We start from the raw sequence: 57,671 nt of genomic DNA on the forward strand, positions 1-57,671 counted from the left end.
AGCGATTTCTGTAACAATTCCTTTAAATTGTTTCTTTAGATAAGCATCTACTTCAACAATAGTAGAGTCTGCGATTGAAACTTTAACGATATCATTTTCATTCACATCTACTTCTACTTCCATATTACTAAGGTCAGCAACACGCACAATCTCTGTACCCGCCATTTGTTGAGTACCTACTACTCTTTCTCCAAGTTCTACAGACAACTTAGAAATTGTACCAGTCATCGGGGCATATATCGTAGTTCTGCTTAAGTTATCTTTGGCTTCATTAACAGTTGCCTGAGCACTTCTTACATTATAATATGCCGATTGTTTAGCAGCTTCTGCTCCTTCATATGCCGAGATTGATCTATCCCAATCTGCTTTAGAAATCACTCCTTTGTCAAACAATGCTTTATTACGATCATAGCTTAGTTTTGATTCTTTTAAACTAGCTTCAGCTTGTCTTAATCCTGCTCTTACATTTTCTAATGCCGCCTGAGATCTATTTAATCCAGATTGAATAATATCTGGATTTATACGAACCAAAAGATCTCCTTTTTGAACTTGTTGACCTTCTTTGATTGGCAAGTCAATAATCTCTCCTGATACTTCTGAAGAAAGTTTAACCTCTACTTCGGGTTGTATTTTACCCGTAGCCGAAACAGTTTCTACAATATCAATTTTCTCAATTTTGGTAACTGATACTTCTTTAAAGTTTCCGCTTTCACCAAACCATCCAGCTTTTTTACCATAAACGAGTAGTACAATTACAACAGCAACTATACCTATAATGAAGAGTAATTTTTTTTTATTCATGACGTACTTTAACGTTAATTCTATTCTATGAAAATACAATCTTTTTCTATATAGCAGCCAAAAAATCGAATGCCACTATTCTATAATTTTATATCAGCGATCTTTATTCCGAAATAAAGTTCCAGCACTTTTAATTTAAAAATATAATCAAATTTATTTTGTACTTCCTGGCTTTGTGCATTTTCTAATCTAAATTTTGATTGACTAAAATCAAATGCATTAGTTAGTCCTACATCATAACGATCTTTTGCGTATTCATATGCTCTTTCCTGAGCCTTTACAGAAACCTGAGCAGCTTCATATGCCTCTGCAGCTCCTTTTGCATCAAGATATGCCTGGTATACGTTACTATCCAAATCCAATTCTGCTTGTTCTAATTGAAATTCTGTACGCTTTACATTAACCTTATTTCTTTTTACAGCATTTCTTGCAGAAAATCCATTAAAAATTGGTACCTGAAGAGATAATCCATAAGAAATCCCATCGTTGGTATACAACTGATCAACATATGATGCAGCATTCTGTTCTACAAGAAGCAGATTAGGACTCTGAGTAATAACATTCTGCCCTGTTGCTTCTACAACACCAATACTTTGAGTTGTTACAGGGTTATTCTCATCCAAAACACGCGCAAAAGATTTAGCTCCTGATTCTCTTGTATTATAATTAAAAGAACCATTTAATGTAGGATAGTATGCTCCTCTTGCAATTTCAAGATCTTTTTCTGCTATAAGTTTATTCTGCTCGGCAATCTGTACTTCGTATCTTGATTCTCTGGCTTGAGCAATCACTTGATCTATAGGTTTATCTAACATTTCTGATCCGGGAACCAGATACTCTTGTTCTATAATATCAAAATCTTCGTAATTTTTAATCAGCAACCGTTGTGCTAATCCAATTAATGCAATCTGTACAGCATTTTCTGCCTGTACAATTCTAGTTAATTCATCTGCCGAAGTTGCTTCAATTTCGAGAAGATCACCTTGAGGCAACACTCCTGCTTCTACAAGATCTTTAGTACGTTGTAATTGTTCTAATGTAATCTCGTGCTGTTTCTCTACTACTTTTAAAGATTCCTTGTTTAAAAGCACTTGCAAATAACTATTTGCAACAAATAACGCGATATCATCTTTAGACTTACCGAGGTTATATTGACTTAGTAGTTTATTAAGTTTAGCTCTTTGAAATCTTTTTATATTTCTTAAACCACCAAATATGGTTATCCCAGCACTTATATTATAATTAGAACTTCTAAATGTCTGTGTTTTATTTTCGTTTGTAATAGGATCTGTTGATAAACCAGAACTCCAAAAGTTAGAAGCAGATGCATTTAACGAAGGTAGAAAATTTCCTATAGCATCAATTCTATCAATTTCTGTTGCCTCTACATCTAATGCTGATTGCTTTATCGCAATATTATTTTCTAAAGCATATTCTACACATTCGCGTAATGTCCATTTCTTTTCTTGTGCCTGAGTTTCTAGCACTCCAAAAAACGTAATACATAAAATTAAAATTCTAACTCTCATAAGTTTAAAATCTATAGTGTCCTTTTGTAACGAGAACTTGCCTAAATCTTTTACTATTATTTTCATACTATGGTATAGGTATATATTTGATTGATGTTGTTACAGATTATTTAAAAAAATATTTTTAATTACCTAACTACTATCAAAAATATTGTTTTAAACATGCTGGTTTTAACCTTTTTCATCTTCTTTTTTAATTGGCTCTGTTTTATTCCAAACTTTAATATCATCTTCTTCGGTTATTCCTGATAGGATCTCAACATTAATACCATCAGAAATACCAATCTCAACATCTTTTCTTTCAAACTTTTGGTCTCCTGTTTGTACTTCTACATAAGGATCTTCTGTTTCTTTATCAAATTGTAAAAGTGCTTCTTTTACAGCGAGAATATCATTCTTTGTTTCCAAAACAATTGAAGCATTTGCACTATATCCTGCTCTTATAAAGTATGATTTATCCAGAAAAACTTCACCTTCAATTTTAAACTGAACTGCTCCTTGTTCTTCATCTCCTTTTGGTGCAATGAATTTTAATTTTGCATCAAATTCTTTATCTCGAATTGCTCCCAGACTAACTTTTAGAGGCATATCAATTTTTAACTTATTCACCTCTGCTTCATCTACTTTTCCTTCAAAAATCATTTTGTTCAAATCTGCAATTGTAGCAATTGTGGTTCCATCGTTAAAGTTATTACTTTCGATCACCTGATCTCCTTCTTTAACAGGAATCTCAAGGATTGTTCCCGATACGGTTGCACGTATATTAGTATTAGCTGTAGAAGAACCTCCTGCAGAACCCAATCGTATGATCTGAAGATCGCTCCGAGCATTTGAAAGGTCTTGTTTTGCCTGATTATATCTTAGATCTACAGTATTAAAATCCTGACTAGAGATTACTCCTTTATCAAAAAGCGCTTTATTTCTATCGTACTCTACTTTAGAATTATTCAGAACAATTTGCGCATTTTTAACACGTCCTCTGGCACTGTTTAAGGATTGTTCATTAGGCACTACTTTTACTTTGGCTATTAAGTCCCCGGTTTTTATTGCTGCTCCTTCTTCAACATAAATCTTTTCTATAATTCCTGAGATCTGGGGTTTGATTGCCACTTCATCCTCTGGAACCACTTTTCCTGTTGCTACTGTTTTTTCTTCAATAGAAGTTTTAAACGCTTTTTCTGTAGTAAATACAATCGGTGATTTGCTATTAGAATCTAGAAGGTACTTACCTGAAAAACCAAGTAAGGCCACGAAAACTACAACTAGTAAAATTTTAAAAAACTTTTTCATTTTGATTGATGATTATTCTGGTTATTTATTTTATTCTTCTCTTAATGCTTCTATTGGTTTTATACTTACTGCTTTTTGTGCTGGAATAAGTCCTATTAACGTTCCTAACAACACTATTGACAATAATGCTCCTGCTACCGCAAAGAAATCGACTGTAGGATTTAAAATGGGCACATCATCATTATTACCAATTGCAGTATTGATACCCCAAAGTAACAGTGTACCAAAAATAAAACCTAATAATCCTGCTATAAAAGTAAGCAATACAGACTCTAACATGATTTGCCCTCTTACTTCTGCTGGTGTCGCCCCCAATGCTCTACGCACTCCAATCTCTCTTGTACGCTCTTTAACTGTAATTAAAAGAACATTCCCTATTGCAATTACTCCTGCAATAAGTGTAGCTATTCCTACGATATAGGTAATCAAACGCATACCACCCAGAAATCCATTAATTTTTGCTACTTCTTCGCCTAGATTAAAACTCCCAAAAGCCTGAGTGTCATCTGGGTGCACATTATGCATTCTCTTAAGCGTAGTTTTTATTGTAGTTTCTGTATTTACTATATTCTTATCTGGTTTGGCGGTGATTACCATCCAGGATATATTTTGACCTTGGTTAAAAATTGTTTGAAATGTTGTGAATGGTAGAAAAATAGAATCGTCTCCTTCAAATCCAGATTGAGTAGGTTTATATACTCCTATTACTTTGAAATAAATTCCATTTATTCTCACAAAGTCTCCTACTGCCTCTTCATCTTTATCATAGAATTGCTTATAGATATCTTCACCAATCACACAGACCTTACGTTCATATTTTATATCTTCTTCATTAATAAATCTTCCTCCATCAAATATTTTTTTCTTTGATACTTTGTCGATCGTTGGATAATCACCAAACACCTTAAATGCTCCTGACTTAGAACCTTTTACAAATTGCCCTGGTGGGGTTCCCCATTGACCAGTAACATTACGAGGAGCGATATACTCAATATCATCGACCTGAGATTTTAATGTTTCTACATCATTTAATGTGAGTTGCATTCGTCTCCCTCTTTTAAAACCTTCGTTAGGTATACTGGTTTGTTGCCCCCAAACAAACATCGTGTTGGTTGCAAAATCATTAAACTGACTTCTAAAACTATTATCCAAGCCCTTAGCCATCCCCAAAAGAAACACAAATAAAAACACTCCCCAGGTTACCCCGATAACTGTAATTATGGTTCTTATTTTATTCTTACGAATAGCTCCATAAATTTCTTGCCAGGTATCTCTTTCAAATATAAATTTCATACCATTTCGATTTTTAGTTATTCATCTCTCAATGCAATTATAGGCTTTATTCTTGCTGCTCTTCTTGCTGGGATATATCCCGCTAAAAGACCAAAAAATATCAATATTATTGTTGCAGTCATAATAATACCTGTATCTACTTTAGGGTTAAGAATAAAAAACTCTTCCAGGTTGTTACCTATAAGTTTTAATGCCAAAATTCCTAAAATTAATCCAAGATATCCTGCAACAGATGTTATCAGAACTGATTCTTGGAGTACCATAGCTATAATTGATTTTGGTGATGCTCCCAGTGCTTTTCTGATTCCTAATTCTTTGGTGCGTTCTTTAACACTAAATGTCATGATATTACCAATACCAATAACTCCAGAGATTAGAGTCCCTATACCTACAACAAATATGATCATATAAATACCTCCAAGAATAACCATAGTTTCTTTAATATCTTCTGCAAAACTTCGTACCCTGATTGCACTTTGATCATCCGGGGCTACTTTAAATTTTTCTTTAAAATCTTCTTCAATTTTTTTAGAAAATGCAATAGCCTGCTCGGTACTCATAGCCATATTATAAGATAGGTTTATCTGATTAATATGATCATTATTTCCATAGAGTAATTGAACAGTTTTATATGGCATATAGATTATTCGCTCTTCATTATCACCGCCACTATCTTGAAAAACTCCAATTATTTTATAGGCTATCCCATCTACATTTAACATTTTACCTAAGGCCTTTTCATTTTTAAAAAGATCTTTCTCTACTAATCTACCAATAACAATGTTCTTGGTACGTTCGTTAACATCTGACTCATTAAGATATCGTCCGTTCATCATTATGGTTTTCTCAAGATATTGATGATCTGGATGCACAGCTCTTATGCTATAGCTACCAGATTCTTTCTTATATTTTGCAGAACCATTTCTATATATTCTTGGGGTAGCAAACTCAACCTTGCCTATATAATTACTTTTTATAAATTCGAAATCTTCATTTTTAAACTGAATTCTTCTATTTTCCTGAAAGCCTTTATACGCTTTTGATGTATTTCCTCCACGAATGAATATGATATTTTGAGCGTCATCGACAAAACTGCTTAAAAAACTATTGAGAAGACCATTACCCAGTCCTAACAGAATTGTAAAGATCAGGATTCCTAAAGCCACTGTAAATCCAGAAAGGAATGTACGTAGCTTATTTTTTCCTATAGCTTCAAATATTTCACCCCATCTATCTCTATCAAACATATTGAGATGCTCTAACTTGTTCTACTTCTTTATCTTCAACAATAACACCATCTTTAAGGTGCACTATACGTTTACACATATCAGCAATATCCGGCTCATGAGTTACTACCAATATTGTTTTACCTTCATCATTAATATTCTGAATGATATCCATTACTTCATACGAAGTTTTACTATCCAAAGCTCCTGTTGGTTCATCTGCCAATAACACTTTAGGATCTGCAGCTAATGCTCTGGCAATTGCTACACGTTGTTTTTGTCCTCCGGAAAGCTCACTTGGTAGATGGGTCGCCCATTCTGCCAATCCTACTTTGCTAAGATAATCCATCGCTGTATCAATTCTTTCTTTTCGCTTTTTGCGTTGGTAGTACAATGGAAGGGCAACATTTTCTAAAGCTGTCTTGTAATTAATCAAGTTAAAGGATTGAAAAACAAATCCTAAAAATTTGTTACGATACTGTGCTGCTTTAGTTTCGTTTAATCCTTTGATAGGAACTTCATCTAAAAAATAGCTTCCGCTATCGGCTTCATCCAGCATTCCTAAGATGTTTAACAATGTAGATTTTCCAGAACCCGAAGATCCCATTATAGCGACCAACTCGCCCTCTTTTACATTAAAATCTATTCCTTTGAGTACATGAAGCGAATTGCTTCCCATTTGGTAAGATTTATGTAAGTCTTTTATTTCAATCATAATACTTGATTAAGATTTGTAAGGCAAAATACCTTAGTAAAACTGAGACCACTAGCCTAAAAATACTGTATAGTATTAGATCAATCTTACAGTTTTCCCCTGAAGACTTATTGATTGGTTAGTGTCGTCTTGTTACATAAGACTAGTTACATGGTATTTTTGTTACATCTTTTCTTGTTATGAAAATGTTAAAAAATTAAGAACTCTTTAATTAAAGCTTTTTTGCAGTTGCCGATTTTCTTTTATTTCTATAAATAATGTACCCTACAACCCCTATTAGGACATATGGTATAATCATTAGGTATACAATCCCATTATTGATTCCTTTTGCAGTTTCCCGTCCTTCTTCATTCTCCAGAACTGCTCTGCACATTGCACATTGTGCCTCTACCGGGGTGGTAAATATCAAAAAAAGAATTAGTATGTAAAAAAATTTTATTCGCATATGTATGTACTCAAACTAAACATAATATGGAGATATCATAAAATATACAATCACTCCTGTAACAGCCACATACAACCAAATCGGAAATGTAATTCTTGCAATTTTTTTATGTCTATCAAATCGTTTCGCCAATGCTCTTACATAAGTAATCAATACAAAGGGAATAACGACAACCGACAGGATTATATGAGTGACCAAAATAAAATAATATACATACCGTATCGTTCCTTCTCCTCCAAATCGAGTAGAATCACTAGTCATATGATACGCGATATACATCAATAAAAACAATACCGAACATAAAATAGCTGTTTTCATGAGCTTCTCATGTAATGCAATATTCTTATTTTTTATTGCCCATAACGCAGCTAGTAAAATCACAGCGGTTAAACCATTAATAGTTGCATATATTGGGGGTAAAAAAGTAAGGGGTTGCACATCAAACCCAAGTTTTCTCAGATTAACTCCAAATAATGCTGCTACTGCAAGAGGAATAAAAACCGATAAAATTACAATCCATTTATTGTATTTTTTTTCTACATCTGATTGGTTGTTGTTACTCATTCTTATCTAATAGTTTCTTTATATCTTCTAATAAAATAGTTATTTGTTCTTCTTCTCCATTTTCATCTACTTTTTCCTTTACCCCAATTGTTCCTCTATAATAAATAATAGGATTGCCTGAGGCATCATATCTAGATCTTATATATCCTTCCTGATCAATTAAAGCAAAGTAGCCGTTATGCTCAAATCCACCTGGCACATCGGGATTCTCTGCAGCATAAATATTAAATCCAGCGTTGGCCAATTCATAGATATCTTCTCTATCTCCTGTTAAAAAATGCCAATCAGGATCTATTACTTTATACTTCTCTGCGTACTTCTTAAGTCTTTTTGGTGTATCAAACTTAGGATTGATCGTAAAAGAAGCTACTCCAAAATTTTCATCGTCTTTTAATTTATTTTGCAGATATACCAAATTTTTATTCATCTTAGGGCAAATAGTAGGGCAACTGGTAAAGAAAAACTCTGCTATATACACTTTACCTTTATAATCATGATTAGTAATTAGAATACTATCCTGATCTAAGAATGCAAATTCAGGAACTTTTTTTGGTGTTCCGTTAAGTTTTATATAACTAAGTTTCTCATTGGCAACAGGGTTACTGGCACTCATCCTATCATTTTTAACAATCGAAGTGCTTTTAATTCTATTTATAATCTTTGGGATAAAAATGATTCCAAAAACCAATATGATAAACGATATCCCGATGTATGAATTTTTTTTCATGCGCTTACTCTTTATTTCTTTTTACGATCTGCTTTATATTTTTTTAAAGCCAAACGATATTCTGCAAGAATCACTTTTACATCATCACTCATGACATTTGATAAATCAGCAACAGAACTTGCATCATAACCATATACTTTTGATTCATTCTCTTTTAAATTACCATCTCTACCTCTTAGTCCTCCATTTTTGTCAACTATATACACATACTGAGTAGCCAAATTATCATCTAATTGATGCGGAGTCTTTAAACTCTTAAATAAGGCTTTTATACTTTCTGGGGTGCCAAAAACAAAGTTCCACTCAGAAACATCGGTAATGTTGTCTAATTCGTCCAATAGTTTCTTTGCAGCATTCTCACTACCATAAGGTAGAACCATTACAAACTGAAAATCACGAAACCCATAATTTTTTTTATAAATTTTTTGATTTAAGTTAAAAGCATTTCCCTGTTTGTTATGAATATCTTTCCCTAAGAAACCAAGTACAGTAATCTTATCAGAAAAACTAACTTCTTTTTTGGCTAGTGGTTCAAAATTTTTAAGATTCTCTATAGATTCATTAAGCACAGGAAGTTTGGCGAAATTATGTACTCCAGAAGCAAAAAATAAATAAGCCACTAATGGTAATACAAATAAGACTCCTAAGACAAGAAATTTTTTCATTTGACAAGTATCAAATAGTTATAAAGTCGATATTTAATACCGTTCATCCTTTCAATTTACTAGAAAAGAAAATTCAAACAACAAATGGTATAAATTCTGAAATAAGCTCAGAACAATTGTGTAAAAATAAAAAAAGACGGCTTAATAGACCGTCTTTTTACAATGCTTTTAACTTATATATTTAACGGATTAAAAATCCCAAGCTACATGCCCATTTTTATAGATTTCAAATATGTAATCTCCTTCTGTAAGCAGGATAAACATTAAATAACAAATTAAGAAAATTCCTGTCCAAACGACAGATCTTCTTAAGCCTTTAGTCTCACCTTCCATATGCATAAATGACCAGGTGATATAATATGCTTTGTAAATTGTAAGAATAATAAAAATCCAATTTAATAGTTTCATACTAATTAAAGTGGTTTCTACTAAAAATGCAGGTTTTATAATCCCTAATATTACTTCTACTATTGTAACAACAGATAATAGAATAAATACTTTCCAGATTCTTCCTATATTCGATTCGTGATGCGCTGTATCGTGTGCCATGCTGTATAACTACTAAATTTTTATTAAACCAGGTAAAAGAATGTAAATACAAATACCCATACCAAATCTACAAAGTGCCAGTATAAACCAACCTTTTCTACCATCTCATAATTCTTTCTTCTTTCATAAGTACCGAGAATTACATTGATAAAGATGATGATATTAATAACTACTCCAGAAAACACGTGAAAACCGTGAAAACCAGTAATAAAGAAGAAGAAGTTAGCAAATAATGGAGTACCATATTCATTATGTGTAAGATTTGCTCCTTCTACAATACCAATAGCGTCTGCTTGCATTCTTTTCAAGGACTCTGTTCTTGACAAGATTGTTTTCTCTCCTTTTTCTGTTAGCGTTTGAGTTCTTACCAAAAGATCTTTTCTTTTTGCAAAACCTGTTCTTATTTCTTCAATAGTATAGGTAGGAAGAGTTCCTTCTTTTTTATACCAAATTCCATTTTTTCGCTCATGTTGAGTCCTATCCTTATGGGTATCGATAATTGCAATATCTTTTAGACCTACTCTATGCCCTTCACCATCTACAAATTGCAAAATTTGTCCTCCTTTGGTTTCTACCGCGCCATATTCTCCTTTGATAAAGTTTTTCCACTCCCAGGCTTGTGATCCTACAAATATTGCTCCACCAATTATAGTTAAGAACATATAAAAAATTACCTTTTTCTTTTTCATATGATGTCCCGCATCTACGGCTAATACCATAGTTACTGAAGAAAAAATCAAGATAAAAGTCATCAAAGCCACATAATACATTGGAGCATCTACCCCATGTAAGAATGGAAAGTGATTAAATACTTGATCGGCTATAGGCCAGGAATCTATAAATTTAAATCTTGAAAAACCATAAGAGGCTAAAAAACCAGAGAATGTAAGTGCATCCGAAAGGATAAAAAACCACATCATCATCTTACCATAACTTACCTTGAGTGGTTGATTGCCACCTCCCCAGGTTTTATCTTCAGTACCTGTTTTAGTAACAGTTGTTTCCATATAAAGAATTTGGTATTGTTAAATTTCCCACAAAAATAATCAATTTTATCATTTCACCTGCTCAAATTTATTTTTTAATTGTCACAGATGCTTTTCTTTAAAACAATCTCTTTTATAGTATTAAATCAATGATCTAAGATCATTTAACGAAATACAAAAACAAAAAGAGATAAACCCACAGGAAATCAACAAAATGCCAGTACATAGCACCTAATTCTAAACCAAGAGTTTGACCTGTTTTATATTTTTGTTTAAAATGATTATAAATTACAACTAAAAGCACTAATATCCCTCCAATGATATGTGCAAGGTGTGTTACTACAATTATAAACATAAATGTAGTAACGATATTAGATGTCGGACCTGTAAAATGATATCCTTGTCTAATAATATCGCTAAACCCTTCAAACTGCAAGAATATAAATACAATTCCTAATGCAAGTGTAGAGAGCAGTAATACTGTAGCCAGACTTCTATTATTTTTCTCAATCGCGTTTTTCACAAAGTAAAATGTAACACTACTTGCTACTATGATCAATATACTATATATAAATGCATTTGGAAAAACAAGATCTATCCCCCAGTCTTTCCTACTTTTACTCACAACATAAGCACTAGTAAGTCCTGCAAACACCATTGCCATACTAATCATAGCAAACCACATCATGGTTTTTTTGGACCTATTAACTTTTTCTTGTGTTGTTCCTTGTGTTAAATCCATATTCTAACAAATTTATCTACTACATAAATGACTTGTAATAATGTAATATACAAGACACTCATTAGCATTAATTGCTTTGCTGTTTTAGCATCTCTAACCTTATATAATCGAACTGCAGATCTAATTAAAATTATTCCTAAAAACAGAATAATTACTCCTGATACCGGAGTAAGATAAAGTTTACCAGTAACTCCAAAAACAGGTATTAAAGAGGTTACTACAGTCCATAATGTATAAATAATAACCTGCACAGCAGTACCTTGATCCCTTTTACCTGTCGGAAGCATAAAAAATCCTCCTTTTTTATAGTCATCAAACAAAAACCATCCTATAGCCCAAAAATGTGGAAACTGCCAAAAGAATTGAATCATAAACAATGTTCCTGGTTCTATCCCAAAATTATTTGTTGCCGCCACCCATCCTAACATAAAAGGAATTGCTCCAGGAATAGCACCAACAAAAACAGACAATGGTGTTTTTGTTTTTAAAGGAGTATATAAACTTACATATATAAATATAGAAATCGCTCCAAACATAGCCGTTTGAGGATTAATCGTATACAACACAGATATTCCTGCAATTGTAAAAAATGTAGCAATTGCAAAAGCCGTATTAACAGACATTCTTCCAGACGGAATCGGTCTATTTTTAGTACGATCCATCAGCTTATCTAAATTTCTTTCTATAATCTGATTATACGCGTTTGAGGCCCCTACCATAAAATAACCTCCTACAGCGAGAAGAATCAGGGTATTCCAGGAAACTGTTTCTACACCTAATAAATATCCAGCAACAGAAGAAAAAACCACACTTAATGCCAGACGCATTTTTGTAATTTCTTTAAAATCCTGAACAATCGAGATTTTTATAGTATTCGTTTGGGTCACGCTCAAATTTTGCACGTTTTCTAAATAGCTTTTTTTAAAAGTGGTGCAAAGATATATCTTAAAAGCATTTTAGACAACTTATAACTACTTATAATTCACCTTTTAACAACTTACCTCTACAATAAACAAACAATTCTAAGAGTTGATCAAAATTTCTTTTTACAGAACATTTTGATAATCACCCCAATAGCCAAGAGTAATTTTTGCGCTTTATTAACGACAAATCATCATAAAAAAACCACATAAAATCATCTCTAATGAAAAAATTACTGATTCTCGCAGTCTTTACACTTTTCTTTGCTGCTAATGCACAAGATAAAGAAGTCAAAATCACCGTTGACCCATTGTCAGATAATATTTATATGCTAACTGGTCAAGGAGGTAATATTGGTGTTTTTAAAAACGAAAAAGGATTGTTTATCATTGATGATCAATTTGCACGATTATCTGATAAAATTCTCACCAATCTAAAAACAATAAGCGACCAACCGGTTACTATGGTAATCAACACACATTATCATGGGGATCATACCGGCGGGAATGAAAATATGGCGAATAGAGGCGCTACGATCTTTGCTCAAAAAAATGTAAGATCCAGAATGGAAAAAGGACAAAAGGAAAAAGGAAGCATTGTTCCGCTATCGTTACCCGTAATTACATTTAACGAAGGGTTGCAATTATATTTCAAAGATGAAAACGTAAAAGCGTTTCATGTACACAATGCTCATACCGATGGAGATGCTCTTATCTATTTTGCAAATGGAAATGTACTACATATGGGAGATACCTTTTTTAATGGACGTTATCCCTATATAGATTTAAAATCTGGCGGAAGCATTAAGGGATACATAAAAGCATCAGAAAAGGCATTACTTATCGCAAACGATGCCACTAAAATCATTCCCGGACATGGGAAATTGGCAACAAAAAAAGATTTGGAAATGTTTTTGAAAATGCTAAAAGAAATTACCAGTACTATTCAAAAAGAAATCGATGCTGAGAAATCTGAAAAAGATATTATAAAGAACACCTCGCTTACAGCGACCTATGATACAAAAGGATACGGTGATGGATTTATTAACTCAGAACGTATGCGAAAAACGATTTACACTAGTCTCACCAAATAAAAAGAATCTATTAAAAAAGCCTGCTAATATAATCAGCAGGCTTTTATATCTTTAGTTCTGTATTTTAAAAACAATTGGCAACTGATACTTTACAGTTACAGCTCTACCTCTTTGTTTACCAGGTGTCATCTGTGGGAACAAGTTAATCACTCTTTGCGCTTCTTTTTTTAATTTTGGATGCGCTGCTCTAACCCGGATGTTCTTAATCATCCCATCGTCATCAACATCAAACTGAGTATAGATTCGTTGCACTCCTGTTAAACCATATTTTTCTCCTAATTCTGTATTAAATTTTCTGGAAACGATTTTTCTAATTTTTTCAGAAAAACAAGCCGCCTTTTCTTTATTGGTCCCTAACATTTCACATCCAGGAAATACAGGAACAGATTCTACTTTTATAAAATCAAAAAACGGAGGATCTTCAACTACAGGCTCTACATCCTTAATTGTACTAGGATCAAATGGCTTAGATTCAATTGGCTCATTTTTGAACACCTTATCTGCATCTGTTATTTCAGTATCATTATCAATGACTTTAAATTCTTCTGGAACAACAGCTGGCTTTGTATACTTTCTGGCAACTTCTTTTGGCCTGGGCTCTTCATAAATTTTGTAAACCCCATCCCAATCTACATCAGGCTCTTCAATTGTAAGGTCAATGTCGCTATCATTAACTATTGGTGTAGCGGTATACACCTCAAACATTACATAGGTAAATAAAAGACTCGCTATAAGTCCAATCTGAAAATTCACCAATGTACTTTTTCGTACATTAGCATCGTGCTTGTTACTCATAATATTTAGTTTTAACGTTACAATTAATCTAAATCAACAAGCATACCAAAAAAAAGAATCCCGTCTACATACTGTGACGGGATTCTGATATTTTATAAAGTATTTTCTTTTTAGTCCTGTACCTGAAAAACTATTGGTAGAGAATACAGTACACCTACTGCTTTTCCTCTTTGTTTTCCTGGAGTCATTTTAGGTAATAACTTAACAACTCTTTGTGCTTCTTTTTGTAATCTTGGGTGTGGAGCTCTTGCCTGAACACCAACAATATTACCACTTCTATCAATTTTAAATCTCACATAGATTCTATTAACGCCTGAAAGACCTAATTCACTACCAATCTCTGTATTAAATTTACGGTTAATAAACTTCTTAACCTTATCACTCATACATTTCTTTTTAGCTGCATTATTTCCTGCTTTCTCACAACCAGGAAAAATCGGCACATTCTCGATAACTGCAAATGGTACATCAGCAATTACTTCTTCTTCATCTGCATCTTCAATTTCTTCTACCTCAACGATCTCTTCTTCCTGATTCGTTTCTGTAGACTCAATAATAGTCTCCTCTACTTCTTCTTCATCCTCTACTACATCAATAATTTCTGGTGCTGGTGGAGGTGGTGGTGGTGGTGGAGGTGTGTTCAGGTTTTGAGTAATTGGCACATCTTCTTCTTCCAATTCATCAAGATTAACCTGACCTATATCTATATTGGTTCTATCGTAGGTTTTCCACTCTATTCCCTGCCATGTTATAAAAAGAACTAAAATAAGTCCTAATTGAAGGAATAAGATACTTTTCTTAGTTAAATCTGATTTTGGATTTTTCTTTGGTTCCATATTATATAATCGTTATAGGATTGCTAAAATAGCTAATTTCTTTTGTAATTTCCAACTAAAGATCAAAATGTAAAACAAAAAATAAGTTTTTTAACTTTTATGCTATCTACTTTTCAGTGATAACACAGCTGTTATCTATCTGATTTCCTGTTTATTTTGTTTAAATCTTAGTAATTTACTTTTAAACACTACAAAAACAAATACTGCAAAAATTGTACCACTTGTGTTTGCAACTACATCATACCAATCAGAACTACGATATGTTGTTAAAAGTGCTTGTAATACTTCCATCAGGACACCATATAGGATACATATAACCGAAGTAATAATCAAACTCTGTTTTAAATTTTTATTCAATTTTTCAGAAAAAAAGAAAAACAAAGCCCATGCTATAGTTAAGGTAAAATATGCAATAAAATGACCTATTTTATCACTCCCTTCTATCGTAAATGCAACTGGATTAATAAATTTTGCCAGTGACGCCCACGTCACCAGAGAGGTTAATACTACAACCAGGACAAAAAGGGTCTTATGCCCCAACAACCTCTTTATATTCATCTGCAGACAGCAATAGATCGTCAATTTGAGAAACATCAGATATTTTAACCTTTACCATCCAACCCGCTCCATATGGGTCACTATTTACCAATTCTGGTTCACTTTCTAAAGCTTCATTAAATTCGATAATTTCGCCTGCCATTGGTAAGAATAGATCTGATACCGTTTTTACTGCCTCTACAGTACCAAAAACTTCTTGCTCTTCTAATTCTTCGCCAACTGTTTCTACTTCTACATAAACAATATCACCTAATTCGCTTTGCGCAAAATCAGTAATACCAATAGTTGCAATATCGCCTTCAATTTTGATCCATTCGTGATCTTTGGTATATTTTAAATCTACAGGAGTATTCATTTCAAAAAAATTTATGAGTTGTTAATATTATGATGACGAAAATAAATCTATTTTATTAAATTTTGAGAAAACCTGATAAAAAATTATCAAAAAACAATAATACACCACTTTAAACAAAAAGTAATTGGAAAATCTTAATTACCAAAATTATATCTTAATGTAAATCCTCCTCGAATTGTTGTCTGAGGAAATGCGGTAGAAATAGAATACTTAGAAAAGGTGTGATCATAAAATAATAACGCTGTTAAGTTTTTACTTAACGCATAATCTGTAGTAAACTTTATTCCATAAATATCTTGTCCTGCCGTTACCTGGGTATTCTCTAAGTCAAGATATCTAATCAGTGTTTCATTTTGACGTAGTGATAAATCAGCCCTTAGATTAAGGTCACTTTTTATTACTTTTTTTCTTCCTGCTATTTTAGTAGCAAACGTAATGTCTTTTACCCTATACCCAAGCCCAATGATATATTCATTTCCTTGAATTTCGGTAAGTAGATTGTTGTCAAAGCTTAATGACAACGCTCTATCTTTTTTCCATTCTGCAAGGATTTTGATCGAGTTTCTCATTTCCATATCCAATCGAACAAGTGGACTAAACTGTTCGGTTAAATTAACATTAGAATACAATTCTGGGTTTCTATAGTTATCTGCCTCATCAAATTCATTGCCTCCTCTAAATTCTAGATTGGTTTGAAATTGATTAATAGTATAATTAGCTCGATACCCATGGGCTACAGAAAATCTTTTAAAGCGTTTCTTAAACCATTTTAAGTTCATTAAACCTGTATATTTTATATCCCAATTAGGTAATGGAATATCTCTAAAAGCTCCTTTTTTAACTTTTTCTGGATTCCCTCCTGTATAAGCGGCCAAGAACGCTGGTAGTAAAACTGCTTGATTTGTTCTTCCGTAGCCATCAGGAAAACCATCTCCATCACTATCAACATTTGGATTATTTCCTCTCTCTACTGCTAATCGTCTGGCAATAATCAATCTGTTTTCTCTAAACTTATCAAATGCCTCTGATGAAAACTCATCGCTCTTCTTAAATGCAGTCCTGATCAATACTGTCGAAATTGTAAAATTACCAAAGGTATTTCCGGTAAGAGATTGATACGGATTATCATCAAAAATACTACCATCAGAATTTGTGTTTACCCGATAATTTTCGGTAAAGGTTTCAGAAGAATTTCTATTGGCGCTAATATCGATCTTAAGCCCTTTTAACAATCCCAGAGAAGCTTGTATATTAAGTTGCTGTCCTTCTACCTCCTGATATTGTTGGTTAAATTCTTGATATAACGTAAGCCACCCATTACGTGCAGCAAGGTCCCGAATATCAGATTGGCTACCAAAAGTAAATCCAACCGTAGGTTTAAGAGTCCCTACAAAACCTGGAGATCTGGTATAACCGGGCAGGAAAATACCATTATCTTGTTGGTAATTCACATTTATTTTTTTCACTGCAGTAACTAATCCAATAAGTGTATTATATGCCTTATCACCTACGCTTAATTTACTTCTACCTCTTTTGGGTTTATTTTTTTGTGGACTCTCTGGTGCTCGAGCTCCTTCCTTTTTATCTTTCGAATCTTTATCGTTCTTTTTTACACTTTTTCTTCCGGGTTTCACTTTGGTTAATCCTGCATATTTATACAATGTATTCATATCCAATGAACCGTTTAACGTATGCACATTAGCATTCTGAACTGTATTTCCTAAATCCGGAATACCTTCTAAAGTTTTTAAAGCCTCACTTCCTTTTACCCATTGGAAATCTGCATTATAGGCATATGTTGCACGTATAAATTTTAATACCGGTATTTTCTTAAAAGGAACTTCATAATTAACCTGAAGTTGTTGACTATGAGTATTAGGATCTCCTATATCAAAAAAGCCACTCCATACATCTATAGTATTATCAACTTCATTATTTTCATCAATAAAGTTTTTAACAATACGATTATTAGCAGAAGTGAAATTAAAATTCAAAGACTTAGTCAAATTATAGTTGACTCCATATTGCCAATCAAACAGGAAATTACGTTGATATAATGTCGGCAACCTGATATCGTCTGGTCCTAAAGTAATATCTCTAAAAACCTGTTCATTATATTGCCTATTGATATTAGAGTTTACCGAGATACTCGTAGGAAGTAAGTTTACATTAAAATCCTTAATCAAGTCAAAATATTTACTCTTGCCTAAGAACTTAACTTTCTTAAAAGGCTCTACCTCTTTTGGCTGAAAACTAAAATCATAGGTTCCTCCTAGTCTTACATTTTGATCTAGTGATTTTTCTATCTCAAAATCACGATGATCTGTTTGATTATATGTCCCTGAGAATGCAAAGTTTTCTACATCATAAGGCATTGGTTTACCATCCCCTGTTCTCTCTTTACGTAATCCGATAACATTAAAACTTTGCCTTTTTGTATACTCTGTTGATTGTTTTTCTATACGTTCTTTCTCGGCAGGATCAGTTTCGCGATCTAATCGATCCTGAAGTTCTATATCCTGAAATTCGGGATCAAACTGCGGAGTAATTAACTCTTCTCCACGGCTATAATTAAATGGCACTTGCATTCCCCATTTTTTGGGTAATAATTGCCCTAAATTAACATTGGTAGTTACATCATATTGCTTAAGATCCTCTCTACTTCGCTCATTAGGTCCTTGTTCAATCCCTCCGAATCCAATAGTACTAATTCTTCCTGAGGCACTAACATTTGCAAAATCTGCAATATTAGCATCCAAGCTACCTACAGCAGCCCAACCACCTCTATTTTTAAGATCACTTAGGCGCATTTCATTATACCAAACTGTTCCCGATTGATCACTACCACTATCATTTTTGATACCCACCATCATCACTCGTACATCTCCAAAATTAGGATTACCCTTAATTCCTACTCTAAGATTATTAGGACCTGTAAAGAAATTAAGATCATTTGCACTAAGAGCATCATCTCCTAATACATTAGATTTTATTTGCTGAAGAAATTCTAAAGGAAGGCTTAATCGATTATTTTCTGGCCACGCTCCATTCTGACTACTATCGTTTCGATCAGAAACGGTTAAAGGTAATTCGATCTCGTAGAAATTATTGGTAAAATCATTACCCATTCTAATAAAAGCTTTTAGATCTCCATCCTGAATTGGGATTGCCGGTTCAGGAAGCGACTCTGCATGCAAAAACATTTCAAGATTCTCATATTGACGCATATCAACATTGAAGTTCTTATACACTCCACGGGCATCACCAGATTGCAGGTCATTTACTGTAAGCGCCAATGATCGCTCATCGTCTCTTATAATATTATTGTTATTATTTAACTGCTCTCTCACAACTCCGGGCGGTGTCACATAATTTGCGGTCTCCTCAGAACTTACCGAGGTCACAATTACATCACTGTTACCTGTTACATTAAGACCACTTGTTGGGTCATTTACAGTATTACCTTCTACAACATATCTTCTATAATCACCTCTTACCAAATCAAGACTACCAAATCGTAACAAAGTTGGTTCTGCAAAACCAGTAAGATACATCCTCATAAATCGAATAGATCTAAAATCACTAATATTTATAGCTCTATCTGGATTATAAATAGGCACCTTAAAGCGTACCCATCTAGTATTTATTTGACCTCCCAGTACATTAACCGGAATATCTCTAACATCAGATATGTAACCAGTCCCATTATCATTACCCACTCCCATACCTCTAAAAATTGGAATCTCATACTCAAAATAACTATTAATCGTATTCATCGTATTATCCCTATTTACATCTTCTGCTGTAGGGAAAGTGGTATTTCCTCGATCATCATTAGACACATTGGTAGGTGAATTACCTTCTGTACCATTATAACCGTCATATCGTTGTTGAATAGTTCCTCCTGCCTGAAGGAAATAGGTATAATTATCTCCTGAAGGATCATCTAAAGATTGGAATGCGGCATATTCTGGTTTTTGTTTTTCATCCTGATCTCCCAAACCATCAAATCCAGCATCCTGATCTATTCTGTCCGGACCATCAGAATCAAAAGCATAGATCAAGGATTGATTTACAGGAACTCTAGCATAGTCTGTATCTACTGCACTGCCAATACCTCCTTTAGGCAATCCATTTTCATATTGCTTTCTACCATCTTTAAGTACATCTTCACTAATATTACCTAAATTAAATACAATGGTACCTCCTGGGTTATCTACATCATCATATTCGAAAGGATCCATTAACCAAAACTCAATAAACTCTACATTAGACTGTTCAAAATTAGTAGATGTTAATTGCCTGGTAATTCCTCCAAAATTATTTCTGGAATCAGGTTGCGGTAACGAACTCCCGGGAGCATATGCAGGATTAAAATTATATTGTCCTCTTTGTCCTGGTCTATAATTAAGATCCAGTGTAAACAATGCCAAGGTTTGCCCTTGTGAGATATCTGTCTCTGGAAAAATTTCATTAATAAATACTCTTCTGGTAGCATTAGAAGCCAAATCTTGCTCAGATACTCCACTTGGTCTTCCATTACTGTAAAAGATCGGGTCAATAGAATACCAAGACAATTTTGCTCTTTGATATCCCGATTGTATACCATCAACAACAATATCACTAGCAGGATTACTAGGGTCACCAAAACCAACAGGTATACTAGAGAGTTCCCACGACAATGGTGAACTTACATCTATTCTGGTTTGTGCTCCTTCAAAATCATCTATATATGTGGTTACTTTACCGTCAAAATTAGCTCCTCTTGGCGCCCCTGCAATCAGGTAGGCCCCTTCTGCTCTAACAGAAACATTCGAGGGTACATCTGTATCGATATTAGGGAGTTTATTCACCATCCTGGTTAAGAAAGGAACTTCTGTAGAATATGCTACATTAAACCCTAATATTGTATTATTAATAGGCTCAAAATCATAATTAGATTTTTGAGTAATTGGTCTTTCATTCAGATTTAAATAGGTTCCTCCTATAATAAAGTCGTCACTAAATTTATGTTCTATATTTAGTCCTGTAAAACGTTTTGTTTGTTGACCAAAGACAGCATTATTCTCGGTAGAAACCTGAATAGGTGTATTCGAAGACAGTAATGCTTCATCCAGAATATTTACTCTTCCCAATTGATAATTCACTGTATAATCTACTCCTTCCTGCAAAGTTCTTCCTCCCGCAGTAACAGTTACAGAACCTTGAGGAACATTAAATGCTCCCAGAGGAATTCCATCCTGACCAGAAGATTTGTATCTTCCTTTTAATTGAAAGTAATTTTTATCGGCAGATTGCTGTCCCGCAACAATCTTAGTCTGTGTATATAAATCACGAAATACGTATTGCGCCTGATTTGGGTTATACGAATTAGGATTAGTATAATCTGCTCCAACGGGTCCATTATCCAGTTTATCGAAGAGATGCTCTCCAAATGGTTCTATAGTAGTAAAAATAATACGGCCATTTTGTGAATCAATAGTGACCCCTGGCACATAATCGAAAAACCCATCTCCTCCTTGCACCGGATCATTATTAGGATTAAGACGATCCAGGTTAAAAACTTTGAGTAGTGTTGTCTGCTCTACATCACTTGGTAGTGCAACAGATGACCCTTCTGCTGCAGTAATATAATTTACCGGAGAAGGATTTGAATATAAAATATTTAATCTAAAATCATTTTGTTCTAATCTAAATGCTCCTGTACTATAGATGTTCTTCATCATCAGGTCCCATATTGGTAATGTCACATTAACAATAGGACTTTTAAGCATCTTAACGACTAAACTTTGACTTGAACCTGCGTCTACAGTACCCCCGGTATTATCACCTACAGTTGCATCTACTCCATCATTTGCAAATTCACCAACCTGAAAAACTTCTCCATTTCTGGTATATTGATATGCAATTGCCAAAACCTCATCATTATTCAGCTTTTGATTTAAAGAGATATATCCTAATTGGGGATTAAGCGTATATTCACTTTGATTTAATTTCCTTGCATTTTCTAAAATTGCGTAATCAAATCCTTCATTAAAACTGGCTATCGCACCAACAAATCCTTGTTGCACAGTAGATACTTGTCGCACTGCTTCGGTAACCGGTCCTCCCGGACCAATAGCTGTTGGATCCAGATCGTTATTACCGTTATCCGGAAAAGCTCCTGCACCTGTATTAAATAAAGAGGCTGGTATTGTAAAATTACCCGTGTCTGGTGCTTCCCCTATATCCTGAAGCGCAACAATATTACGCGCATTGGTCAAGGTTTGTGCACTTGTTGCTCTATTCGTTACCCATACTTCGATCCTTGTTATCTGTATATTATTATTAATAAAAGGATAGCTAGCTAAAGAATTATTATATGTATCTCTAAAATAATGTGATAAAAAGAAATGTCGATTTTCATCATAATCCAACGCAAAAAGTTCAAAATCTTCTACCGTTCCTCCTCCTTCTACATTTACAGATCTTGTTTCAGAACGTTGTTCGGAATACACTCCTGTAACGGTGGTTCGTCCAAATTGTAGTCCCATTTTAACTCCAAAAAGACTTTGTGCTCCCTGTATCAATGTGCTGTTTAATGGCATGCTCACATTACCTACCTCGATACTTTGGATAATATCATCTTCTGTAGGCGTGTATTCTAATTTTAATTGATTCTGAAAATCGAAAGTAGATTCTGTATCATAATTGGCTGTTACCTGTAGCCTTGTCCCTATTTTACCCAGTAAACTTAAACTGATTCTTTGATCAAAGTCGAATGTAAAATTACTTCGGTTACGAGGAGAAAAAGCAGGATTATCTTGTTTTGTATAGAGTAATCCTAAATCTATTTCTACAGATCCCTGTGGAACAATTTCAATTTCATTTCCCCCGAAAACAGATTCGAAGAAATTAGAATTGACATAAAAAATAGGGAGTAAATTCTTTCGTTTCTCTTCACTACCGTCTTTTTTACCACTAAAAGCTTCAATCTTTTCTTTAAAATAAGCTCTTCGTTGTTCTTGCTCTACTAAAGCTTCGTATTCTGATGGGGTTAAGAAAAGAGGATATCGTACATTAAAGTCCCCGAGTTTCTCTCGATAGATATATCGATTCGTAATCGGATCGTATTCATATTTGGTTACAATACTGTTTGGATCTGGTAAAGATAATGCTCCCAAAGAAAATGTAGTACTTGTAGAGTCTCGAACAGTTTGATTGTCCTGACCCTGTAACACCCCACTATAAAGTGCTATCAAACATACTAATATCCTAAAAAAATCAACGCGTAAGTAATTCGAAAAACTCAATGTTTTATAAATTTTTTAGTGCCTGTTTAATAATATTTTCAACTGTTTCTTTGGGGCTTTGTTTTAGAACTTTATCAATAGCTTTTTCTGCAATTTTTCGATTAAATCCTAGGGTTTCTAATGCAGATAACGCTTCATCTTTATTAGTATTGCTTTGCGACACTGAAACTTCGTCTATATTATATACTTTAAGGATTTTATCCTTTAGATCTATAATAACGCGTTGGGCAGTTTTGGCTCCGATTCCTTTAATAGATTGAATTGTAGCTACGTCATTAGAAGCTATTGCTTCTTTAATTTGATCGGGGTGTAATGAGGATAACATGGTTCTGGCTGTACTTGCTCCTATTCCCGAAACCGAGATTAAAAGCCTGAAAATTTCTCTTTCTGATTTTTCGGCAAAACCAAATAAGGTATGAGAATCTTCTTTTACCTGCAGATGTGTATATAACTGTAGCACTTCTCCTTCGGGAATTAAAGAAAAAGTATGTAATGAAATATGTAATAAATACCCTACTCCACCACAATCTATTACTACATCAGTTGGATTTTTTTCAACAAGCCTCCCCTTGATATGTGTGATCATTTGTTAAGTTAATGTACTCTTTTTGAGTTTTTATACTGCAAAAATAAATCCTGATCTTCATCAGGGGTCAGTTTTTCTCTAATCTTATTTTTTTAGTAGCATTGTTAGTGCTATCAAAAAAAAACACTTTATCAGAGCATAAAATCATAATTATTATTGCTTGAATATTAAAATTCAAGAAGAGCTGAGTGTTAAGCAACCAAATGTAATAAAATTCTGCTACATACACGGGATAAAAAAGGCCCTTTAAGAATGGTGTATTAATGGTGTTATATTTAGGTCAAATTTACTTACATACTTTAGTACTATCGTAAACTCTCTCTATATGCCGTTGGTGTAACGCCTGTATGTTTTTTAAAAACACTATAAAATGTACTTATATGGTTAAATCCTACTTCATAGCCGATCGCAGAGATTTTATATTTATCAAAATCCGGGTTACTTAGTAATACTTTGGCTTCTTCTACCCTGTATAGATTGATAAAATCTGTAAATCTTTGCTGTGATACCTGGTTTATTATTCCCGAAAGTGTTGACCTATTGGTTTTTAGTTTTTTGGCCAACGAATCTAGGGTTAGCTTCTGCTTTCTATAGATGTGTTCTTTTTCAATTACATCAGTTAACTTTTTAAATATAGGATGGTCTTTTGTGTATTTATCTACTTTATAAGTATTCAGTTTTTTATATCTGCCATTAATTAAAATTTTACAGCGTACCATAACTCTTGCTATTTTAGAATGATATGCATCTCTATAACTCATCGAATACAACATATTAACCTAAATATCTTCATTTTTCATTTTTGTTTAAATTTCTTCAAATATAGGTAAATCTATCTTTTTGCGTCCTATAGTCCGCAAAATTTATTGTAACAACTTATTTCTTTGTTGTTATATGTCGGATATCAACAAAAGAATTTGTAATTATATTGCTAATGAATGGGTAGACAAAGCCAAGTCAAATAGGGCTTTTGCTACTGACCATAATCTTGATGAAAAAACGGTAAGAAAGATTCTACGACCAGAAGGTTATAGGATTCCCGTGAGAACACTAGAGAAGATATGCGAAGCCAGAGAGATTAAGATTTCTGAGTTTTTCTGTTTAATAGGGCTATAAGCTAATTTCTTTTTCAGACATACTCTCGATGCCCTGATAAAAAATGGAAAACTTAAATCTATAGTATAAAAAACCCTGACAATCTTGCGCTTTAATTGACCAACAACTAATCAATAATATAAATACATATTTCATTTTACTTTATCTTAAAAGTTCTCTTATTATTAATCCAATTCCAATTATAATAAAGCCTATACCACCGCTTATAAGATTCATCGTAAGACCTGTATACTTTTTTACATGATTTCGGTAATAAATCAAAATAAGTGTACCAAACACGATTAATAAAAGCCCTAAAATTATATTAATAAAATCCATATATCTGCAATTTAATTTTTTTCTTTTTCTTCTTCCGCTTTAGATTCCTCTCCGTTTTCGTAAAGGGTAGTATGTAACCCCCGATTTCCATATTAAATCATTGAGATCGGGATAGAAGTAATTTTTTATGGTTAAGAAAACTATCCCCAAAAATAGATTCGTAAATGTGCTGTGAGATATACTTTGTTTCTCGAAAAACAAATTGTTCTTCTTGATAACCTTTTAATATGAGTACGTAAGGTTAAATTCTTACGTTCTATCCTATTGGTACAATACCGAAACACTTTATGAATTTCTTTAGGGATCAATCCTGGATAAATATTTAATCGGTCGGTATAAATGCTCTTAGGCTTTAATAACACTAATTTATCTATCAAAGGTCTGATGGTATCTTTTGTTTTTCTACCAACAAAAAAATCAATAATGTTTTTGGTCTCTCTTTCTATAGCATATGTAATCCAGACTACATTGTTTTTACTACCAATAAAGCTCCACAGCTCATCGACCTCAAATTTGCAACCTAACTTATTAAAATATGGAACTTTAATTTGATGACTAATTTTTAGCATTCTAGATAGTACTGTATTTTTTGAAATACCTATAATTCTAGAAATGCTCAAAATACCACAACTTTCTTTGAGTAAACTTTTAATTAAAGTATCTGTTGTGGTTTGATACGCTTTATAAGAATATAAATCTTGGAATGAAGTACAACAATCTCTACATAAATAACGTTGTTTGCCATTTCTTTTACCTCGCTTTATACAATTTGGTTGGTTACAGTTTTTACAATTCATAATTACAAATATAACCAAGCACCAATTTGACCCACGTAGCAATATAAAACCCTTATTTTATAGGTTCTAAACAATCTTAAGTAGTGTAAACAACATAAACAAGCCTCAATAAAGAGGCTTGTTTATTATATAAAATACTGATAATCAATCCTAAAAATACACTTTTTCTCAAAAGCACCAGTTTGGGACATTACCGTAATATACTACTATCTAATCCGTAATTGTTCTGGATTACGGTTGTTTGGTTTTACCAATCAATTGTTTAGACAACATCCGGCATTAATGATAATTGCAAATCTCTTTTTTCCTTCTGCTGAGCATCAATAACAGCAACTGCTGCCATATTGATCATTTCTTCTACACTTGCTCCCAACTGAAGGATATGAGCTGGCTTATTCATCCCCATCATAATAGGCCCTATAGATTCTGCATTATTAATTTCGCTTAATAATTTGTAATTACTATTGGCCGAATCTAAATTAGGAAATACCAATGTATTCACCTTTTGTCCATTAAGCTTAGAGAATGGAAACTTATCCTTTCTCATTTTTCTGTTTAATGCAAAGTTCATTTGCAGTCCGCCATCTACAACAAGATTAGGATAATACCTATGCAAATATGCTACTGCATCCTGCACTTTTGAAGCGGTAGGGTGTTTTGATGATCCAAAATTAGAATATGAAACCATCGCAATCACAGGCTTAACTCCAAACATCTCTACTGTTCTTGCGGTCATTTGCGCTATTTTTGCCAATTCTTTTGAAGAAGGCTCGATATTAATAGAGGTATCACTTATAAACAATGGACCTTTATCGGTCATCATTACATTCATGGTTGCAATACGAGTTGCTCCTTTGGCAAGTCCTATCAAATCCATCATGGGTTTAACTACAGTTGGATAACTTCTGGAATATCCAGAAAGCAATGCATCAGCATCTCCTTCATTAACCATCATAGCAGCAAAATAGTTACGCTCCCGCATTAATTTTTCTGCATCATAGAGGGTAATTCCTTTACGTTTATTGGTTTCCCAATATTGTTTAGCATATCTGTTTTTACGATCACATTCTTCATCTGCTTTAGGATCAATGATATCAACACCTGTAGGATCAAAATCAATCTCTTTCATCAGTTCGAGTATGATATCTTTACGTCCTAATAAAATCGGAAAAGCAATACGTTCTTCTTTAACTGTCTGAGCGGCTTTTAATACATCCAAATGATCTGCCTCTGCAAAAACAACGCGTTTAGGGTTTGTTTTTGCTCTGTCTAGTAATAATCGAACTAACTTATTATCATTACCCATTCGCTCCAGCAGTTCATCTTCATACTTTTCCCAATCGGTAATGACTTCTGTTGCTACACCACTCTCGATAGCTGCTTTGGCTACCGCAGGAGGCACTTTTGCAATAAGTCTTGGATCAAAAGGTTTAGGAATGATATAGTCTTTACCAAAATTAAGACGTGTTTCTCCATATGCTATATTTACTTGCTCTGGAACAGGTTCTTTGGCTAACTCGGCTAATGCTTTTACAGCGGCCATTTTCATTTCTTCATTAATAGCTGTAGCTCTTACATCCAGCGCTCCTCTAAAAATAAAAGGAAATCCCAATACATTATTTACCTGATTAGGATGATCACTTCTTCCTGTAGCCATGATCACATCTTTACGAGCTTTAATTGCCAGATCATATTTTATTTCGGGATCAGGATTTGCCATTGCAAAAACAACAGGGTTATCTGCCATAGTTACCAACATATCCGGAGTTACCAAATTAGCCATCGACAAACCTATAAATACATCTGCATCTCTCATTGCATCTTCTAAGTCATTTAGATCACGATCTGTGGCAAATTCTGCTTTTTCGGGAGTAAGACTCTCCCGGTCTTTACGAATTACACCTTTACTATCGGTCATGACGATATTTTCGGCTTTGGCACCAAAAGCTTTATACAATCTTGTACAAGATACTGCTGCAGCACCGGCACCACTAACCACAATTCTTACTTCTTCAATGTTTTTATTTGCAATTTCTAATGCATTTAATAACGCAGCGGCAGAAATTATGGCTGTACCATGTTGATCATCATGCATTACCGGGATATCCAGTTCTTCTTTTAATCGTCTTTCGATCTCGAAGGCTTCTGGAGCTTTAATATCTTCAAGGTTTATTCCCCCAAATGTTGGAGCAATGTTTTTAACTGTTTCGATAAAAGCATCTACATCTTTGGTATCTACTTCGATATCAAACACATCAATATCGGCAAATATCTTAAACAATAACCCTTTTCCTTCCATTACAGGTTTTGAAGCTTCTGGACCAATATCTCCTAATCCTAATACCGCAGTACCATTTGATATTACAGCAACCAGATTTCCTTTTGCTGTATATTTATAAACATCTGCTTTATTTTTTTCGATTTCCAAACAAGGCTCTGCAACACCAGGAGAATATGCTAAAGACAAATCTCTTTGAGTTGCATATTTTTTAGTAGGAACGACTTTAATTTTACCCGGGGTAGGCTTGGCATGATATACTAATGCCTCTCTTCTTTTACTTTCGATACTCATACTAAATCAAGATATATGTGCTAATAAAAATAAAGATCAAAATACCATAACTACGTAATTTGCGGTTATGGTATTTTGATACTAATATATATACAAAGGTACAAGTCTGTATGAGATGCGGAAATTAATATAAAGGAATCTTTGCGAAAAATCAGAATTGAGAAAAAACACCCTGCATTTAACAATCTTATTAAAGATTTATCAATTAATTATTGATTTTACTGAATATTTCATCAGGATCCACAAGTTGATTTAATTTATACTTATATTCAATAGGCAAAAGGCTTAACCCTAGTTGATAGGAAGCATTCATCCATCCAAAACCACCATCGGGAACATATTTAAAATCAGACCCTACATTACCATACTCTACATTTACCTTATAAGTACCATTAACAACATCAAACTTTTCAGGAATAATACCATTATAATCTGCTGCATTTTTAGTGATCATCCATAGCCATCGATATATAAGCTCTTCTGCCAGATCCTGATACCCATAATTAAGTAATCCTTTCCAGATTATCATTTGATGTGGTGCCCACCCAAACGGGTAGTCCCATTGTCGTTGTGGTGCATCTTCTGGAACATCATGAAGTGAAGCTTTAGAGCTTCCGGTAATCCCGAATTTATATTTTAGCTTAGGCAATAAGTACGCTATGATACTTTTTGCCTGATCAGCTGTACATATTTTTGCCCATAATGGATAAAACCCGGTTGCTGATTCAAAATGGGTTTTCTTTTTTTCTAACAGATTATAATCAAAATAACTTCCTGTTTCTTCATCCCACAGGTATTGATTCATTAGTGCTATTCGTTTGGATGCAACATCATCCCAATACTCTGATCGCAATTTTCTGTCTTCATATACAAATACATTATTAAAAAAATTCTTGATGATATATGCCAGATCTTTTTCATACTTATATACTAATGTATTAAGATCTACAGTAGTTAGATCGGCACATATCCCCTCTAATCTATATGTGGTATCATGACCACTTTCTCTTACACTTCGATCATGCAAAAAATATTGATCAAGTTCTTCACTATCAATCTCTCTTTGCAGGTATTTTTTTCTAAATTCTTCGATGGATTGCGAATCGTTATTCTTATATTTATGTAATATGTAATCATAATGTCCCTCTTCTACTTCTGCTGTTATACCTATCCCCTCTGCATAAAATCTGTTCAATCCATTTGACGCTAATCTTTTTCCTGATTGCATCCAAACAGTTTCATATTCATAAATAGCTGTCCTTACACATTCCTCTAGCCAGGAGATGGGTGTTTGATCTCTATATTTTTCATAATATTCTACAACCATAGATGTATAAAAGGGAGGTTGAGTTCTTGTTAGATAATAACTTCTATTGGCATTTAGAATTTTACCATAATTCTTGATTTGATATGTGAAATTATCTATCATTCCTTTAGAAAGTTCTTTTCTGGCATCCAGCAAAAGACCTATATTTATAAAATAGCTATCCCATCCATACATTTCATTAAATCTTCCTCCCGGAACCAAAAACGGAACAGCTTCTTTTTTATGATTAGTAGTGGTTAATGCTAATCCTAAAATCCCAGGTTTATCATTTATGGATCGCACAAATTCTGGCGTTATTTTTTCGGGAAGAGTCTCCAGTATAATATGATCTATTTCTTTTGTAACTTCTTGATAATAAGAATAGGCTTCTTTATCATAAAAAGGAACATATAACCGTTTCTCTTTTATATCACGTTTATCATCAGACAGAATTTTTTCAATACCACTTCGATCCAGTTTTCTGGTCAACCGATCCCAATAGTGCTCTTTTATCATTTTAGAGATTCTAATGCTTGGTTGCTGTTTTATCTCTGTTAAAGAAATTTCTATAATCCCTTCCTGGTTTTCTTTTGCCAACTCTAATTCCTGAAGCAAATTAGACAGGTGATAGGTTCCCCGAATAGTATAAACTTCGTTACTAATGGTATGTATTTTAAATTCTTTTGGACCCTGATCATCAATGGTAATCTTCTTGTCTTTATCGGTATCTTCTTGTTGAAGTAAACTGTGTAAGACATCTTTTTTATATATTTTAATCAACATTATTTCTTGTTAATTTGTGTAATACCAGTAATGTCAATAACAGTAAAATCATTGGTATTATCGTATAATAAAATGCTTGTTGGGCACCAACATTTTTAAATAACCAGCCTACTATTGTAGATCCTGTAGTGCCTCCTAAAGCAGAAAAAACTACGATAAGACCAGTCATAGAACTATGTAATTTTTTGGGCAAAGCACTTAATACGGCAGAATTTATTAAAGGATATATCGGAGCAATACATAATCCAATAAGTGGAAACGCATATCCTATCCATGGTATATCTGTAATCTTTTGGATTTCCTGCACCTCAACATTAAGGGTTTTTGGTAAAATAAAAACTACCATAAGTATTGCTAATCCTATACATACGGTAAGAATATAAACCCAAGGTATTCGTTTTGATAAAATTCCTGCACCTATCCTTCCTATAGCCAGTGATATTGCAAAAACGCTAGACATCATAATACTTACATTAGGAGGAAGTTGTAATACCCTTTTATAAAATGTAGGTAACCATGTCATCACTCCTTGTTCTACCATCACAAATAGAAAGGCACTACCAACAAATACGATGACCAGCATTTTGGTACATAAAAGCATCATTTGCCTGATATCGTCTAATAGATTTACACCCGGAATTTCATTTCCTTCCTCAAATCTGGTAAAGAACAGCAATAGAAATGACACAAAAATCAATGCCGCCAAAAGCCAATACACCCGTAACCATGCATCTGGATCATTATCATTATTAAATCCGGGAAACAGAAAATAAGCCGTAGCTATTCCTATCATAAAAACCCCTTCTATAGTACTCATTAAACTATTGTGGGCTCTTTTGGTTTCTGTAATTATCCCTATTAATGTATATACCGAAACTTTAACTAAGGCAAAGGATACTCCTATTGCAGCAAAAAGAAGTTTTGCAGACCAGAAAGAATTACCATAATACATCCCCAAACACCCAATAAAAGAAATCAATAACCCGGACAATATTGCCTTTTTATACCCTATTCTTGGTAAAAAAGAAGCGATTAAAAATGAAACCAATGCTATCGGCAAATCTTTAAACCATTCTAAAGTACTTGCCTCGATCTCATCAACATGGTAATTCTCCAGAGATTTTAAGATCACTATCCCCACACTATTAAGGAGGATAGCAAAAATAAAATAGTTGATAAACAAGGATATTTTTATAGATATATTCTTCATTAAAAATAGTCGTGACTGGTTATTAATTTAAAACTGCCCGAGCAATACGAGCAGTTTTTTGGCTCCAAACAATTAAAAATCTATTGCTACAGATAATCTATACGCTCGACCCAAAATTGGTCTGGCCAAAAACACATCATCATTAGCATTAGTTGTTCCTCTTGGGTTACCTTCTGTTAACCCTATTTCATTAAACAGATTAGAAGCATCAAACCCAAATCGTAAGTTTTTTATCTTGTAATATGCTCCTGCATTAAAAACATTAAAAGCAGGGAGTTCTGTGGTATTAGCTTCATCCTGATATTTTTTTCCAAAATAAGACCATTGCGTATATAACCCCAGGTCTTTAATAATTTCTACCTGTGGTCTCAATGTAAAATATAGATTAGGAATTCTTCTGGCACTATTTCCTTCATAATTAAAAGTTGTACCATCTGCATTAGCTCCAGAAAAATTATCATACTCTGGTTTTTGAACCGTAATATTAGCTTCTACTGCAAAAGCTTTGTATTTAGCATTAGCTTCAAGCTCTACTCCTATATTATTTACATCGGCAAATTTATTTTCTGAAGTACCATCTGCCAAAATATCTGTAAAGGCAATATTATCCATATTCATATAGAAAAAGTTAGCATAAATACCTATGTTGGAAGAAGAATACTTAAATCCTAATTCTGACTGATCCACCTCGGTAACTTCGATAGCACTAAGATCAGATGCATTGTCATAGTAAGACTCTTCTATTGGTGATCTAAATCCATGACTATGTCTTGCGTAGATTGCCATGTTATCACTAAACTTGTAATTTAATGCAGTAGTATATGATAGTTCGTCTACATCATAATTCCAATATGTATATGGATTACCATCTACAACAGTAAGTGCATCATCGGCAGTATTATCAGGTAGCAATCCTAAATCTGTTGAAAAAAATCGGGCGTTATCGCGATATCCAGAATATTTATCATCGTCGTAACGAAGTCCAAAATTAGCGGTTAGATTATCCGTAAAATTAACTTCTGCATCTATATAAAGAGCATTTAACCTTCCTTTGGTTTGTGCATCTCTTTCTAACCAGGTAATTCTTTCTATTCCGTTATAGGTTCTGGAAATTCCTGTACTGGTATCTACCAGATTTACCAATCTTGGATTATCAGATACATCAACCAGGTAATTACTCCAGTTCCAATATTGGTTTGATTTCCAATTAGAATAATAATATCCCAGGGTGACATTTATTTTTTCGAAATTAAATGAAAATGCCAGGTTGTTTGCAAAATTAGACATGTCTTTATCAATTGCCCAATGATCTGCACGCATTACCAATGTATTTGGGTTTAAAGCTACACCAGTATCTACATATGTATACTCGGCATTTGCTGCATCGGTTAGTGGAAACTGTGTTGTTCCTGTAGCAAAATCGGCTTGTGTATTTGGTCCTCCGGTACTAAAAATTGCATTATAGTTTAGATCAATGCTTGTATTTCTAAATGTATTTTTTACCGAAACCACATCAGAAATATGATATTTAAGCTCTCCTCCTATCGCATCTACATTGGGGTGCACACCATCTTCTAAATCTCTTTCAAAAAACCCTCCTCCTATTTGGGGCACTCGAAGTCTGCTAAAATTTCTTGATGCTAATGTTCCGTAATTAGCATCGAAACCTTCGAATTCTTCTGGATTTCCATCGCTGTCCCCACGTAGTGGTATTGGTAGTAAGAACAGGTTTCTGTCATCCAGTTTTTTATAATGTATTCTGGCATAACCTCCATCAAATTTATAGGTAAGATTAAATTTCATCTGCCCTCCTTTGTTAGCTTCAAATCCCGGGTCCCTAATTCCCTGATCTACTCTATAAAATCCTCCTATATTAAAAAGCAATTTATCCTCGACAATTGCTCCTCCAATATTGAGATCAGTTCTAAAAAGCCCATAATCTCCTACAGTCATTTTGGCTCTTCCTATTAGTTCATTTTGACCTGTTTTAGAGATGAAATTAATAATCCCGCCAGGTGAATTTGTAGCAAAAACAGAAGCAGATCCTCCTCGTATGGCTTCCATTCTTTTAACAGTTTCATCTAACCTATACCAATTATCTGCATTTGCAAATTGTAAGGCACCATCTTCAAAAACAGGAAGTCCATCTTCCTGAATTTGAACAAATTCATATGCTCCAGCAGATGGAATTCCTCTGGCAAAAAGATTATTTCCTACCTCTCCTCCAGAAGTTTCAACAACAAACCCAGGAACTGATTGTAGCAGATCAGCAGTACTCTGTGGAGCTTTTTGCTCTATTTCTTTGACTCCCATTGTGGTTATTGCTACACTGGATTCTAATTTTGTTCGTGGATTAGAAGATCCGGTTACTACAATCTCATCTAATGAAAGTAGATCTTCTTCTAAAACAATATCTCGAACGATGTTATCTGCCATAACAATCTCCTCTCTTACGGTTTTAAACCCAACAGAGGAAATTATCAAAACATAAGTGGCATTGGTTTCTAGATTATTAATTATATATTCTCCATCAAAATCTGATGTTGCTCCTCTATTAGTTCCTTCCAGTACTATATTAACCCCAATTACCGGAATGCCCTTATTATCTTTAATCGTTCCTGATACACTTTTTCCTCCTTGAGCAATGGAATCCCCTATCCCGAAAACTAAGAAGAGAATAATACATAGTCTTGTTCTCATAATTTTTTAAGTATTTAGTTCTCTGCAATTTCATAAAACCTTAATGATAATTTACTTTTTCTTTAAGGTTCATAGGGTTCGAAATCGTTTTCGATACGATCGAAAACGATTTCGAAAGAACTATTCATTTGAGTCAAAAAGCCCATATAAAAGTACTTTTCTCATTCCTTTTGTCTCTTTTTATTAACAAGAGAGGTTTTTCAAATTTTTATATTTTATTAATCTAATTGTATTTTAGCTTAAATTGTATATTTAATAAATATAACACTTAGTCTATGAAAGTTACTACTCTAAAAGATATTGCTAATGAATTAGGAATATCTGTAGCAACTGTATCTAAGGCTTTAAAAGATTATCCCGATGTAAATAAGGGCACCAGAGAAAAGGTTCTTCAGATTGCAAGAAAATTAAATTACTCACCTAATCAATTAGCTGTAAATCTAAGAACTAAGCAAACAAAAACAATTGGTGTTATCATCCCGACCACAGTACATCATTTTTTTTCTAAAGTAATAGATGGCATCATTGAGGAAGCAGAAAAAAAAGGGTATCTGGTTATCATTCTCCAATCTAGTGAGAAGCTATTTCTTGAAAAACTACAAGTGAATTTATTGATTGATAAACGAGTAGATGGTATTTTAATGTCTTTATCTAATAAGACTAACGAATTCGTTCATTTAAAAAAAGTACTGAGTCGAAATATCCCTTTGGTTCTTTTTGATAAAATAGAACCTTCTATACCTTGTTCTAAAGTAAGGATCGATGATAAAAAAGCTGCATACGAGGCTGTTTCATATCTTATTTCCAAAGGATACAAAAAGATTTCACATTTCAGAGGGGATCTTAACCCCAAAATTTCTAACGATCGTTTTGAGGGATATAAAGAAGCATTAGAAGATCATGGGATCACATATGATGCTTCATTGGTATATCTGTGTAATAACAATACAGATTTTGAAGATGGATATAACAATGCGAAGAAGCTAATACAGGAAAATCCCGAGGTCGATTCTATTTTTACAATAACCGATCTTGTGGCAATTGGTGCAATAAAATATTTTAATGAGAATAACATCAAAATTCCCAATGATGTAGCTGTTTTTGGGTTTAGCAACTGGTTTATGTCTTCCGTTGTCTCTCCTACATTAACAACAGTACATCAACCTGCACATCAAATGGGAGTTGTAGCCACCGAGATTTTGTTAAATGAAATTGAACTAAACAAAGAGAATATGCCTAGTCTTCATAAAGAAGTAATTCTCCCTACCGAACTTATTTTTAGAGAGTCGTGTTAAACGTATTCTAATCCTCAAATAAAAAATCAATATTCCTTTTCAATCCAGAGAACTTGGTTCTTTTTACTGCAGATTTTTGAAACACTTTAGAAAATACTTCTTGTGTAATTTCTTGCCAATCTTTTTTTGACATCTCTAACAGTTCTGGTTTCGGATTAAAAAGAGGTTCATTATGTGGTTTAGAAAAACGGTTCCATGGACATACATCCTGGCACACGTCGCAACCAAACATCCAATCATCAAATTGATTTTTATAACTATTAGGAATCTCTTCTTTAAGTTCTATCGTAAAATAAGATATGCATTTACTGCCGTCTACTACATAAGGCTCTACAATTGCTTGTGTAGGACAGGCATCGATACATGCTGTACACGTACCACAATGGTCCGTAACGGGAGTATCGTATTCTAAGTCAAGATCTATAATTAGCTCTGCAATAAAATAAAAAGAACCTACCTGCTGTGTCAAAAGGTTACTATTTTTACCAATCCAACCCAATCCACTTTTTGCCGCCCAAGCTTTATCCAACACAGGTGCAGAATCTACAAAAGCTCGTCCTTGTACATCGCCAATTTCTTCCTCAATAAAATGTAATAACTGCTTCAGTTTATCTTTAATCACAAAATGATAATCAGTACCATAAGCATATTTAGATAGCTTAGGAGCTTCTGAATCTTTTTGTTTTTCTGAAGGAAAATAATTGAGCAGTAATGATATTACACTTTTTGAATCATCAACCAATTTAGTGGGGTCCAGACGTTTATCAAAATGATTTTCCATATACTGCATCTCACCATGCATATTCTGGTTGAGCCATTTTTCTAAACGCGGAGCTTCCTGTTCCAGAAATTCTGCTTTAGAAATTCCGCACGATAGAAAACCCAAGCGTTTTGCCTCGGATTTGATACATTGAGTGTATTTGGTTTTAGAATTCAATTACACTTCTTCTTTATGGTCAATTTGTTTTTCTGGGTACTTATTCATGATTTGGATTCCTTTCTGTATCACAAGAGATGTAGGCAAAGTTATGTTTTCGCCTCGATCTGTAACCATAAAAAGATAAAATCCTGTAATATCTTTCACTTCTCCGGTCCAATCAAAATCTTTATCCAAAACCCGTATCCTATCTCCTATCCTAACCGGGTGACTAAAAAATAAAATAATGCTTGCGGTAAGATTAGATAAGATTGACCATTGTGCAAAAAAAGCAATCCCCAATACTGCTAAAACCGAAGAAATAAAAACACTAAATTGTTTAAGTTCTACTCCCCAGATAATCACTAAAGCTGTCCCTGCAATAAGGTAATGAAGTAGGTTAGACAGGTTACGTATTAGTTTTCTTCTATCGGCATTTATAGATTTTAATTTTGCGAACTTTTTGATTACTCTTTTTGTAATTAATAACACAAAAAATAATAGTATCAATACTATTATGGACAATAAAATTTCATTTCTAAAAGCGATCATCATTTAGTTTATTAGCGTATTGCATATTTGTTCTAGCAAAAATACGCAAAGAAGTTGTTTAAACTTTTTTCAATTTGCTCTTTTAAATACAAAATCATCATTTCCTCCATCAGTAAGTGTAAGTATATCACCTTGTAATTTATATGAAAATATATCCTTTGGGGGAGGAAAAGTTCCTTTTATTAATTTTATGGTGTCATCTGTAATTTCTTCACTGCCTCCACTTACACATAATTTAGTCCCGTTTTGAACAACTACCATCGAATTTATATTCACAGTGGTCTCTTTATCAAATTTTAGCGTTGTTGCACTTGTATCGCAACCTATCAGAACACCCTCTATGTTTTGATTATAGCCTTGTTCTGTGGTACTTTCTAAAATCCATGTACCAATAATAGTATCATTATTAGTGTTTGTGTTTGTATTTGTATCATCATCGCCTGAGCACGATGATATCATAATTGCCAATAGGGCAAGTACAAAAATCTGGTTTTTCATAATTAGTTATTTATTAAATAGTTATCCTACATCTACTAACATTTTAATACTAAAAAAAGTATTAGTTAGCACGTTTATTATTATTTATCTCAAAAAACCAGAATACCTATTTTGGCAATCTGGTTTTCCTTAGTCTGTGACCTAACTACATTTATAATTAAGCATAGTCTAGTATGGGTTTCTACAAATCTCTGCACATTCTCTTGCCGATAAACCGGCACAGAGTACTTGTTTACAGTTATTGATCCTTCCTGCAAAGATTGTTTTTTGAGCAATTCTACTAAGAACCTTAACCTCATTTAGTTTAAGAATTTTCATGATTTTTATTATTTTAAATTAGTATTCTATGAACATTTAAAGACATTCTAGATTATATCTATCTACAGGGTACTCGTACTTTAACCCATCTACAATATCTTCCGGTTAATGGCGGAAAGCCAACTGTATCACATAACCATTTCCATTGCCAACACGTAAGTATGGGATCAGGAAGGTTTATGTCTCCGCCACCTATTGATTTTTGTGCAGTTTTGCTTAGGGTTTTAATTCCTTCTATTTTTAAATTTTTCATATCGTTATTTTAAAAATTTAATCTACCAGTTCCTCTTTCTCCTGCAGAATACGTATCCCATCCCCAGAAAAATGTGTTATCCAACCATCGATTTGGGTAGGATCTTAAATAAGTACTTCCTGTAGCAGAAACTGTTTGATATGATGGGTACGCATAGATATCATAATTTGTTATAAACCATCCATCTGTTCCTTTTAATGAAATTTTGCCGGATTGAATTTCTACCCAACTTATAGCTTGTCCCGGGTATCTTGCACTTAAATAATAATAGTCTGTTTGTCCTCTTTCTCGATCATCCCCAGCATTATTTAAACTAGATACCGAATGCGTATAGATTCCTCTACTGGTTCGAAACCTCACACTAGCCTTAGCATCTCCATCAGTTTCATTATTTTTTTGAGCTCCTGTCTTTGTACGGATTCTATAATACCATCTTGTACTATAACCTTTCTCATAATTGGTATTTACCGAATTCTTATTCATATATTCTGTAACTTCTTCTTCAAATCTTGCATCAGCTTCTTCTTTACTTATATCGGCGCTATAACTTCTATGTAATATTGGAATTACAACTTCCGCATTTTCTTCAATCTTGGTATCACTTTTACCCGTTTTGCTCATAAAGCCTTCGGTATTATTTGAAATTTCGGGAATAACCTCTTGTTCCTTCTCGCAAGAAGCAATTGCTACTATGCAAAATACCCCTACTACATACATTTTTAGATTTGTTAGTCTTTTCATTTTATTTAATAATTAGTTTTTTGCCTACTCTATTCACTTTTCGGCTACCGTGTTTACTTAAATCCAGATTATGCTACTCAAAAAATGGTTTTAGAAAGTATACTTCAGTTGTATTCAGAATCTAATTTCAGGAGAGTTTTGAGCCACTCCTCCTCCATCAACATAATAGGTCACATTAGTATCCTTTTTTACTTTTATTTGCATTCTTGCCCTGGTCAATGACCATTTACCAACTTGAAGTTTTTTGTAGGTTCTTCCGTCTAACTTTTGTTTCTGTCTATCTTTTCCAAACCAGCCAACACCATATCTAACTTTAATTGAAGCATCGTTTGGGGCTTTAAAAAAAGCAACTCCATTGGCATTAAAAAAGCTTTCCATAGTTTTCCATTTCCCCTTTTTTACAAATTTTTCCCTAATCGTGGCCATAACTTATTATATATTTTATTTTCTTGCTTACTCTATACACTTTTCAGCTTACGTGTTATCTAATACCAATTATTTTTAAGCTTTAATTCTGAGCTATTAATAGTTCTATTTTTATATTGCATAAGGGCATATATCTCCATATCCATAAGAATATGGGATCATTGATTACGTTAAATTTTATGTGAGAAGGTTAGGTTATGTAATATTCACGGTAATTTGATAATCTTCTAGATTCGAAGTGACAACACTATTAGTACTTCTTTTACTTGAAGGAAATGTAGCATTTACAATCCCAATCTTATCATTCTCAATATCACCTCCTTCTAACAAATCTGTTCCTAGCTTTAAAAACCCTTTTCTAATCCCTTCTCCTGCTGTTTTTCTTTCCTGAGAATTTAAGCTAGACGAACTCGCTACTTTTGAAGACAATCCTACAGATTTACCAAGAATATCATGAATAGGATCAGCTTCATATCCATTAGTTGATATTTTAACTTGTTGTGTTTTGTGTAAATGAAGAACTACCTTGTGATTTAATGTGCGTTTTCCTTTATCCATACTTTCAAACAATCTCCATCGGCCATTAATACCAACATACAGATACCATTCATCCTTCTTTTTAAAAATTATTCCATCAGGATCTTTATCCTTCTTAAAAACAGCTTCTCGTACTGCAACAGTTACTTTTTTAATATGCTTAGCATCTATTCCTTTGGGATCCGACCATCCTCCACTAATTATTACTCCATAATTTTCTGATGGAATATTTTTTCCCTTCAGTGGAATCGTCACTCTTAACAATTTTGGATCATCACTTGGAAAAGGAGTAATTATTGGATTAATAGCACTAGCAATCATTTTCTTTACTTTGAATTTTGGGATTGAAGAATCTGATGGTTTTGGCGGCAGGTAGAGATCAAAAGTATAATTTTGATCATTAATCTTTTGGTTGATATATCCCCCCTTTTTATTTATGTAAACGATTGCTTGATTAGCTCTGGACAATCCTTTATTTCCCGAAAAAAGATCCGTCTCTTCCCGAAAAGAAACTACTGCTTTTGGAGGGTGAATTTCGGACCTGTGTTTTCCATTTTTAGGATGCCCACAGTCATAGATCCATCTCCCAGTAATTTGTATACGATCACCAGGCATGGGTAGTGACCATAACGGAACAAATTTAGAATCCCATTCACATTCCATTACGGCAATCTGATCTTTAGCATTATACTTACCATTTGCCGGGCTATTCAGATAAAAAAACTGCTTATCAGTTTTTACAAAATAATTCCAGTCATAACTATGATGCCATGGTTTAAGAGGAAAATCTGTACCTGATATTCTGCTCTGTGTCAAAACACCTTTTATCGTTCGTATTTGGGCACCGGTTCTCGAGTCTCTTTTAGCTGCAGAAACCCAAGAAGGAACAACTTCTCCAAATTCTTTTGTTAAGATCTTTGGTAATATCACAAGCTTTAACGAATTGCTCTTCCTACACCCACAACCAAACCCATTTCCATCATTCTTTGAAGAAAATACCGAATGTGCTTTTTTTATAGATGTTGGTAAGCCAAAATGCATTTCATGATTTTGTTTTATACTAATCACAGGAAATGAAATGCCTTGCTCTCGGTAAATATTTCTTATACTTAATGTCATAATCTATCTTTTAAGGTTCTAGGTTTTTCACTCTTGTTTCCAGATCTTTTAATTTATCCAACACATCAAGGTTTCCAATCATCAGCCTTTTGTGTACTATAAAACTTGATGTTTTAGAATCGAAAGTGGCGAGCAGATTGTTTGCAGACCCAAAGATTTCTATTTTTGTCCCTTGCAATTTTACTTTACTATTCGTTAAAACAATATCTGCCGGTTGTTGAATTGGTTGAAATACTTCACCTACTACTACCGGATTGATTTTTATCGCAGGTTTTGTCACTTTTGCCATAATGCTAATTGTTTTTGGTTATTGCGTTACTAATTATTTTTACTTTATTGATTACATATCCCACAAAATACCAGGTTGCCAAAAATGCAATACACTCAAAAGCAAAGCTTCCTAATTTGTAAAAAGATTCTGCTATTAATAGTGATATCCCAAGTGAGGGAATGAATTCAAGAGTAATTTCCTTAAGCGTTAGTTTTTTTAAAATGCGATTCATAATTCTTAACTTTTATATGTTTTATACTCTTTATGGAAGAAAAAAACCGAATCTTAACATCTATAGGAAGAAAAATGTTTTTTTATACCTTAGAGGAATAGAAATCATACCCGGTGGATCAATCCCTTATTGACATTTTAATTCATAGTAATCCTAAGGAAATAAGTAAATTATATTATTTACACAGGAGCGCTTTTTTTAATTTTGGAAAAAAATATGGTGTAGACCAAGACTCCATGGCCGATATCTATCAAGATGCATTTGTAGTACTTAGAAAGCAAGCAATACAAGGAAAATTGGAGGTTGTGAACAGCTCTTTAAAAACCTATTTATTTGGTATCGGTAAACGAATGATTTTCAACCATTATAAACAGCATAAAAATACAGTTTCATTAGAACCAAAACTTCATATTACCAACGATAACATCGAAAAAATCACATTTGATGAACCTGTCGAGCTTTCTGTAGAGCAAAGACTTTTACAGACTTTTTTTAATAAATTAGGAAAACGATGCAAAGAGATGTTAATATTATTCTATTATCGAGGACTAACAGTAGAGGAGATTGCCGAAAAAGAAGGATATGATAATACTAATGTAGTGAGTAGTCAAAAATCCCGATGTATTAAGCAATTAAGAGCAATGATTAATCCCCCTAAACAATGAAACCCCAGGATCTCATATCAAAATACATTCAAGGTACCTTAACAATTGAGGAACAACAGGAATTTGACACACTATTAAGTGTTGATCAAAATTTTAGAGACGAAGTACTGTTTCATACTAATCTTAAAAAAGTAGTAGAACATAAGGATGATGATGATTTTAGACATTTGCTTTCTGGCCTTGAGTCTAATGTTAAGAAAAAAAATAAATTAAAATGGTGGTCTATAGCAGCTTCTATTCTTGTACTATTAGGAACCATCTATTTTTGGAATACCAAAAAACCAGTGTCAAATGAAGAGTTATTCGCTACTTACTTTGAACCGTATAGGAATATTCTTCAACCTGTGGTAAGAGGAGATGATCATAAGAACAAAATATCAGTAGCTTTTAATGCTTATGAAAATGGTAATTTTAAAAAAGCTCTTGACGCATTCAATACAATATTAGAAACTGAAGAAAATGACACTCTTCAATTTTATAAAGCAAATACCTTGTTAAAACTAAATGAGACTAAAAAAGCAATTATAATTTTGGAAGAACGAAGTGAAATTAAAAACTCGTTTAGCGAAAAAAACCATTGGTATCTGGCCATGGCATATCTAAAAGTTGATCAACTTAACAAAGTCAAAGAACAATTAGAATTATTAATAAAGATTCCTGACAGTGAATATAAAAAGGAAGAAGCTAAAGAACTACTCAAAAAACTTAATTAGTTTTTTTCTAAAAATAAAAACCGGAACCAAGACCAATATCGTCATCCACCAGCGTAAAAAACCTTGCTCCAAAGATTCTGTATTACCCGAAACCACAAATCCGGCCCAATAAAAAGGGTGTTTTAATGCGTTATCTCTTACACTACCGAGATACTGAAGTTTTGCTCGTTGCAATGCTCTGTCTTTAGCATATCCTTTTTTTAAATTTTTATAAAAATAGTTCATTATCACCGAGGTTTCTTTATCCGGCACTTTCCATAAGCTCATTACTGTGCTTTTTGCTCCTGCATAATGAAAAGCTCTTGACATACTCATCACGCCTTCACCTTTTTCCAATTTTCCGAATCCTGTATTACAAGCACTAAGCACAATCATTTCTGAAGGAATTGATAATCCATAAATATCAGATGCCATTAAAATATTCTTATTACCATTTTCAGAAAATATAAGCTTATTCAACATTGCATTTTTTTTATCAATCTCTGCATGAGTGGCCAAATGTATTATTGAAGAATTAGTAGCATTAGCAACAAAATTTTTAACAGAAGCCTCTTCGCCCAAAAATGCTTTACCTTTCATGATTTTCGAAATACTTCTAACTTCGGTATCGCTTGAGGCAAAGGAATTATTATTTTTATATTTCGGTGCAAAACCACTCCATTTCATTTCTTTTGTAGTTTTTAATGACCTCTCGGTTAATGCTTTCAATACTGTTGCAGAACCTGCATAACTTATAGCATACTCTTCAAGCATATATCCTTTTCCATTATGCAAAACCTCAAATGGAACATAATTAAGTATGTTATCTGTTACCAGTATCAGAGTTTCTTTCAGATTCAAATTTTTCAGCAAAGCTGTAAATATTCGTTCAGAATTTTCTTTGACGTTTTGTTGGTTAAGTATTTGCTTTCTAAATTCCGTAATTGATTTAGTCAAGCCTTTTATTATTGGTAACTTCTTAAAGTCAATAGTATCATCATTTATGATAAAAATGTATAGGTTTTTCTCTCCAGCAAAATACTCAATCAAAGTTGTATTTGTATCCAAATATTCCTTTTGTAACTGCGAGACTTTGATCGTGTGATCAGCATATTTTAGCTGATAATATCTAGGATATTCTCTTTCAATTTTATGCAATAAATCCTCAAGCTTCATACTATACTTCAATCGTAAACTCATAGTAGAATCTATCTCGAATGAATGTGTTTGAGTATGTAGTGCTGTTCTAATAGAGGACAATTTTCTTTTCAACATATTCTCCCGTTGTAATAGTGAATCAGGGACTCCAGCAATTTTTTTAAACTGTTTATCTTTTATTCCTGTTACCAATGCACTATTTCTATTAATTTCTGAAAATTGGAATGCTTTTTCCAAATATTTCTTTTGTTGAGTATTTTGAAACAAAACATAGCAAATCTCGATTGCTTTATCAAAATAATCTGGATTTTTACGTCCTACATTTATCAAGGATCTATCAGTAGTATATTGCTTTTTGATTTTACGAATATTTTGGATCATCAAATCCATGTTTTTATACGATTGCTGAACTGATGTTATTGTTTTTGAATTCGTATATTGGGTTAAAGCAATGCAATTATTAAGATGTATCGCTTCTACTATCAATAAAGGAAAATCATGCTCTCCTTTAGTATACAAGGCAAGATGTTTTTGAATTATTGCAAAGGCTTTTTTATGATTTCCTTGTTTAAACAAAGCTTCTGCTAATAATAGTTCACTTTTTAAGACATACCTATGATTTTTATAAAAGTGATTCGAAAAATTAATGAATGTCTTTCTGTAGAAATCTATTGCTTTTCTGTAATTCTTTTGCTTCATATGCATATCGCCCAAACCCTGGTAACACTCTGCTTCCTGAAACTTAGAATCCATTTTTTCACTTCTCCGTAATGCTTCTTTATAATATTTTTCGGCTTCTACATACTCAGCAAGCTTCACGTAAGTATCAGCAATTGATGTTAGATTCTGTATTGGAAACCAATTATATACTCCATAAGATTTTTCTCTAATTTGTAATGCTTTCTTATCAAAATCTAAAGATATTCTATACTCTCCTTTTAACTTTAAATATCTAACATACCAAGCTTGTATATTTGCAGTATTAAGATGATTCTCTCCATAAATGATCATTGCCTTTTTTAAAGCTTTATCGATATACTCTTCTGCTTTTTCTAAATCATTTTTCTTAGAATAAATACCACTAATAGCGGTATAAATATCTGTAATAAAACCTACTTCTTCGCCTTGGTTTCTAAGATCATATGCAGCTGATTTTTGATAAAACTCTATAGCTTTATCGTAATCTCCCAAGGCCTCATTTACAACCCCTATATTAAACGTTGTTATTGCCAGGTCATATAAATTAGCCTTGTTTTCTAACTTAAGCTGATATGCTTTATTATAATAATTATATGCTTTACTAAAATCTCCTTTCAATAAATAGGCACTTCCCAAATTATTCAATAATTCTGCTCTATTTAGACCTGAAATCGAATACTCAGAAAAACTTAATGTTTTCTTTATCAATTGTACCGCTTCATCAAATCGACCAATAGTCCATAAAATGTTACTTCGTACAGTATATGTTCTTACAAGATTATATTTAGGTAAAGTTGATTTCTTTAATTGGTCCTTTAAAATTTCATCACTTATCTGTAATGCTTTTGTAGTCAAACCATCTTTTCTATACACTACAGCCTTTGTGTTCATTAACTCACCCCATAGACTGTCGTTTTTTATTGTTGAAGATGTATAGTTTTGAATAGAAACATTAATTGTTTTTAATGCTGAAGAAAAATTGTTTTTATAAATTTCAATATTAGAAATATACAATTGTGATTTTAGATAGTTTTTAATATCATCTTTCTCTAAAAAATAGCTTGAAGCAAGCTTAAAATGAAGTAATGCTTCTTTATAATTATAATGAGTATAAGCCGCAACTCCTTTTTGATATGCTCCATCTTCTTGTAGCGAAAAGGCGGATGAGCTTATCAAAAAACATAAATGAAAGATCAGTAATTTCTTCATTTAATACGTCATTAAATAATCAAATTGGTATAAAGTAAAAGTTTAGCTTAAATATAAAACTAAAGATGTAAACTACAATATACTTATCTGTCGACAAATGTAAGCATTGCGTTTTCGGGCTTTAAGGTAATCAATGGTTTAATATCGACTTTATGAAGATCAGTACTTATTTTATACTTCCTTACCAAAGTACTTATAGCCAAAATCATTTCATACATCGCAAAATTGTTACCAATACACATTCTGGGTCCTGATCCAAAAGGGAAATACCAATCAGAATATTCTTTTTTATCTATGTCGGGATGAAATCGATCGGGGTCAAATGCAGAAGGGTTTTTCCAAAAACTTTTATGTCTGTGGATTTCAAAAAAGGAAACCAAGATAGTCGTTCCTTTTTTTAGTTTTAAATCCTGATAATTATCATCTTCTATAGCCACACGATCCGAAAAATAAGCTGGTGGGTATAACCGCATTGCTTCTTCAATACACTGTTTTGTATATCGAAATTTTGCTATCTGTTCCATTGGTTGTAAATCATCTGGAGTTTCAGAAACCTCTTTATACACTTGTTCCTGAATCTCGGGATGAAGTGCCAGCAATACAGCAGTAAAGGTTAAAGCGTTAGATGTAGTTTCATGACCCGCCACAAACAGAATTAGAATTTCATCTATCAACTGTTCATTACCCATCACACTACCATCATCATATTTGGATGTTAATAACATATCCAACAGATCATTATATACTTTATCCGAGTTTCTTCTTTCTTCTATAATCGTATTAAGAATATCTCTGGCTTCCTGGGTCAATTTAAAGGTATTCTTAATTTTTCCACTCAGGTAAAACCACCATCTTTTATAGGGTTGCCGTATTTCTTTAACCAAAGATTTCTGGGCTGCTTCAGTTATATATTGCAATCGTGAAATGGTATCCCCCTGGGTATCTGTATAACCAAATAATGATTTTGCAACTACTTTAAAGGCCAAATCACTCATTACAGGAAAAATATCAATCTCTTTGTTAGAGGGTATCCTCAAGAATTCTTCTTGAATTACTTCTTTGATTGTGTTTATCAAGGATTCCAGCCTTTTTTTATGAAAAGCAGGTTGAATTAAACGTCTTTGTTTTAACCATTTTTCTCCTGTAGAAGTTAATAATCCTTCTCCTACATATTTGGCCAGATCTTTTGTTTGTAATGCAGATTTAGTGTATCGTCTATGTTGTTTTTGCAGCATATGTTTGGCAAAACCAGCATCGCGAGTAAAAATAACAGTTTTACCAAGTCCTAATTGGACTCTAAAAGCATCTCCATGTTTTTCAAAATTTTCATGATGAAAAGGAAGTGGATTTTTAAGAATACGACTTGCATTATTAAGGACTCTAAAAAAAGAGACTATGGGAATTCGTCTATCTAGCATGTGAATTTTTTATCTCTTATTTAAAATGTTTCACTCCAATAGCTTTATATAATTTTGCAGGATTATAAATATTTCCATTTTTTATGGTAAGCTCTACCTTTCTGATATCACTAATATCATTAACTGGATTGCCATCGACCAATATTAAATCAGCTAATTTACCTTCTTCAATCGATCCTAAAGTATCATTTACTCCAGCTATTTTTGCAGAATTCAAAGTTGCTATTTTTAAAACTTCAGAGGTTGGAATTCCTGCTTTTACATAATTTTCCATTTCAGCATGAAGTCCAAATCCAGCCATTGAATCTGTTCCTGGCACAATCGTAACTCCATTATCATAAAGTTGTTTTACAATGCCCAATAATTTATCATAAGAGGCCTTATATTGATCTTTTTTTCCATCAGGAATAGGAAGTCCTCCAGAATAATATCCTCTTTGAACACTTAGCGGTAATCTGTCCAAAATTTTAGCAAAAGAAGGATTTGCTTCTCCTGCTTTTACAGTAAACATGCCATCAAAAATAGAAACTGTTGGATCTATCACTATATTTTTTTCTTTAAGTAACCTTATAAAATCCTTAAACTTTTTTGATTCAAAATCTAATTTATAATTATGCTCTGCTACCATTGAAAACCGAAGCGGTTGTCTAGTATCAATCGTATCTGAAAGAAAATTCAAAGCCAACATATTGACATGTTGAATTTCATCATACCCACTCTTTATAGCCTGCTCCGCAATCATAAAAGCCGGAATATGTCCACTCACTCTCATCCCCAGTTCATGTGCTTTATCAGCCAATGGTTTTACCCATTCTGGGGGGATAGAGCTATATAATTTAATTTGTGCATACCCTTTGTCATGGTAGTCAGAAATTGCTTGTATTCCTTCTTCAAGAGTATTTATAATTGAGCCTGTAGGTCCTGCATATGGTCCTGCTTTATCAATAAACCCGCTCATCACTAATATTCTTGGGCCAACCAATTTATTTACATCAAAATTTTCCTTTAACTCTGGTAAATCCGAAGAATTGCCTAAATCTCTAACCGAAGTTACTCCTGCTGCCAATTGCATCACCCCATCAGTCTCACTAATATGTGTATGCATATCAAACAATCCTGGTAATAACGTTTTATTAGTTCCATCAATAACCATTGTATCATCTCTTTCTGTAATTACGGTAGTTGAAACTTGTTCAATTTTGTTTCCGTTAACCACAATAAATCGATTAGGTTCTATTTTTCCGGTTTTAGAATTAAACACCCCTACATTTTTGATCAATATTTTTTTGGAAGGAGTTTCAAATAATGATGGAGATAAGTTTTTTAAATATTCTTCTTCTTTTTGTTTTTGAATTGGTTGTAATTGCTTTGCAATACTGTCATATCCTTTTTGAATACACGTAAACCAAGGTGAAACATATCCAAAAAATCTGTCGTTTTTATCAATCCAGGTGTATGAAGGTGTAAAAGATTGCCCTGTAAATTCTACCAACCTAAGTTCTGTTGAATCATTTATTTTGTGGTTATCAATATTGGTTATTTTTATTGAACCACTTGGTAATAGATTTACTTCTTTATTTTCTGAAGAAAGTAACTTTTTGATAAGTAAATCTGTTATTCCGAAAGAGCCATTTATTGCTGAAAAGAACGAGTTATTATCAAATCTGGCTTCACCTTGCTCTGAACTACTTTTCCATTTTGCAGTTCCTTCTTTAACTTCAAAAATCTCCAAAACAGTATCTTTTAGATAATTATGTCCATAAATCTCATGATTTATTATTACATCATTATCATTAAGAATAACTTTTTCATTAATATGAGGTCCTCTTCCCCTGTCATTAAATTCATATACATAATGGTATACTCCATCTTTTCCTTGAAAACTTTTTTGATATCCCGCAAGTTTATCACCCATGTAGATATTATATTCTAAGCTCTCATATACTTTTACAGTTTTTTTTGTTTCTTTTTGACACGAAATTATGGCCATCGATAAAACAACTATTACAAATTTTAATGAAGTGTTCATTACTAATGCGTTTATGTTCGATAAAAAATTATTAAAATAACCCTCCTTGAATTCCTCCTTTTACTCTTCCCAGGTGTTTATATGCTGCTTCTGTTACTTCTCTACCTCGTGGTGTACGCATAATAAATCCTTGCTGAATCAGGAAGGGCTCGTATACTTCTTCTATAGTCTCTGGGCTTTCACTAACTGCAGTTGCTATAGTAGTTAATCCTACCGGGCCTCCTTTAAATTTATCAATCAAAGTCAATAAAATTTTATTATCCATCTCATCCAAACCGTGAGCGTCTACATTGAGTGCTTTTAAGGCAAATTTTGAGATTTCAATATCTATCTTTCCGTTTCCTTTAATTTGTGCAAAATCACGCACTCTACGCAATAAAGCATTAGCTATTCTAGGTGTTCCTCTACTCCTACCTGCTATTTCGATAGCAGCTTCCATAGAAATGGGTACATTAAGTATATGGGCACTACGCTGCACTATGGTAGACAAGAGTTCTGTCGTATAATATTGTAATCGCGACTGAATCCCAAAACGAGCTCTCATAGGTGCCGTTAATAATCCTGAACGTGTTGTTGCTCCAACCAGAGTAAATGGATTCAAATTAATTTGAACTGTACGTGCATTAGGACCACTCTCGATCATAATATCGATCTTATAGTCTTCCATTGCAGAATACAAATATTCTTCTACTATAGGGCTTAATCTGTGAATTTCGTCTATAAACAATACATCTCTATCGTCAAGATTCGTTAATAACCCCGCCAGATCTCCGGGTTTATCCAAAACCGGGCCCGAAGTAACTTTAATTCCTACTCCTAATTCATTGGCAAGAATATGGGCTAATGTGGTTTTACCTAAACCAGGAGGGCCATGAAAAAGGGTATGATCAAGAGCTTCATCTCTTAAATTTGCTGCTTGAACAAAAATCTTTAAATTTTCAAGAACCTGATCCTGACCAGCAAAATCATCAAAGGCAAGAGGTCTTAATGCTCTTTCTATATCCAGGTCTTCGCTAGAAAAGTTTTCGTTTGTTGGATCAAGGTTTTCGTTCATTTATAAAGTCTCTTTATCATTGATCCGATAGCTTTATATCGGTATTAATTATACTACGACTATTTAATCCGGGTTTAATTGATAACACCAGAGTGTCATTAACAAATATAGTAAAAAGAGCTCCCGATTAACTTCGAATATCCGTTAATTAATAGGAATAGATCAGAAAAGAAAAAGCCTTTTCACAAAAATGAAAAGGCTCGTTATATCTTTTAAACATACATATTAATGATGCATTTCTTCTTCTCCTTCTTGTAATGGAATAGTCTGAGAAACAAAATCTTGTCCTGCAATTACATATTCACCATTTTCATTTGTCTTACTATAATCATAAGGCCATCTGTGTACATGAGGAATATCTCCTGGCCAGTTACCATGCATATGCTCCACTGGTGTAGTCCATTCTAAAGTATTCGATTTCCATGGATTCTGAACTGCTTTCTTTCCGTAGAAAATAGAACTGATAAAATTATATAAGAACACTAATTGTCCTACAGCTGCTAAAAAAGCAAAAATTGTAATCAATACATTAGTATCTGTTAAGTCATCAAAATATGGAAAATTAGAATTGGTATAGTAACGTCTTGGTAATCCAGCCATTCCTACAAAGTGCATTGGAAAAAATACTCCATATGCTCCGATAGCAGTGATCCAGAAATGCACATATCCTAAGTTCTTATTCATCATCTTACCATACATCTTAGGGAACCAATGGTATACTCCTGCGAATAATCCATATAGTGCTGAAATACCCATCACCAGGTGAAAGTGTGCTACTACAAAATAAGTATCATGAACATTAATATCTAATGTACTATCTCCAAGGATAATTCCTGTAAGACCTCCTGTAATAAATGTTGATACTAATCCTATTGAGAATAACATTGCGGGATTAAACTGCAGGTTACCTTTCCATAGGGTGGTAATATAATTAAATGCTTTTACTGCTGAAGGGATAGCAATCAATAAGGTTGTAAATGTAAATACAGAGCCTAAGAAAGGATTCATACCAGATACAAACATATGGTGACCCCAAACAATTGTAGATAGGAATGCAATTGCTAAAATAGAAGCAACCATCGCACGATATCCAAATATAGGTTTACGGGCATTTGTAGCTATAATCTCTGAGGTAATACCTAAAGCAGGTAGTAATACAATATATACTTCTGGATGTCCTAAGAACCAGAATAAATGTTCAAAAAGAACCGGAGAACCTCCTTGGTTATGTAGTACTTCTCCTTGTATATATATATCACTTAAATAGAAAGAAGTACCAAAACTTCTATCCATAATTAACAATAATGCTGCTGATAATAATACCGGAAACGAAACAATACCAATAATAGCTGTTACAAAGAACGCCCAGATTGTCAAAGGCAAACGTGTCATTGACATTCCTTTGGTTCGTAAGTTGATTACCGTTACTACATAATTCAAAGAACCAAGTAAAGAAGAAGCAATGAATATCGCCATAGAAACTAACCATAGTGTCATCCCTGTTCCAGAACCTCCTATAGCTTGTGGCAATGCACTTAAAGGAGGATAAATTGTCCATCCTGCTGATGCGGGTCCTGCTTCTGCAAATAATGACAATACCATGATAACACTACTTAGAAAGAATAACCAGTATGATATCATATTTAAGAATCCAGAAGCCATATCACGAGCTCCAATCTGTAATGGAATAAGAAGGTTACTAAATGTACCACTCAATCCTGCTGTTAGTACAAAAAATACCATTATAGTACCATGTATTGTAACCAAAGCCAGATAAATCCCCGGATCCATAACTCCATCCTCGCCAAATTTACCTAATAGAATTTCATAAATGGTAAACTGGTGGTCTGGCCATGCCAATTGCATTCTAAATAATAAAGACATTGCAATACCAATAATACCCATAATCAAACCAGTAATCAAGTACTGCTTAGAGATCATCTTGTGATCCTGACTAAAAATATATTTGGTAATAAATGTTTCTTTATGATGTCCGTGATCGTCGTGATCGTGATCGTGGTTATCTCCTTGAGTTACTGACATAACGCTATTTCTTTTTAATATAATATATTAATTTTCTTCTTTCTTAGTTGCTTGCTTGAGCTGATAATTGCTCTCCAAAGGTAGGTTGTGTTTTTAACCATGCCTTATAATCTTCTTCGGATTCTACTATAATCTTCATTTGCATATTATAATGTGATACTCCACATATCTTATTACACAACAGGTAGTATTCGAATGTATATTCTTCTAAAGCTTCATCTCCAGCAGCTACTAATTTCTTGCTTTTTTCTCTTCTTATTTTATTAATTGTAGCTACTTTTTCTACCATAAACTCGCTATCTCTCATTTCGTCAGAAGTAACCGTTGGTGTATAAGCAAACTCTGTTATCATACCTGGCACAACATTCATCTGCGCTCTAAAAAATGGCATGTAAGCAGAATGCAATACATCCTGGGAACGCATTTTAAAAATAACCTTTCTATTTACAGGTAAATGTAATTCGTTAGTTATTTTATCATCCTTTCCGTAGGTATCAGAAACATCAAGACCCAAGGTATTAATTCCTTCTATATAACGAACATTAGCTTTACCTAATTCGTTATCCTCACCAGAATATCGAGCACGCCAGTCAAATTGATATGCATACAGCTCAACTATTAATGGGTCTCCATCTTCTTCATCAATATTCATGATATCGGTCCATGTAAACAGTCCATATATAATTAGTCCTGCAAGTACAATAACTGGTATAATAGTCCAGATAAATTCTAATTTATCATTATCTGCAAAGAATAATGCTTTATTTTCTTTTTTACCTCGATACTTATAAGAAAAGAAATGTAACAATCCTTGTGTAAGAATCTGTACAATCATGATCAATACCATCGAGATTAACATCAATCTATCATAATCAACACCGTGCTCAGAAGCTGATTCTGGCAGGAAGTATGAGTCATATTGCACAAAACAATATATGGTAAGCAGGTAAAGGAATATTACAAATGCAAGCATAAGCTTACCTTGCAAATTATTGTCTTTGTCGTTGGCTACTTGAGAATTATCAGTTTTAGCTTGAGACAACTTCAATATCTTTGACATTTGCCACAACGTGATTCCAAAAAGTGCTATAACTACTAAGGTTAAGAATACAGTCATTTTTATCTATCTTCTTTTTTTACAATTCAAATTTTAATAATGGAAATGTTTACTTTCCTCTATATAAGGGTTTCCTTTAGGCAATAATGGTGCTTTGGTTAATGCTCTAAACACTACGAATAAGAATAGCCCTAAAAACAATAACACAGCACTTATTTCACTAATACCTATAAACCAGGATTCGCCAACTGTTGCAGGCATTACCATATTATAAACATCAATATAGTGACCACAAAGAATAACGATACCTGCCATTACTACAAACCAGTTTACTCGTTTAAAATCACTATTCATTAATACCAATATTGGGAAAATAAAGTTCATTACTAACATCCCAAAAAACGGAAGGTTATAATCTTCTATACGAGTAATAAAATACGTTACCTCTTCTGGTATATTAGAGTACCATATCAACATAAACTGAGAGAACCAAAGGTATGTCCAGAAAATACTGATACCAAACATAAACTTAGCTAAATCATGAATATGACTATTATTTACAAATTCTAAATACCCTTTAGATTTTAAGTAAATACTTATTAAAGCGATCGTAGTAATACCCGAAACAAATAAACTTGCAAATACATACCATCCAAATAAGGTACTGAACCAGTGTGGATCAAAACTCATAATCCAATCCCAAGATGCCATAGATTCTGTATAGATAAAAAATACTAAGAAACCTGCAGATATCTTAAAGCTCTTTTTATACCACTTATTTCCTTCTGTATCTTCATCCTGCTTTCTTGAATATTTAACTGCAAAATGACGATATAATAACCAACCTCCCATAAAGATAGCAGCTCTGATAATGAATCCCCAACCATTCAACCAGCTAGATTTTCCTTGAATTAATGCATCATGAGCTACAACTTCTGGATCTGCCCATACAAACAAATGATTAATATGGAATCCTGATAATGCTAAGATTATGAAAAGGATAATTCCTCCTGGCACCAAATATGCTGTTATCGCTTCCATTACTCTAAAAAGTACTGGAGACCATCCCGATTGAGATGCAAATTGTATTGCATAAAATGCTAATACTCCCAGTGCAATCATAAAAAAGAAAAATGCTGCTACATATAATGAAGCCCAAGGCTTATTTTGTAGTTGGTGTAATATATGTTCATAATGTGCATCTCCTCCATGAGCATCTTCTTCTCCGTGTTCTTGATTACCATGACCACTCTCTGCTACTTGAGATTCACCATGACCACCTCCATGAGCGTCGTGCGCTGCCATCATTTCTTTTACCTCTTCTACAGATCCAGGTCTTTGTCCAAATCCAACAATAAGACCTACAAGACCTACAACCATAAGGATGACAGAAAATAATCTTAATCTATTTGATAGCGTATACATATCTTTATAATATCGTTATTCTTAACTTTTTTACTAATGCACTAGTGTGCGTTACTATGATCTTCTGCTGATTCTTGATGTTCTTCTACTTTTGTTTCTACAACAGTAGTAGTAGCATCTGTATCTATTCGAGGCGTTTTCCCTTCCAGGTCTGCCTTTAATTTCTGTACATATTGAACAATCTGCCAACGTTCATGCTCATTGGTTTGGGAGGCATACGATCCCATAGAGTTGATTCCGTAATACATTACATGATAAATACTTCCTTCAGTAATTGCTCTACCAATATCATCATAACTAGGAACTCCTAAAATCTTTTCTCTTTGTACCAAAGGTCCTTTTCCATCTCCTTTTCCCCCATGGCATATTGCGCAATAGATGTCATACAATTCTTTTCCGGCATCTTCATTTTCTTTTGTATATCGGATAGGATTTTTTAATGTATCCTTAGCAAGTAAGTAACCTTCTTGTGAATTCTTAAAATCATATGGCATCCATCCTCTTGGTATTGAGCCTTCGGCAGGTAACATAGCTTCCTGGCCACCAGGAAAAACACCATATTCACCGTAAGTTTCATAACTTAAAGGTTCATACATATTAGGCATAAATTGATAATTAGGTTTTGAATCTTTTTTACAAGAAACAACGCAAATCATCACTACTGCCGCTGCTAATATTTTTATAGTATTCTTCATTATTACTAATGGTTATCTTCTTCCTTATCTATTACTTTAATTTCTACTGCTCCGGTATCACCCAAAAAGCTAGCAAGTTGATCAACATCGTGATTTCCAGCATCTACTTCCATTAAGAAATGATCATCTGTAGTTCTTACATCAGGATTTTCGGCTTTTTTAAATGGCCATAGCTTACTTCTCATATAAAAAGTAATCACCATTAAATGGGCTGCAAAAAACACTGTAAGTTCGAACATAATCGGAACGAATGCTGGCATGTTTTCGATATAGCTAAAACTAGGCTTACCCCCTATATCTTGTGGCCAATCTTCGATCATGATATAGTTCATCATCAAAATTGATACTACTAACCCAACACAACCATACATAAAGGATGTAATTGCTAATCGTGTATGAGGTAATCCCATCGCTTTATCTAGTCCATGAACCGGAAAAGGAGTATATACCTCTTCGATATGATAATGCTCTGCACGAACTTTCTTGACAGCATCCATCAGGATGTCGTCGTCTATATATAATGCATGTATAACTTTTGATGCCATACTTCTAGTTATTTTTAAGTTTTTCTGCCTGGCCAGCCCAATCATCGCGTTGTGCTCTACCAGGGAAAGATCCAGTGATATTATCTAATAAATCGTATTCAGTTTCGGTCATTTTACTTACTTGATCAAAAGTAAATATTCCGATCTCGTTAAGTTTCTTTTCCATTACTGGTCCGATACCATTAACCTTTTTAAGATCATCAGCCGTTTGTGTTGATGGATCAAATGTCCCTAGGTTACCCAATAGACTATTGATGTCTTCTTCACTTACTTCTTTGGTTTCGGTTTTTTTCTTTGTTGGTTTTTCTTTAACCACTTCTGCTTTACCTTTAGGAAGCTCATCTCTATGATCTTTTCCTGCTTCTCTTAGTTTCTTATATTTTTCTCCAGAAGATTTCAAAATTGATTTTACTTCTGCTTGTGCTATTACAGGGAACGTACGTGAGTACAATAAGAATAAGACAAAGAAGAAACCAATTGTTCCTATAAATATTCCTATATCAACAAAAGTAGGAGAGAACATTGTCCATGATGATGGTAAATAATCTCTGTGAAGTGATGTTACAATGATCACAAAACGCTCAAACCACATTCCTATGTTTACCACAATAGAGATAAAGAAAGAAAACATTATACTTCTTCTTAATTTTGGGAACCACATAAATTGCGGTGAGAATACGTTACATGTCATCATCGCCCAATATGCCCACCAATATGGTCCTGTTGCCCTATTAAGGAATGCATATTGTTCGTATTCAACTCCAGAATACCATGCTACAAACAGCTCTGTTATATAGGCGACACCTACAATAGAACCTGTAATCATAATTACAATATTCATCAATTCTATATGTAAAACGGTAATGTAGTTTTCTAGGTTTGATACTTTTCTCATTATAATAAGAAGCGTATTCACCATAGCAAATCCTGAAAAAACCGCCCCAGCCACAAAATATGGTGGAAATATCGTAGTATGCCATCCAGGAATCACCGAAGTAGCAAAATCAAATGATACAATGGTATGTACAGAAAGTACTAATGGTGTAGCTAAACC

The 57,671-nt window shown here is 33.4% G+C and carries 51 protein-coding genes (2 of these 51 cut by a window edge); 5 read left to right on the forward strand and 46 right to left on the reverse strand.

Annotated features, from left to right (window positions below):
• From Z054_RS0118810 to cyoE, 14 genes are all read right to left on the reverse strand, one after another.
• A protein-coding gene (locus tag Z054_RS0118810) for an efflux RND transporter periplasmic adaptor subunit (protein WP_024771591.1) crosses the window boundary here: on the reverse strand, positions 1-801 show its 5' portion. The gene continues 477 nt to the left of window position 1, outside the view; the window shows 801 of its 1,278 coding nt (coding positions 1-801); the start codon lies at positions 799-801; its stop codon lies beyond the left edge, outside the window.
• Between the two features lie 80 nt (positions 802-881).
• Positions 882-2,396, reverse strand: coding sequence for a TolC family protein (locus Z054_RS0118815; protein ID WP_241461426.1), 1,515 nt, complete (start codon positions 2,394-2,396; stop codon positions 882-884).
• 105 nt (positions 2,397-2,501) lie between these two features.
• Positions 2,502-3,620 (reverse strand): efflux RND transporter periplasmic adaptor subunit, encoded by a 1,119-nt coding sequence (locus Z054_RS0118820; RefSeq protein ID WP_024771593.1) that lies wholly within the window; start codon positions 3,618-3,620, stop codon positions 2,502-2,504.
• A gap of 30 nt (positions 3,621-3,650) precedes the next feature.
• Complete coding sequence (locus Z054_RS0118825) at positions 3,651-4,913, reverse strand: ABC transporter permease (protein WP_024771594.1); 1,263 nt, start codon at positions 4,911-4,913, stop codon at positions 3,651-3,653.
• A 17-nt stretch (positions 4,914-4,930) separates the two neighbouring features.
• Positions 4,931-6,160 carry an ABC transporter permease gene (locus Z054_RS0118830; protein WP_024771595.1) on the reverse strand — a complete coding sequence of 410 codons (1,230 nt, stop codon included), beginning with the start codon at positions 6,158-6,160 and terminating at the stop codon, positions 4,931-4,933.
• Positions 6,153-6,854 (reverse strand): ABC transporter ATP-binding protein, encoded by a 702-nt coding sequence (locus Z054_RS0118835; protein WP_024771596.1) that lies wholly within the window; start codon positions 6,852-6,854, stop codon positions 6,153-6,155. Before Z054_RS0118835 ends, Z054_RS0118830 begins: the two co-directional genes overlap by 8 nt.
• A gap of 211 nt (positions 6,855-7,065) precedes the next feature.
• Positions 7,066-7,263, reverse strand: coding sequence for a hypothetical protein (locus tag Z054_RS0118840; RefSeq protein WP_394331063.1), 198 nt, complete (start codon positions 7,261-7,263; stop codon positions 7,066-7,068).
• 51 nt (positions 7,264-7,314) lie between these two features.
• Positions 7,315-7,863: a DUF420 domain-containing protein gene (locus Z054_RS0118845; protein ID WP_024771598.1), complete on the reverse strand. Its 549-nt coding sequence runs from the start codon at positions 7,861-7,863 to the stop codon at positions 7,315-7,317.
• Positions 7,856-8,590, reverse strand: a complete 735-nt coding sequence (locus Z054_RS0118850; RefSeq protein ID WP_024771599.1) for an SCO family protein — start codon at positions 8,588-8,590, stop codon at positions 7,856-7,858. Before Z054_RS0118850 ends, Z054_RS0118845 begins: the two co-directional genes overlap by 8 nt.
• Before the next feature lie 11 nt (positions 8,591-8,601).
• Complete coding sequence (locus tag Z054_RS0118855; protein ID WP_024771600.1) at positions 8,602-9,255, reverse strand: hypothetical protein; 654 nt, start codon at positions 9,253-9,255, stop codon at positions 8,602-8,604.
• Positions 9,256-9,444: 189 nt separating this feature from the next.
• Positions 9,445-9,804 carry a cytochrome C oxidase subunit IV family protein gene (locus tag Z054_RS0118860; RefSeq protein ID WP_024771601.1) on the reverse strand — a complete coding sequence of 120 codons (360 nt, stop codon included), beginning with the start codon at positions 9,802-9,804 and terminating at the stop codon, positions 9,445-9,447.
• A 23-nt stretch (positions 9,805-9,827) separates the two neighbouring features.
• Positions 9,828-10,811 carry a cytochrome c oxidase subunit 3 gene (locus tag Z054_RS0118865; protein ID WP_024771602.1) on the reverse strand — a complete coding sequence of 328 codons (984 nt, stop codon included), beginning with the start codon at positions 10,809-10,811 and terminating at the stop codon, positions 9,828-9,830.
• 139 nt (positions 10,812-10,950) lie between these two features.
• Positions 10,951-11,532, reverse strand: coding sequence for a cytochrome c oxidase subunit 3 (locus Z054_RS0118870; protein ID WP_024771603.1), 582 nt, complete (start codon positions 11,530-11,532; stop codon positions 10,951-10,953).
• Complete coding sequence (gene cyoE / locus Z054_RS0118875; protein ID WP_394331064.1) at positions 11,523-12,359, reverse strand: heme o synthase; 837 nt, start codon at positions 12,357-12,359, stop codon at positions 11,523-11,525. Before cyoE ends, Z054_RS0118870 begins: the two co-directional genes overlap by 10 nt.
• Before the next feature lie 317 nt (positions 12,360-12,676).
• On the opposite strand from cyoE, the gene Z054_RS0118880 reads away from it, so the two are divergent.
• A complete protein-coding gene (locus tag Z054_RS0118880; RefSeq protein WP_024771605.1) occupies positions 12,677-13,546 on the forward strand; it encodes an MBL fold metallo-hydrolase in 870 nt (289 codons plus the stop codon).
• A gap of 51 nt (positions 13,547-13,597) precedes the next feature.
• Here the strand turns inward: Z054_RS0118880 and Z054_RS0118885 are convergent, their stop codons facing one another.
• The 7 genes from Z054_RS0118885 to Z054_RS0118915 form a co-directional block, all read right to left on the reverse strand.
• The gene (locus Z054_RS0118885; RefSeq protein WP_024771606.1) at positions 13,598-14,341 is read right to left on the reverse strand and encodes an energy transducer TonB; all 744 of its coding nucleotides are present in this window, start codon (positions 14,339-14,341) and stop codon (positions 13,598-13,600) included.
• 110 nt (positions 14,342-14,451) lie between these two features.
• Positions 14,452-15,177, reverse strand: a complete 726-nt coding sequence (locus Z054_RS0118890; protein WP_024771607.1) for an energy transducer TonB — start codon at positions 15,175-15,177, stop codon at positions 14,452-14,454.
• 135 nt (positions 15,178-15,312) lie between these two features.
• A complete protein-coding gene (locus Z054_RS28855; RefSeq protein ID WP_161635309.1) occupies positions 15,313-15,735 on the reverse strand; it encodes a VanZ family protein in 423 nt (140 codons plus the stop codon).
• Positions 15,707-16,090 (reverse strand): glycine cleavage system protein GcvH, encoded by a 384-nt coding sequence (gene gcvH, locus Z054_RS0118900; protein WP_024771609.1) that lies wholly within the window; start codon positions 16,088-16,090, stop codon positions 15,707-15,709. Before gcvH ends, Z054_RS28855 begins: the two co-directional genes overlap by 29 nt.
• A gap of 134 nt (positions 16,091-16,224) precedes the next feature.
• Positions 16,225-23,382, reverse strand: a complete 7,158-nt coding sequence (sov, locus tag Z054_RS0118905; protein ID WP_455423271.1) for a T9SS outer membrane translocon Sov/SprA — start codon at positions 23,380-23,382, stop codon at positions 16,225-16,227.
• A gap of 4 nt (positions 23,383-23,386) precedes the next feature.
• The gene (gene ruvA, locus Z054_RS0118910) at positions 23,387-23,968 is read right to left on the reverse strand and encodes a Holliday junction branch migration protein RuvA (RefSeq protein ID WP_024771611.1); all 582 of its coding nucleotides are present in this window, start codon (positions 23,966-23,968) and stop codon (positions 23,387-23,389) included.
• A gap of 305 nt (positions 23,969-24,273) precedes the next feature.
• The gene (locus Z054_RS0118915) at positions 24,274-24,729 is read right to left on the reverse strand and encodes a helix-turn-helix domain-containing protein (protein ID WP_024771612.1); all 456 of its coding nucleotides are present in this window, start codon (positions 24,727-24,729) and stop codon (positions 24,274-24,276) included.
• A gap of 133 nt (positions 24,730-24,862) precedes the next feature.
• Between Z054_RS0118915 and Z054_RS0118920 the strand changes: the two genes are divergently transcribed.
• Positions 24,863-25,084: a hypothetical protein gene (locus Z054_RS0118920; RefSeq protein WP_024771613.1), complete on the forward strand. Its 222-nt coding sequence runs from the start codon at positions 24,863-24,865 to the stop codon at positions 25,082-25,084.
• A gap of 458 nt (positions 25,085-25,542) precedes the next feature.
• On the opposite strand, the gene Z054_RS0118925 is transcribed toward Z054_RS0118920, so the two are convergent.
• The 5 genes from Z054_RS0118925 to Z054_RS0118945 form a co-directional block, all read right to left on the reverse strand.
• A complete protein-coding gene (locus Z054_RS0118925; RefSeq protein ID WP_024771614.1) occupies positions 25,543-26,199 on the reverse strand; it encodes an IS1 family transposase in 657 nt (218 codons plus the stop codon).
• Positions 26,200-26,461: 262 nt separating this feature from the next.
• Positions 26,462-28,771 carry an NADP-dependent malic enzyme gene (locus tag Z054_RS0118930; protein WP_024771615.1) on the reverse strand — a complete coding sequence of 770 codons (2,310 nt, stop codon included), beginning with the start codon at positions 28,769-28,771 and terminating at the stop codon, positions 26,462-26,464.
• A 205-nt stretch (positions 28,772-28,976) separates the two neighbouring features.
• Positions 28,977-30,860 carry a trehalase family glycosidase gene (locus Z054_RS0118935; RefSeq protein WP_024771616.1) on the reverse strand — a complete coding sequence of 628 codons (1,884 nt, stop codon included), beginning with the start codon at positions 30,858-30,860 and terminating at the stop codon, positions 28,977-28,979.
• A complete protein-coding gene (locus Z054_RS0118940) occupies positions 30,850-32,070 on the reverse strand; it encodes an MFS transporter (RefSeq protein ID WP_024771617.1) in 1,221 nt (406 codons plus the stop codon). The genes Z054_RS0118935 and Z054_RS0118940 overlap by 11 nt, the downstream gene beginning before the upstream one ends.
• Positions 32,071-32,142: 72 nt before the next feature.
• Positions 32,143-34,770, reverse strand: coding sequence for a TonB-dependent receptor (locus Z054_RS0118945; RefSeq protein WP_024771618.1), 2,628 nt, complete (start codon positions 34,768-34,770; stop codon positions 32,143-32,145).
• 275 nt (positions 34,771-35,045) lie between these two features.
• Here Z054_RS0118945 and Z054_RS0118950 point away from each other — a divergent pair, with 275 nt between their 5' ends.
• Positions 35,046-36,065 carry a LacI family DNA-binding transcriptional regulator gene (locus Z054_RS0118950; protein WP_024771619.1) on the forward strand — a complete coding sequence of 340 codons (1,020 nt, stop codon included), beginning with the start codon at positions 35,046-35,048 and terminating at the stop codon, positions 36,063-36,065.
• Positions 36,066-36,072: 7 nt separating this feature from the next.
• Here Z054_RS0118950 and queG read toward each other — a convergent pair whose 3' ends face one another.
• The 10 genes from queG to Z054_RS0119000 form a co-directional block, all read right to left on the reverse strand.
• Positions 36,073-37,002 carry a tRNA epoxyqueuosine(34) reductase QueG gene (gene queG, locus Z054_RS0118955; RefSeq protein ID WP_024771620.1) on the reverse strand — a complete coding sequence of 310 codons (930 nt, stop codon included), beginning with the start codon at positions 37,000-37,002 and terminating at the stop codon, positions 36,073-36,075.
• Positions 37,003-37,536, reverse strand: coding sequence for a mechanosensitive ion channel domain-containing protein (locus tag Z054_RS0118960; RefSeq protein ID WP_024771621.1), 534 nt, complete (start codon positions 37,534-37,536; stop codon positions 37,003-37,005).
• Positions 37,537-37,602: 66 nt separating this feature from the next.
• Positions 37,603-38,031, reverse strand: coding sequence for a hypothetical protein (locus tag Z054_RS0118965; RefSeq protein WP_024771622.1), 429 nt, complete (start codon positions 38,029-38,031; stop codon positions 37,603-37,605).
• A 168-nt stretch (positions 38,032-38,199) separates the two neighbouring features.
• Positions 38,200-38,349 (reverse strand): hypothetical protein, encoded by a 150-nt coding sequence (locus Z054_RS31805; RefSeq protein ID WP_161635310.1) that lies wholly within the window; start codon positions 38,347-38,349, stop codon positions 38,200-38,202.
• Positions 38,350-38,407: 58 nt separating this feature from the next.
• The gene (locus Z054_RS0118975; protein WP_024771623.1) at positions 38,408-38,602 is read right to left on the reverse strand and encodes a hypothetical protein; all 195 of its coding nucleotides are present in this window, start codon (positions 38,600-38,602) and stop codon (positions 38,408-38,410) included.
• Positions 38,603-38,611: 9 nt separating this feature from the next.
• Positions 38,612-39,343: a hypothetical protein gene (locus tag Z054_RS0118980; RefSeq protein ID WP_152538607.1), complete on the reverse strand. Its 732-nt coding sequence runs from the start codon at positions 39,341-39,343 to the stop codon at positions 38,612-38,614.
• Positions 39,344-39,457: 114 nt separating this feature from the next.
• Complete coding sequence (locus Z054_RS0118985) at positions 39,458-39,769, reverse strand: hypothetical protein (RefSeq protein ID WP_024771625.1); 312 nt, start codon at positions 39,767-39,769, stop codon at positions 39,458-39,460.
• Positions 39,770-39,964: 195 nt separating this feature from the next.
• Positions 39,965-41,425 carry a hypothetical protein gene (locus Z054_RS0118990; RefSeq protein ID WP_024771626.1) on the reverse strand — a complete coding sequence of 487 codons (1,461 nt, stop codon included), beginning with the start codon at positions 41,423-41,425 and terminating at the stop codon, positions 39,965-39,967.
• A 10-nt stretch (positions 41,426-41,435) separates the two neighbouring features.
• The gene (locus Z054_RS0118995) at positions 41,436-41,714 is read right to left on the reverse strand and encodes a hypothetical protein (RefSeq protein WP_024771627.1); all 279 of its coding nucleotides are present in this window, start codon (positions 41,712-41,714) and stop codon (positions 41,436-41,438) included.
• Between the two features lie 4 nt (positions 41,715-41,718).
• Positions 41,719-41,928, reverse strand: coding sequence for a hypothetical protein (locus Z054_RS0119000; RefSeq protein ID WP_024771628.1), 210 nt, complete (start codon positions 41,926-41,928; stop codon positions 41,719-41,721).
• Positions 41,929-42,041: 113 nt separating this feature from the next.
• Here Z054_RS0119000 and Z054_RS0119005 point away from each other — a divergent pair, with 113 nt between their 5' ends.
• Entirely contained in the window at positions 42,042-42,593 is a 552-nt protein-coding gene (locus tag Z054_RS0119005; protein WP_024771629.1) for an RNA polymerase sigma factor, read from the forward strand.
• Entirely contained in the window at positions 42,590-43,306 is a 717-nt protein-coding gene (locus Z054_RS0119010) for a tetratricopeptide repeat protein (protein WP_024771630.1), read from the forward strand. Before Z054_RS0119005 ends, Z054_RS0119010 begins: the two co-directional genes overlap by 4 nt.
• Here the strand turns inward: Z054_RS0119010 and Z054_RS0119015 are convergent.
• From Z054_RS0119015 to nrfD, 10 genes are all read right to left on the reverse strand, one after another.
• A complete protein-coding gene (locus Z054_RS0119015; RefSeq protein ID WP_024771631.1) occupies positions 43,286-46,351 on the reverse strand; it encodes a CHAT domain-containing protein in 3,066 nt (1,021 codons plus the stop codon). The two genes, Z054_RS0119010 and Z054_RS0119015, sit on opposite strands and share 21 nt — an antisense overlap.
• A gap of 83 nt (positions 46,352-46,434) precedes the next feature.
• Positions 46,435-47,769, reverse strand: coding sequence for a cytochrome P450 (locus Z054_RS0119020; RefSeq protein ID WP_024771632.1), 1,335 nt, complete (start codon positions 47,767-47,769; stop codon positions 46,435-46,437).
• Between the two features lie 16 nt (positions 47,770-47,785).
• Positions 47,786-49,798, reverse strand: a complete 2,013-nt coding sequence (locus Z054_RS0119025; RefSeq protein WP_024771633.1) for an amidohydrolase family protein — start codon at positions 49,796-49,798, stop codon at positions 47,786-47,788.
• Positions 49,799-49,829: 31 nt separating this feature from the next.
• Positions 49,830-50,852 (reverse strand): Holliday junction branch migration DNA helicase RuvB, encoded by a 1,023-nt coding sequence (gene ruvB / locus Z054_RS0119030; protein WP_024771634.1) that lies wholly within the window; start codon positions 50,850-50,852, stop codon positions 49,830-49,832.
• A gap of 225 nt (positions 50,853-51,077) precedes the next feature.
• The gene (locus Z054_RS0119035; RefSeq protein ID WP_024771635.1) at positions 51,078-52,895 is read right to left on the reverse strand and encodes a cytochrome c oxidase subunit I; all 1,818 of its coding nucleotides are present in this window, start codon (positions 52,893-52,895) and stop codon (positions 51,078-51,080) included.
• Between the two features lie 43 nt (positions 52,896-52,938).
• Positions 52,939-54,012 carry a cytochrome c oxidase subunit II gene (locus Z054_RS0119040; protein ID WP_024771636.1) on the reverse strand — a complete coding sequence of 358 codons (1,074 nt, stop codon included), beginning with the start codon at positions 54,010-54,012 and terminating at the stop codon, positions 52,939-52,941.
• Between the two features lie 33 nt (positions 54,013-54,045).
• Positions 54,046-55,377, reverse strand: coding sequence for a hypothetical protein (locus tag Z054_RS0119045; protein ID WP_024771637.1), 1,332 nt, complete (start codon positions 55,375-55,377; stop codon positions 54,046-54,048).
• Between the two features lie 41 nt (positions 55,378-55,418).
• Positions 55,419-56,072: a c-type cytochrome gene (locus tag Z054_RS0119050; protein ID WP_024771638.1), complete on the reverse strand. Its 654-nt coding sequence runs from the start codon at positions 56,070-56,072 to the stop codon at positions 55,419-55,421.
• A 5-nt stretch (positions 56,073-56,077) separates the two neighbouring features.
• Positions 56,078-56,617, reverse strand: a complete 540-nt coding sequence (locus Z054_RS0119055) for a DUF3341 domain-containing protein (protein ID WP_024771639.1) — start codon at positions 56,615-56,617, stop codon at positions 56,078-56,080.
• A gap of 4 nt (positions 56,618-56,621) precedes the next feature.
• Positions 56,622-57,671 carry the 3' portion of an NrfD/PsrC family molybdoenzyme membrane anchor subunit gene (gene nrfD, locus Z054_RS28860; protein ID WP_024771640.1) on the reverse strand. It continues 684 nt past the right edge of the window, so only the last 1,050 of its 1,734 coding nucleotides appear in the window; its start codon lies beyond the right edge, outside the window — the gene reads right to left on this strand; the stop codon is at positions 56,622-56,624.

The organism is Aquimarina macrocephali JAMB N27 (assembly GCF_000520995.1).
Classification (GTDB): Bacteria; Bacteroidota; Bacteroidia; order Flavobacteriales; family Flavobacteriaceae; genus Aquimarina; species Aquimarina macrocephali.

Bases quoted from the DNA above. Each gene is read 5' to 3' on its own strand.
- Z054_RS0118845 (WP_024771598.1), bottom strand. From the start codon at position 7,863: ATGAGTAACAACAACCAATCAGATGTAGAAAAAAAATACAATAAATGG.
- Z054_RS31805 (WP_161635310.1), bottom strand. From the start codon at position 38,349: ATGAAAATTCTTAAACTAAATGAGGTTAAGGTTCTTAGTAGAATTGCT.
- Z054_RS0119050 (WP_024771638.1), bottom strand. From the start codon at position 56,072: ATGAAGAATACTATAAAAATATTAGCAGCGGCAGTAGTGATGATTTGC.
- gcvH (WP_024771609.1), bottom strand. From the start codon at position 16,090: ATGAATACTCCTGTAGATTTAAAATATACCAAAGATCACGAATGGATC.
- Z054_RS0118925 (WP_024771614.1), bottom strand. From the start codon at position 26,199: ATGAATTGTAAAAACTGTAACCAACCAAATTGTATAAAGCGAGGTAAA.
- Z054_RS0118995 (WP_024771627.1), bottom strand. From the start codon at position 41,714: ATGGCAAAAGTGACAAAACCTGCGATAAAAATCAATCCGGTAGTAGTA.
- Z054_RS0119010 (WP_024771630.1), top strand. From the start codon at position 42,590: ATGAAACCCCAGGATCTCATATCAAAATACATTCAAGGTACCTTAACA.
- Z054_RS0118940 (WP_024771617.1), bottom strand. From the start codon at position 32,070: ATGAAGAATATATCTATAAAAATATCCTTGTTTATCAACTATTTTATT.
- Z054_RS0118870 (WP_024771603.1), bottom strand. From the start codon at position 11,532: ATGGATTTAACACAAGGAACAACACAAGAAAAAGTTAATAGGTCCAAA.
- cyoE (WP_394331064.1), bottom strand. From the start codon at position 12,359: ATGCGTCTGGCATTAAGTGTGGTTTTTTCTTCTGTTGCTGGATATTTA.
- Z054_RS0119000 (WP_024771628.1), bottom strand. From the start codon at position 41,928: ATGAATCGCATTTTAAAAAAACTAACGCTTAAGGAAATTACTCTTGAA.
- Z054_RS0118985 (WP_024771625.1), bottom strand. From the start codon at position 39,769: ATGGCCACGATTAGGGAAAAATTTGTAAAAAAGGGGAAATGGAAAACT.
- Z054_RS0119045 (WP_024771637.1), bottom strand. From the start codon at position 55,377: ATGTATACGCTATCAAATAGATTAAGATTATTTTCTGTCATCCTTATG.
- Z054_RS0118885 (WP_024771606.1), bottom strand. From the start codon at position 14,341: ATGAGTAACAAGCACGATGCTAATGTACGAAAAAGTACATTGGTGAAT.
- Z054_RS0119020 (WP_024771632.1), bottom strand. From the start codon at position 47,769: ATGCTAGATAGACGAATTCCCATAGTCTCTTTTTTTAGAGTCCTTAAT.
- Z054_RS0118960 (WP_024771621.1), bottom strand. From the start codon at position 37,536: ATGATGATCGCTTTTAGAAATGAAATTTTATTGTCCATAATAGTATTG.
- Z054_RS28855 (WP_161635309.1), bottom strand. From the start codon at position 15,735: ATGAATATAAAGAGGTTGTTGGGGCATAAGACCCTTTTTGTCCTGGTT.
- Z054_RS0118980 (WP_152538607.1), bottom strand. From the start codon at position 39,343: ATGAAAAGACTAACAAATCTAAAAATGTATGTAGTAGGGGTATTTTGC.
- ruvB (WP_024771634.1), bottom strand. From the start codon at position 50,852: ATGAACGAAAACCTTGATCCAACAAACGAAAACTTTTCTAGCGAAGAC.
- Z054_RS0118945 (WP_024771618.1), bottom strand. From the start codon at position 34,770: ATGAGAACAAGACTATGTATTATTCTCTTCTTAGTTTTCGGGATAGGG.
- Z054_RS0118890 (WP_024771607.1), bottom strand. From the start codon at position 15,177: ATGGAACCAAAGAAAAATCCAAAATCAGATTTAACTAAGAAAAGTATC.
- Z054_RS0119015 (WP_024771631.1), bottom strand. From the start codon at position 46,351: ATGAAGAAATTACTGATCTTTCATTTATGTTTTTTGATAAGCTCATCC.
- Z054_RS0118825 (WP_024771594.1), bottom strand. From the start codon at position 4,913: ATGAAATTTATATTTGAAAGAGATACCTGGCAAGAAATTTATGGAGCT.
- Z054_RS0118815 (WP_241461426.1), bottom strand. From the start codon at position 2,396: ATGAAAATAATAGTAAAAGATTTAGGCAAGTTCTCGTTACAAAAGGAC.
- Z054_RS0118920 (WP_024771613.1), top strand. From the start codon at position 24,863: ATGTCGGATATCAACAAAAGAATTTGTAATTATATTGCTAATGAATGG.
- Z054_RS0118930 (WP_024771615.1), bottom strand. From the start codon at position 28,771: ATGAGTATCGAAAGTAAAAGAAGAGAGGCATTAGTATATCATGCCAAG.
- Z054_RS0118950 (WP_024771619.1), top strand. From the start codon at position 35,046: ATGAAAGTTACTACTCTAAAAGATATTGCTAATGAATTAGGAATATCT.
- Z054_RS0118975 (WP_024771623.1), bottom strand. From the start codon at position 38,602: ATGAAAAATTTAAAAATAGAAGGAATTAAAACCCTAAGCAAAACTGCA.
- Z054_RS0118855 (WP_024771600.1), bottom strand. From the start codon at position 9,255: ATGAAAAAATTTCTTGTCTTAGGAGTCTTATTTGTATTACCATTAGTG.
- Z054_RS0118830 (WP_024771595.1), bottom strand. From the start codon at position 6,160: ATGTTTGATAGAGATAGATGGGGTGAAATATTTGAAGCTATAGGAAAA.
- ruvA (WP_024771611.1), bottom strand. From the start codon at position 23,968: ATGATCACACATATCAAGGGGAGGCTTGTTGAAAAAAATCCAACTGAT.
- Z054_RS0119055 (WP_024771639.1), bottom strand. From the start codon at position 56,617: ATGGCATCAAAAGTTATACATGCATTATATATAGACGACGACATCCTG.
- Z054_RS0118865 (WP_024771602.1), bottom strand. From the start codon at position 10,811: ATGGAAACAACTGTTACTAAAACAGGTACTGAAGATAAAACCTGGGGA.
- Z054_RS0118860 (WP_024771601.1), bottom strand. From the start codon at position 9,804: ATGGCACACGATACAGCGCATCACGAATCGAATATAGGAAGAATCTGG.
- Z054_RS0118935 (WP_024771616.1), bottom strand. From the start codon at position 30,860: ATGTTGATTAAAATATATAAAAAAGATGTCTTACACAGTTTACTTCAA.
- Z054_RS0118820 (WP_024771593.1), bottom strand. From the start codon at position 3,620: ATGAAAAAGTTTTTTAAAATTTTACTAGTTGTAGTTTTCGTGGCCTTA.
- Z054_RS0118965 (WP_024771622.1), bottom strand. From the start codon at position 38,031: ATGAAAAACCAGATTTTTGTACTTGCCCTATTGGCAATTATGATATCA.
- Z054_RS0118915 (WP_024771612.1), bottom strand. From the start codon at position 24,729: ATGAGTTATAGAGATGCATATCATTCTAAAATAGCAAGAGTTATGGTA.
- Z054_RS0119025 (WP_024771633.1), bottom strand. From the start codon at position 49,798: ATGAACACTTCATTAAAATTTGTAATAGTTGTTTTATCGATGGCCATA.
- Z054_RS0119035 (WP_024771635.1), bottom strand. From the start codon at position 52,895: ATGTCAGTAACTCAAGGAGATAACCACGATCACGATCACGACGATCAC.
- Z054_RS0118850 (WP_024771599.1), bottom strand. From the start codon at position 8,590: ATGAAAAAAAATTCATACATCGGGATATCGTTTATCATATTGGTTTTT.
- Z054_RS0119040 (WP_024771636.1), bottom strand. From the start codon at position 54,012: ATGACTGTATTCTTAACCTTAGTAGTTATAGCACTTTTTGGAATCACG.
- Z054_RS0118990 (WP_024771626.1), bottom strand. From the start codon at position 41,425: ATGACATTAAGTATAAGAAATATTTACCGAGAGCAAGGCATTTCATTT.
- Z054_RS0118880 (WP_024771605.1), top strand. From the start codon at position 12,677: ATGAAAAAATTACTGATTCTCGCAGTCTTTACACTTTTCTTTGCTGCT.
- Z054_RS0118835 (WP_024771596.1), bottom strand. From the start codon at position 6,854: ATGATTGAAATAAAAGACTTACATAAATCTTACCAAATGGGAAGCAAT.